At 69.7% G+C, this 57,671-nt stretch carries 43 protein-coding genes, 1 tRNA gene and 6 pseudogenes (1 of these 50 only partly in view); 21 read left to right on the top strand and 29 right to left on the bottom strand.

Features of this window, described 5'->3' with window-relative positions; genetic code table 11:
- Positions 1-320, top strand: the 3' end of a protein-coding gene (locus IE255_RS24320; RefSeq protein WP_229906547.1) for a RipA family octameric membrane protein. It extends 484 nt beyond the left edge of the window; only the last 320 of its 804 coding nucleotides appear in the window; its start codon lies off the left edge, out of view; its stop codon occupies positions 318-320.
- A gap of 344 nt (positions 321-664) precedes the next feature.
- Here IE255_RS24320 and IE255_RS39340 read toward each other — a convergent pair.
- Positions 665-859 (bottom strand): annotated as a pseudogene (locus tag IE255_RS39340) (DUF1152 domain-containing protein); the annotation flags it as partial.
- On the opposite strand from IE255_RS39340, the gene IE255_RS24315 reads away from it, so the two are divergent.
- Positions 800-1,816, top strand: coding sequence for a tyrosine-type recombinase/integrase (locus IE255_RS24315; protein ID WP_229906546.1), 1,017 nt, complete (start codon positions 800-802; stop codon positions 1,814-1,816). The pseudogene IE255_RS39340 and the gene IE255_RS24315 sit on opposite strands and share 60 nt — an antisense overlap.
- A 491-nt stretch (positions 1,817-2,307) precedes the next feature.
- Here IE255_RS24315 and IE255_RS24310 read toward each other — a convergent pair whose 3' ends face one another.
- Together IE255_RS24310 and IE255_RS24305 are read right to left on the bottom strand one after the other, a co-directional pair.
- The gene (locus IE255_RS24310) at positions 2,308-4,491 is read right to left on the bottom strand and encodes a trypsin-like serine protease (protein ID WP_190052487.1); all 2,184 of its coding nucleotides are present in this window, start codon (positions 4,489-4,491) and stop codon (positions 2,308-2,310) included.
- 16 nt (positions 4,492-4,507) lie between these two features.
- On the bottom strand, positions 4,508-5,017 hold the full coding sequence (locus tag IE255_RS24305) for a hypothetical protein (RefSeq protein WP_190052486.1): 510 nt from the start codon (positions 5,015-5,017) through the stop codon (positions 4,508-4,510).
- 412 nt (positions 5,018-5,429) lie between these two features.
- Between IE255_RS24305 and IE255_RS24300 the strand changes: the two genes are divergently transcribed.
- The gene (locus IE255_RS24300) at positions 5,430-6,605 is read left to right on the top strand and encodes an acyltransferase family protein (RefSeq protein WP_229906545.1); all 1,176 of its coding nucleotides are present in this window, start codon (positions 5,430-5,432) and stop codon (positions 6,603-6,605) included.
- Between the two features lie 139 nt (positions 6,606-6,744).
- Here IE255_RS24300 and IE255_RS24295 read toward each other — a convergent pair whose 3' ends face one another.
- From IE255_RS24295 to IE255_RS24270, 7 genes and pseudogenes are all read right to left on the bottom strand, one after another.
- Positions 6,745-7,794: a hypothetical protein gene (locus IE255_RS24295; protein ID WP_190052484.1), complete on the bottom strand. Its 1,050-nt coding sequence runs from the start codon at positions 7,792-7,794 to the stop codon at positions 6,745-6,747.
- A 39-nt stretch (positions 7,795-7,833) separates the two neighbouring features.
- Entirely contained in the window at positions 7,834-9,777 is a 1,944-nt protein-coding gene (locus IE255_RS24290) for a DNA/RNA non-specific endonuclease (RefSeq protein ID WP_190052483.1), read from the bottom strand.
- Between the two features lie 82 nt (positions 9,778-9,859).
- Complete coding sequence (locus IE255_RS39950) at positions 9,860-13,243, bottom strand: ALF repeat-containing protein (protein ID WP_190052482.1); 3,384 nt, start codon at positions 13,241-13,243, stop codon at positions 9,860-9,862.
- Between the two features lie 378 nt (positions 13,244-13,621).
- Positions 13,622-13,807 (bottom strand): annotated as a pseudogene (locus IE255_RS39320) (PIN domain-containing protein); the annotation flags it as partial.
- A 576-nt stretch (positions 13,808-14,383) separates the two neighbouring features.
- Entirely contained in the window at positions 14,384-14,782 is a 399-nt protein-coding gene (locus IE255_RS24280) for a VOC family protein (RefSeq protein ID WP_229906544.1), read from the bottom strand.
- 17 nt (positions 14,783-14,799) lie between these two features.
- A pseudogene (locus IE255_RS24275) lies at positions 14,800-14,928 on the bottom strand (IS256 family transposase); the annotation flags it as partial.
- An 80-nt stretch (positions 14,929-15,008) separates the two neighbouring features.
- Positions 15,009-15,082 (bottom strand) — tRNA-Gly (locus IE255_RS24270).
- Positions 15,083-15,612: 530 nt separating this feature from the next.
- Here IE255_RS24270 and dcd point away from each other — a divergent pair.
- On the top strand, positions 15,613-16,188 hold the full coding sequence (gene dcd, locus IE255_RS24265) for a dCTP deaminase (protein WP_190052480.1): 576 nt from the start codon (positions 15,613-15,615) through the stop codon (positions 16,186-16,188).
- An 11-nt stretch (positions 16,189-16,199) separates the two neighbouring features.
- Positions 16,200-16,697, top strand: a complete 498-nt coding sequence (locus IE255_RS24260) for a phosphoribosyltransferase (protein WP_190052614.1) — start codon at positions 16,200-16,202, stop codon at positions 16,695-16,697.
- 70 nt (positions 16,698-16,767) lie between these two features.
- Here the strand turns inward: IE255_RS24260 and IE255_RS24255 are convergent, their stop codons facing one another.
- From IE255_RS24255 to IE255_RS24205, 11 genes are all read right to left on the bottom strand, one after another.
- Entirely contained in the window at positions 16,768-17,778 is a 1,011-nt protein-coding gene (locus IE255_RS24255) for a Yip1 family protein (RefSeq protein ID WP_190052479.1), read from the bottom strand.
- A gap of 567 nt (positions 17,779-18,345) precedes the next feature.
- Positions 18,346-19,296: an FG-GAP and VCBS repeat-containing protein gene (locus IE255_RS24250; RefSeq protein ID WP_190052478.1), complete on the bottom strand. Its 951-nt coding sequence runs from the start codon at positions 19,294-19,296 to the stop codon at positions 18,346-18,348.
- A 109-nt stretch (positions 19,297-19,405) separates the two neighbouring features.
- On the bottom strand, positions 19,406-20,767 hold the full coding sequence (locus tag IE255_RS24245; RefSeq protein ID WP_190052477.1) for an FG-GAP and VCBS repeat-containing protein: 1,362 nt from the start codon (positions 20,765-20,767) through the stop codon (positions 19,406-19,408).
- A gap of 23 nt (positions 20,768-20,790) precedes the next feature.
- Positions 20,791-22,239, bottom strand: coding sequence for an FG-GAP repeat domain-containing protein (locus tag IE255_RS24240; RefSeq protein ID WP_190052476.1), 1,449 nt, complete (start codon positions 22,237-22,239; stop codon positions 20,791-20,793).
- Between the two features lie 35 nt (positions 22,240-22,274).
- Positions 22,275-23,687: an FG-GAP repeat protein gene (locus tag IE255_RS24235; protein ID WP_190052475.1), complete on the bottom strand. Its 1,413-nt coding sequence runs from the start codon at positions 23,685-23,687 to the stop codon at positions 22,275-22,277.
- Between the two features lie 35 nt (positions 23,688-23,722).
- Positions 23,723-25,129, bottom strand: coding sequence for an FG-GAP-like repeat-containing protein (locus IE255_RS24230; protein ID WP_190052474.1), 1,407 nt, complete (start codon positions 25,127-25,129; stop codon positions 23,723-23,725).
- Between the two features lie 476 nt (positions 25,130-25,605).
- The gene (locus IE255_RS24225) at positions 25,606-26,160 is read right to left on the bottom strand and encodes a dihydrofolate reductase family protein (protein ID WP_190052473.1); all 555 of its coding nucleotides are present in this window, start codon (positions 26,158-26,160) and stop codon (positions 25,606-25,608) included.
- Between the two features lie 23 nt (positions 26,161-26,183).
- Positions 26,184-26,768, bottom strand: coding sequence for a dihydrofolate reductase family protein (locus IE255_RS24220; protein WP_190052472.1), 585 nt, complete (start codon positions 26,766-26,768; stop codon positions 26,184-26,186).
- A 95-nt stretch (positions 26,769-26,863) separates the two neighbouring features.
- Positions 26,864-28,201, bottom strand: a complete 1,338-nt coding sequence (locus tag IE255_RS24215; RefSeq protein WP_190052471.1) for a glycosyltransferase family 2 protein — start codon at positions 28,199-28,201, stop codon at positions 26,864-26,866.
- Positions 28,198-28,371 carry a peptidase gene (locus tag IE255_RS24210; RefSeq protein WP_190052470.1) on the bottom strand — a complete coding sequence of 58 codons (174 nt, stop codon included), beginning with the start codon at positions 28,369-28,371 and terminating at the stop codon, positions 28,198-28,200. The genes IE255_RS24215 and IE255_RS24210 overlap by 4 nt, the downstream gene beginning before the upstream one ends.
- 43 nt (positions 28,372-28,414) lie before the next feature.
- Positions 28,415-29,683: a nucleotide sugar dehydrogenase gene (locus IE255_RS24205; protein ID WP_190052469.1), complete on the bottom strand. Its 1,269-nt coding sequence runs from the start codon at positions 29,681-29,683 to the stop codon at positions 28,415-28,417.
- A gap of 509 nt (positions 29,684-30,192) precedes the next feature.
- Between IE255_RS24205 and IE255_RS24200 the strand changes: the two genes are divergently transcribed.
- Together IE255_RS24200 and IE255_RS24195 are read left to right on the top strand one after the other, a co-directional pair.
- A complete protein-coding gene (locus IE255_RS24200) occupies positions 30,193-31,539 on the top strand; it encodes a hypothetical protein (protein WP_229906543.1) in 1,347 nt (448 codons plus the stop codon).
- Positions 31,540-31,689: 150 nt separating this feature from the next.
- Positions 31,690-32,343, top strand: a complete 654-nt coding sequence (locus IE255_RS24195) for a DUF1707 SHOCT-like domain-containing protein (RefSeq protein ID WP_190052468.1) — start codon at positions 31,690-31,692, stop codon at positions 32,341-32,343.
- A 6-nt stretch (positions 32,344-32,349) separates the two neighbouring features.
- On the opposite strand, the gene IE255_RS24190 is transcribed toward IE255_RS24195, so the two are convergent.
- The 3 genes and pseudogenes from IE255_RS24190 to IE255_RS39315 form a co-directional block, all read right to left on the bottom strand.
- Entirely contained in the window at positions 32,350-32,892 is a 543-nt protein-coding gene (locus IE255_RS24190) for a GntR family transcriptional regulator (protein ID WP_190052467.1), read from the bottom strand.
- A 23-nt stretch (positions 32,893-32,915) separates the two neighbouring features.
- Positions 32,916-33,604, bottom strand: a pseudogene (locus tag IE255_RS24185) (YdcF family protein).
- A pseudogene (locus IE255_RS39315) lies at positions 33,601-33,819 on the bottom strand (hypothetical protein); the annotation flags it as partial. The pseudogenes IE255_RS39315 and IE255_RS24185, both read right to left, overlap by 4 nt.
- 70 nt (positions 33,820-33,889) lie before the next feature.
- Between IE255_RS39315 and IE255_RS39310 the strand changes: the two are divergent.
- The 4 genes from IE255_RS39310 to IE255_RS24170 all read left to right on the top strand — a co-directional run bounded on the left by IE255_RS39310 (position 33,890) and on the right by IE255_RS24170 (position 38,210).
- Entirely contained in the window at positions 33,890-34,627 is a 738-nt protein-coding gene (locus tag IE255_RS39310; protein ID WP_229906579.1) for a site-specific integrase, read from the top strand.
- Complete coding sequence (locus IE255_RS39305) at positions 34,515-34,979, top strand: tyrosine-type recombinase/integrase (RefSeq protein WP_229906542.1); 465 nt, start codon at positions 34,515-34,517, stop codon at positions 34,977-34,979. Before IE255_RS39310 ends, IE255_RS39305 begins: the two co-directional genes overlap by 113 nt.
- Positions 34,870-37,419 carry a tyrosine-type recombinase/integrase gene (locus IE255_RS24175; protein ID WP_229906541.1) on the top strand — a complete coding sequence of 850 codons (2,550 nt, stop codon included), beginning with the start codon at positions 34,870-34,872 and terminating at the stop codon, positions 37,417-37,419. Before IE255_RS39305 ends, IE255_RS24175 begins: the two co-directional genes overlap by 110 nt.
- Before the next feature lie 518 nt (positions 37,420-37,937).
- A complete protein-coding gene (locus tag IE255_RS24170) occupies positions 37,938-38,210 on the top strand; it encodes a DUF6233 domain-containing protein (RefSeq protein ID WP_372487541.1) in 273 nt (90 codons plus the stop codon).
- 375 nt (positions 38,211-38,585) lie between these two features.
- Here the strand turns inward: IE255_RS24170 and IE255_RS24165 are convergent, their stop codons facing one another.
- The gene (locus IE255_RS24165; protein ID WP_229906573.1) at positions 38,586-41,864 is read right to left on the bottom strand and encodes an RHS repeat-associated core domain-containing protein; all 3,279 of its coding nucleotides are present in this window, start codon (positions 41,862-41,864) and stop codon (positions 38,586-38,588) included.
- 866 nt (positions 41,865-42,730) lie between these two features.
- Positions 42,731-43,489: pseudogene (locus IE255_RS24160) on the bottom strand (hypothetical protein); the annotation flags it as partial.
- Positions 43,490-43,752: 263 nt separating this feature from the next.
- On the opposite strand from IE255_RS24160, the gene IE255_RS24155 reads away from it, so the two are divergent.
- Complete coding sequence (locus tag IE255_RS24155) at positions 43,753-44,067, top strand: hypothetical protein (RefSeq protein ID WP_190052465.1); 315 nt, start codon at positions 43,753-43,755, stop codon at positions 44,065-44,067.
- Between the two features lie 73 nt (positions 44,068-44,140).
- Here the strand turns inward: IE255_RS24155 and IE255_RS24150 are convergent, their stop codons facing one another.
- A complete protein-coding gene (locus IE255_RS24150; protein WP_190052464.1) occupies positions 44,141-46,465 on the bottom strand; it encodes a (Fe-S)-binding protein in 2,325 nt (774 codons plus the stop codon).
- Positions 46,466-46,708: 243 nt separating this feature from the next.
- Here IE255_RS24150 and IE255_RS24145 point away from each other — a divergent pair, with 243 nt between their 5' ends.
- From IE255_RS24145 to IE255_RS24120, 6 genes are all read left to right on the top strand, one after another.
- Positions 46,709-47,719, top strand: coding sequence for an MraY family glycosyltransferase (locus IE255_RS24145; RefSeq protein ID WP_190052463.1), 1,011 nt, complete (start codon positions 46,709-46,711; stop codon positions 47,717-47,719).
- A 94-nt stretch (positions 47,720-47,813) separates the two neighbouring features.
- Positions 47,814-49,664: a molecular chaperone DnaK gene (dnaK, locus tag IE255_RS24140; RefSeq protein ID WP_190052462.1), complete on the top strand. Its 1,851-nt coding sequence runs from the start codon at positions 47,814-47,816 to the stop codon at positions 49,662-49,664.
- Positions 49,661-50,326: a nucleotide exchange factor GrpE gene (gene grpE / locus IE255_RS24135; protein WP_190052461.1), complete on the top strand. Its 666-nt coding sequence runs from the start codon at positions 49,661-49,663 to the stop codon at positions 50,324-50,326. The genes dnaK and grpE overlap by 4 nt, the downstream gene beginning before the upstream one ends.
- Positions 50,327-50,362: 36 nt before the next feature.
- Positions 50,363-51,544: a molecular chaperone DnaJ gene (dnaJ, locus tag IE255_RS24130; protein ID WP_190052460.1), complete on the top strand. Its 1,182-nt coding sequence runs from the start codon at positions 50,363-50,365 to the stop codon at positions 51,542-51,544.
- Between the two features lie 5 nt (positions 51,545-51,549).
- A complete protein-coding gene (locus IE255_RS24125; RefSeq protein WP_031116078.1) occupies positions 51,550-52,002 on the top strand; it encodes a heat shock protein transcriptional repressor HspR in 453 nt (150 codons plus the stop codon).
- 267 nt (positions 52,003-52,269) lie between these two features.
- Positions 52,270-53,379, top strand: coding sequence for a substrate-binding domain-containing protein (locus IE255_RS24120; RefSeq protein ID WP_190052459.1), 1,110 nt, complete (start codon positions 52,270-52,272; stop codon positions 53,377-53,379).
- Here IE255_RS24120 and IE255_RS24115 read toward each other — a convergent pair.
- Positions 53,372-54,577 carry a DUF418 domain-containing protein gene (locus IE255_RS24115; protein ID WP_229906540.1) on the bottom strand — a complete coding sequence of 402 codons (1,206 nt, stop codon included), beginning with the start codon at positions 54,575-54,577 and terminating at the stop codon, positions 53,372-53,374. The genes IE255_RS24120 and IE255_RS24115 overlap by 8 nt on opposite strands.
- Before the next feature lie 236 nt (positions 54,578-54,813).
- Here IE255_RS24115 and IE255_RS24110 point away from each other — a divergent pair, with 236 nt between their 5' ends.
- Positions 54,814-55,857 (top strand): helix-turn-helix transcriptional regulator, encoded by a 1,044-nt coding sequence (locus IE255_RS24110; protein WP_190052458.1) that lies wholly within the window; start codon positions 54,814-54,816, stop codon positions 55,855-55,857.
- A gap of 16 nt (positions 55,858-55,873) precedes the next feature.
- Here IE255_RS24110 and IE255_RS24105 read toward each other — a convergent pair whose 3' ends face one another.
- Positions 55,874-56,893, bottom strand: a complete 1,020-nt coding sequence (locus IE255_RS24105) for a helix-turn-helix domain-containing protein (protein ID WP_190052457.1) — start codon at positions 56,891-56,893, stop codon at positions 55,874-55,876.
- 128 nt (positions 56,894-57,021) lie between these two features.
- Here IE255_RS24105 and IE255_RS24100 point away from each other — a divergent pair, with 128 nt between their 5' ends.
- Both IE255_RS24100 and IE255_RS24095 read left to right on the top strand, forming a co-directional pair.
- Positions 57,022-57,192 (top strand): hypothetical protein, encoded by a 171-nt coding sequence (locus tag IE255_RS24100; protein ID WP_190052456.1) that lies wholly within the window; start codon positions 57,022-57,024, stop codon positions 57,190-57,192.
- A 2-nt stretch (positions 57,193-57,194) separates the two neighbouring features.
- Entirely contained in the window at positions 57,195-57,530 is a 336-nt protein-coding gene (locus tag IE255_RS24095) for a Rieske (2Fe-2S) protein (RefSeq protein ID WP_037765134.1), read from the top strand.
- Positions 57,531-57,671 lie beyond the last annotated feature (141 nt).

Raw genomic sequence — 57,671 nt, 5'->3', positions numbered from 1 at the left:
GCGGAAGCCAGATACTCAAGTCCGTTGGAGTTCTCGTGATCGCCCTGACGGGGCTGATCCTCGCCCACGCCTGGAAGAGCCTTATCGTCTCATTTGGGCAACTCAATACAGGGAAATTCGCGGTAATCAACCGACTTGAGCGGTTTCTGCCTGCAGCGATCTTCTACTCCGAGTGGGAGGCTCTAGAGCGGGGCCAGAACCCTAAGGTGTATCGCTCTTCCACGTCGCGTGAAATCTGGGCACCTCATCTGCTTACCGCTCTGTATGCGCTTGCGGCTGCAGGTGCCTCCCTAGTTGCCGTTGGTGTGTGGAAACCTTGAAGTGAAGGTCGGCGTAGCGGCTTTGGGCTGGAGCTGCTTTGGGGCGAGTGATCATGGCCCCGTAAGCTTCCGGCGCGTTGGGCAGTCTGTGGACCTGCCCGGTAAAGCACGACGTTGGGGCCATGATCTTCGAGGCTCGCGCCAAAGTGGCTGCCTAAAGCCGTGGAGCCGACCGCCTCAGCCACGACGTAGCCCTTCTCTGGCATCAGGTGGCTGATTGCTGTGAGCGCGGCACGGGCGTCGGCCGGGCTGGAGCGGGGCGGAGACAGGAGCGCAGGCCCGGCCGGGGGCCGGGCCGCGTGCAGTGAGCGGAGCGAGCCGCTTTGAACCCGTGAAGAAGGTTGTTACTCAGTAGTGGCTGTGATGCGCCACAAGGGTGCGTCGTACTGTTTCGGGCGGCTGTTGATGAGTAGCTGGCGCAGGTCTTCGCGCAAGGAGCCGTTGAGGTTCAGGGCCTCGGTGATGCGGCGGTACGTCGTGTGGGTAACTCCGCGGCTGTGGGCCTCAACTTCGAACTGGTCGAGCTGAGACAGGTGAGCTTCCGGGCCTACGCGGAGAAGTGGGTGGAGGAACGGGAGCTCGCGCCGCTGACGCAGGACCTCTACCTCTACCTCATCGACAAGCACCTGTTTGCCTTCGCCGACCTGGACTTGGACGAGATCACCGCGCCCCGAGTCCGAGAGTGGCGGGCTGAACGGCTGCGGCTCACGGGTGCCAAGACGATCACGGCCAAGGCGTACCGCCTCCTCAAGGCCATCATGGAGACGGCCGTGGACGACGAGCTGATCACGCGCAATCCGTGCCGGATCAAGGGTGCGGGTAAGAAGAAGGCCGCCGAGCGTCGTATCGCCACCGTCGACCAGGTGGACGCCCTCGCCAACGCGGTGGGCATGCGGTGGCGGCTCATGGTCTACCTCGGCGCCTACGGCCCACTCCGCCCGGAAGAGCTGGCCGGTCTCTGGCGACGGGACGTCGACCTGGACAACCTGCGCCTCCGTGTCCGCCTCGCCGAGCCGGAGCGGATGAACGGGCGCCGCGTCCTGGGCGACACCAAGTCCGAGGCCGGCACCCGGACTGTGATTCTTCCCGCCTTCCTCCGCCGGGAGCTCCGTTGGCACCTGGAGTCCTACGCCGAGCCGGGCCCGGACGGACTGCTCTTCGTCGGGGAGAAGGGGGCTCCCTTCCGGCGCAGCACGTTCGGGCGTAAGTGGCGGAAGGCCCGGGAGGCCGTCGGCATGCCGGAGGGCTTCCGGTTCTACGACCTGCGGCACACCGGGCACACCCTCTCCACCCGTTCCGGTGCCACCCTGAAGGACACGATGGTCCGCGCCGGACAGTCGTCCGAGAAGGCCGCGCTGATCTATCAGCACTCCGACGAGGAGCGCCAGGAGGAGGTCGCCGCCGGCCTCGATGCCACCGTCCGGAAGGCCCGGGAAGAGGCTGCCCGGAAGACGGCCGAGACACCTTCTGGCACGAATCTGGCACGCGGCCAGTGATCACCCCGGACAGCAAAACGGCCCAGGTCTCTGACCTGGGCCTTCGTCATGGAGCGGGTGACGAGAATCGAACTCGCGCTCTCAGCTTGGGAAGCGACGGCGCTTGCGCGGTCGCATGCCGCCTGAACTGGTCTTATGCATGCTGGCGTGGTGCCTGAGAATGCAGGATCGCACCGCTGTTGACCGCGGTTGACCGGTCTTACGGGCACGCTGTGGGCACGGCTTCGAAGGGACGTCCATGCCGAGGGCTGCCCGGGTCGTCGTGGCTGCCGCACACACTCGATGCGGAGTCAGCGGTAGGCGCCCTTGCGTGTGCACGTCCTCGCGCCAACGCACGCGACGGCGTCGAGCTGTACGTCCCTTGCTCTTGTAGGAGCGGCCCCCCATCCGCGATAAGTGTCGCGACCTGCCCTGCTTCTGCAAGGCGGGTCGCGACGCCCCAGCAGTCCTCAGCCAGAACTGCAACCAAGCCTTGAACCCGCTACATGCGGCTAGCGGATTGCTGTGCCGAACGCCTGTCCTGCGGCGGGCAGGCCGTTCTGGCCGGGCTGGTAGGTGGTGACCGCACCCGTAGTGCCGGCGCTCGCGGCCCAAGGGAGGGCGTGCACGGCGCCGTGGGTGGCCGGCCCATTGGGCATACCGATGTAGAGCCGGGTGCCGGTGGTGTGGATGGCGTTGCCGACGAGTTGGTTCGCGCCCGCGGCGCCTGGCAGGCCGTTGCCCGCTGCGAGCCAGGAATCGGAGTCGCCCGGCGCGCCGAGGAGCGAGAAGGTCTGCACGGCGCCCGCGCTCTTCACCGTGCCGATGGCCTCATTCGGTACCCCGACCGCCAGCCGCAGGCCGGCGGCGGTGCCGACTGCGTTCGGCGCGGTGTTCACGGCGGACACGCTCGCGCCGAAGCGGTCACCGGCCTCGGTGTCGTCCGCAACGCCAACGGCGTCCTGCCCGATGTCGGCGAGCTCACTGACAGTTCCGGCCGCGGTCACCCGGAGCGTGACCACCCGTCCGGCGTCAGCCCGACTGGTGCCGTTCACCGAGATGGCTTCGCCGGGGGAGCCCACGACGATCAACGTGTCCGTCGCGGCCGGGGCGCCGGAGGGGCGGTAGGCGACCGCTGAGAGCGAGGCGCCGAACTCGTCGTCGGCCTCCGCCGAACCGCTGATGCCGGCGGTGTCCTGGTCGATGCCTGCTATGGGGGCTGGGATTGCGTCCGAACTCAGTTGATGCTTGAAGACGGTGACGCTGCCGGAGGCGGTGTTGGTGCCGATGGCCTCCTGCGGGGAACTGATCGCGATGTGGTGGGGAGAGCCGCTGACCGAGGTGCCGAACCGGTCGCCCTTTTCTGCCACTCCGGGCACGCCCGGGCTGTCCTGGCCCAACGCGACATTGACACTGCCGCGCAGGTAGAAGGTGTTGCCCGCGTCTGCGTTGCTGCCGGTGTCCTCGCCCGGCACGCCGATGAGCAGGTACGGCTCACCATCTGCGGTATGACCGGCGGCGAGGGCGTGGCCCATCCGGTCGCCGGCCTCCGACGCGGCCGACTTGACGGCGCCCGTGCCGGTGCCCTGCTCCAGGGCGAGGGCGGCCTGGCCCTTGGTCAGGCCGCCGGGTGCGCCGTGCAGCACGGTCACGGTGCCGGCGTCGGCGGCAGTGCCGATGTCCTCGGACGGGGCGCCGACGACGAGGTCGGTACAGCCGTCCTCGTTACGATCGAACACCGCGAGCCGCTCGCCGAACAAGTCACCCGCCTCGGCGCTGTCAGGCACGGAGTCGAGGTCCTGTGTGAACTCCGCGGTGCCCTTGCCGCCGCCGTAGAGCACGCGGACGAGGCCCGCGTTGGCGTCACCGCCGACGGTTGCCTTCGGGTCGCCCACAGCGATGTCCTCGGCGCCGTCGCAGTTGAAGTCGGTGATGCGGGGAGCGCTTGTCTTGGCGGTGACCCAGGCGCGTACGTCGTCGACCCGGGTGTCGATCGCGGCCGTGTTGGTGACGGCCGCGTCAATGCCGAAGCAACCACCGTGAGCAGAGCGGCTGTTGACGGCGACGAGCTCGACCTTCCCACCCGCTTCGCGTAGTGCGGGTCCACCGCTGTCCCCCGCGCAGACGGCTGCTCCGTCCTTGCCGGTGATGCCGACCTGGGTGGCTTCCACCGTGTTCACCGTGAAGGTCCCGGTGTGCAACTTGAGAGGGGCCCACTCATCCTTGGTGCGGCCGTATCCGGCGACCCGTAGCTCCTCCCCGGCTGCGGGTGCGGTGGCACTGAGGGCGACCGGTGCGACGTTGGGAACCGGTCTGGCGAGCCTGGCAAGAACAAGGTCGCGGTCGGCGTGGGGCACAAGCTCCACAACGTCCCGCACGTGGCCGCCAGTGGTGGTGAGGTCGGTGCGGCCGATGGTGGCGATGGTCTTGAGCGCGGGCTTGCCGGCGGGCAGGGTCAGACTCGCGGCAGGGTTCTCCGCGAAGCAACTGGCAGCGGTGATCAGCCACTCCGGGTCGATTAACGCCGCGCTGCACGCCTTGGTGCCGTTGCCGATATCGAGGCGGGCGGTGAAGCCACGAGTGTTGTCCGTCTCCGCAGGCCCGGTGACAGCGTGGGCGGGCAGGGCCGGAGCGCCGATCGCGGCAGCGGTGACCAGGGCCGCAAAGGCGGTTCTTCGGGTGGGGTTTGTGCGCATGCTGTGAGGTCTCCGGTTACTTGCTCGTACGGATCTCGACGAGAACGTATTCGTCGCCCTGAGGATCAGTGGACTCTCCGACCGGCGTCCAGGCGCCCTGGGCGACCTCGACCTCCTGCGGCGTGCTGTCCGGCGCGGTGAGGGTCACGTCAGTGGTGTGAGCGGCCGCCCCCTTGACCGAGAACACCGAGGGGATCTCCACTGTGAGGTAGCCGGAAGTTCCGGTGGCGCGGAAGCAGATCTTGTCGACGTCCCGCGACAACACCTCCATCAGCCCGGTGCCGGAGGAGCAGTCGGCGAGGACGATGTGGCCGTCGCCGCGTTTGAGGATGATCCCCTTCTCTTCCTTGATCTTGTCGGCGCCCGGGTACGTGAAGTCCTCGACCGCATAACCGGGTTGGCTGCCGGCCACCGTCGCCGAAGCGGGGGATGCGCTGTCCGGGGAGGAGGCGGAGGCGCCGATGAACGCAGCAGCGCAAGCTGCCGCGGCCGCAGCGGTGACGCTGATCCGTTGTACGAGCTTCATATGAAGTCCCTTTTGTGAAGGGGGTGTTGAGGGAACGCGGAATTGAAACATGCGTGCCCTTCTGGAGTCACTTGCTTAAATGGGTCATCGTTGACGAAATGACTCGTACGGTCTTGTGGTCTTTCTCATCGCGTCATGGGTTGCCGGCAGGTAGGCAACACGCTCTCTTCACGCCTATGGTTTCGAGGCGTATCTGTCGTGTCCCTGTTTCTGACTATCGGACTCTGCAGGGCGTAGAGAGCGGCTGAACATCGGCGAGGGACAGTACGTGATCAGGGGTATGGAACCCCCACTCCACATACCGCAACCGATGGAGGAGTTCTTCTCTACGCGGCCACTGAGACCCGCAGCCGGCGAGCCGCCCCGGCCACGACGACCAGCCGCGTCAGGCGCGTCGGCCGGTCTGTCACGGTTGGGCTGGCTGGATGCGTTACGCGGCCTCGCAGCACTCGTCGTGGTATTCGACCATGCTTCGTACTCGTACATGGCGGACTTCCGGCACGAGTTGATGCCTCAGTTCAACACCAGCCGCTACGGCATCATGGTGTTCTTCCTGGTCAGCGGCTACATCATCCCCGCGTCTCTGGAGCGCCGGGGCAGCGTCCGGACGTTCTGGATCGGACGGCTGTTTCGCGTGTACCCCCTGTGGGCGACCGCCGTCGCCGCACTCCTTGCCTTCGACATGCTGGGCTTCGCGGAGCGGCGTGAGTTCGACGGGCAGGGCGCCGCCGCTGTGGTCCTCGCCCATGTGACCATGCTCCAAGAGCTGTTGGGGACACCCAATCTCCTGCTGGTCCTTTGGACACTCTCGTACGAGATGGCCTTCTACCTGCTCGTCGTCGCCCTCTTCACGGTCCGCCTGCATCAGCGGTCGGCGGCGATCGCGGTCACCCTGGCCCTGCTCGCCGCCGTGAGCGTAGCGGCGGGGGTCGCGCTGCAGGCCTCCGCCGTTTCCCACATGTTCGGCAGGGGCCCGCTGATCGCGCTCACCGCCGTCGTCATGGTCGTCGCCATCAGCTGTGCGTGCACCGCTTCACCCGCGCTGCGCGTGTTCGGCGGCGTGCTGGGAGGGGTGTTGGCGCTCGTCCTGGTGCCGCTCAACGGCACCGTCCCCATGTGGGAGGGCCTGGTCATCCTGGCCGTGATGTTCCTCGGCACCGCCGTCTACCGGGCCGAGCACGGTCAGAGCACATGGCGGATCGCGGCCTGCGCAGCCGCCGTGGTGCTCGTCTGCGCCGTGGCAAGCGCGTACTGGCACGGTGACGCATCCAACTTCACCCGGCGCGGCTGGATCACGGCGTTCCTGCTGGCCGTGGTCACATTCGGGATCGGGCTGGCGTTGCGCCGCCGGCGGATACCACGGCTGTTGATCTGGCTGGGGACACTCAGCTACTCGGTCTACCTCGTGCACCCGGTGCTGCTGGCAGTGAGCGACTCCATGTTCGGCCGGTGGCGGCATGACAGTCTCGGAGTCGCAGTGGCGTTCTACGGCGTGCTGTTGCCGGTGTGTGTGCTGACCTACCGGTACGTCGAAGCGCCGTTCCAGACATGGGGTCGCAAGCTGGCCCGCCGCGTGGAGCCGCAGTGACGAGCGCCAGTACCGTGCACGCTCCAGATCCCGCCGGCCAGCTGGCAGAGCAGCTTGGCGGTGAAGTTTCGGCGCACGAGATCCGCAGGCGATCGGCCGCGGCGGGGGCGTGAGGCTCCTGCCGGCTCTGGCGTGCCGGTCACTGGATCAGCTCGATGTGCGGGTGGGACGGGTCGGCCGGGCAGGCGTGGAGCTGGAGGTTGTTGCCGCCGGCGATGTCGATGAGGGTGAAGTTGCTGTCGTGCGCGCCCAGGCGACGCGGGGCCGGGGTCGTCCGTTCCTCCTCGGGGATCCAGGTCACACTGCCGGAGTCCCATTCCCAGGAGGCGATGGTGAGGAGCGGGGCCTCCTCGGTGCCGCACTCGGGGCAGGGGCGGTCGACGGGGTCGGTGACCATCCAGTTGGTCCAGCCGCCTGTCTTCCAGCCGGGAGCGTGGCAAAGGTTGTTCAAGTAGAGCTCCTGCGGGTCGTCCGCGTACGAGCTGTACAGCGCGGGGTCGACCGTCTCCCAACGGCTCATGTCCTCCAGCTGATCGCTCAGCTCCTCGTCCAGCTCCAGGGGGTTGGGGAATTCGGTGACCTGCTCCGGTGAGAGCAGGCACGGCTCCGGGAGGTAGTCGCCGAGCTGGATGATCGGCGGCTCGGGCGGTGCGCCGAGGACATCGGTGACGGTGGCGGAGCGGCGCCAGAACAGTGCGGTCCTGGGATGGATCGCCCCGTCGACCGGGTGGTCGAAGGGGCACCACAGGACTTGGAGGAGGTCCGCGTCGGGCGGACAGAGAAAAGGGACGTCGCGGGCGTACAGCTGGGCCACGGGCAGGAGGGGGATCGGGCCGTCGAACCACGGGCGGCCCGCCCTGAGCCGGTTTTCGGTCTCCAGTTCCTCGGGGGTCCACTCGGGCGCCTGAGGGTCGCGGCGCAGCCGCTCGGTCGCTACCGCGCGGTCGCGGCGGAGGAGCCGGATGTCGTCCGGCGCGTGGACCACCGGCGCCGCGCGCTTGTCGTGCGGTCCTTCGCAGTGCGGCCACGGCTCGTCGGCGGGCCACAGCAGCGGCCCGCCGACGGAGCTGTCGTGCACGGTCGGCGCCCCCGGCCGCGGGTGCAGCCGGGTCGCCGTCCGCGCCAGCGGGGCCAGTTGAGGGAAGAGCGCGGTCACGTCGACCGGCCGCGGCGGGGTGGTGAAACTCATTCGGGCTCCCGTTGGCGCGCACTGCTGGAGAACGGTCGATCAGTTGCCGAGGTTGAACTGCAGGGTGTTCGCCCTGGTGTTCGGAATGTAGACGTTGGGGAAGAGCTCTTCGGTCGTTCCGTTCGCCCGTTCGATCGTAGCGTTCATCGTGACCCCCACCGGGATGGTGCTGTTCGCGTCCTTGTAGACGGGTGTCACCTGATAGAAGACCGCGTCGTTCGCTCCGAGACCGGGCGTGGTGCCCTTGATCAGATTCTCCGCCTTGCTCTCGTACGTCCGCATGCTGGGCGTGCCCGTGTTCATCCCCACCTGCCAGCACGGGACGAGGTTGAACTTGGTGACCGCAGACGTCCCCTTCCCGCCGAGGACCCTCGCGATGAGATGACACCGGGCCAGCGAGTCAGTGAATCCGCTCGCCGTCTTGAACGCCTCCGCGTCCTTCCAGCCGGTGATCGCCTTCTGAGTTCCGGTCCCCTGTTTGATCGCCTTCCCCAGGCAGGCCTGCGCCTGGGTAGGCCGCAGTCCGGGCCCGTCCGCCGGTGCGGTCTGATTGATGAGGCGAACCGGCTCGGTGGTGTTCTTGAACCAGCCGTCCCCGTTGGGAAGCGAGCCGGCCGGTGGGGGGTCGTTCAGGCAGGAGGCCTGCGGGCCGGTGTCCGGCGTCGAGATCGTCAGCTCGAACTGGTCGGCGTCGATCACCCGCTGGTCCTTGAAGCCGTCGGCGAGCTGCGCGTCGGCGAACTGCTTTTCGGCGGGCGTGACATGGGCCTGCACGCAGGGAGCGGCGGGGTCCATGTCAGTGCTGTCGTTGAAGACGTACGTGTCCCATTCGCCGTTGCCGAGGTTGGGAATCACCTCGACGCACCGGTCGCCGGCGACACCGCCCTCCTTCGCCTCACCGAAGGGGAAGTCACCGCAGGAGTCGGCGTCGACGAGCTCCGGCTGGGCGATGAAGCCCCCGCAGGTGGCGGCGGTGCGGCCGGACACGCCGCTCGTCGACCGGGTCAGGGGGTTGCCCTTCTTCCCCCAGGCGCCGTTGAGGTTCTTCTGGGCCCAGCCGTAGGCGGCCACGGCGCCGCCCGCGTCCGCGCTCGTCGCCTTCATCGGCACGACGGCCATGACGGAGGGGACGGCACAGCCCGCCACCGAAGTGCCGCCGACCGCGTCGTCGCACCTGATCTGACGCGCGTTCTTCCACGACGCGTTCGGGTCGGTCACCGTCGCGCCCGGGGACGTCACGTACATCGCGTAGGACGTGTAGAAGGAGGCGGCGGAGCCCGTCGTCCGGGGCGAGGAGTAGGTGACGGTTCCGGTCAGGGTCTGGCCGAGGGTGATGGCGCCGCCGTACCAGGGGGCGGTCTTGGTGGCCGTGCAGCCGGCGTCGCAGGACGCGCGGAACTTGGCGTTCAGGGCGGTGACATCGCCGGAGGCGCTCGTCATGGTGGCGGTGACCTGCTCGCTCCAGGTCGTGGCGGTCGCGGAGAGGTCGGCTCCGGTCGAGACCGCCAGGGTGCCGCGTCCGATCTCCAGGCCCCTGCTGTCGCGGAGGATGTAGGTGACGTTGATGCCGGTCACGCAGTACGAGAAGCGCTCGTAGCTGTAGTTGCCGGGGTTGGTGATATCGCAGCTGCCGGCGGCGGCCGCGGCGGTGGCGGTGGCGGCGAAGCCGGTGCGGGTCTTCGTCCTCGCGGGGGCGGGGGTGACCGTCACACAAGACTCGACGGCACCCGCGCGGCGCTCCTTGGAGCCCGGCGCGGTGGCGGTGCAGTCCTCACCGGAGCCGGCCGCGAACTTGCTTCTCTCGGTGGCCTCCGCGCTGGGCGCTGCGGACTTGGTGGTGGGTGAGGCCTTCGCCGTCGCGGGCGGCTCGGCCGCCTGGCTCGTCGCGGCTGTCGGGATGACGAGGGTCAGGGCGGTGAGGACGGCCAGGACCGTCGAGCGGGCGCGTCTCCTTGTGACGCGCCCGCCGCGTATTCCATGCATGGAGGCAGGAACTTTCCGTAAGGGGAGGGGGGCAGGGGGCGCCGCCTGATTGCGTCGCCCCCGGGGGAGAGAACGGGCGGGATCAGGCCGCCAGGCCCCAGATGTCGCTGAGGCCCTTCGTGATGCCGGAGACCAGGTCCTCGCCGGTGTCTGTGATCTTGCTGACGACGGGCTTGACGAGGCCGCCGCCGAGCGCCTTGTCGGCCGCGCCGACCCACTTGTAGGCGCCGAAGGAAACCAGGCTCAGGCCGGTGCCGACGGCGGATTCCCAGAAGGCGCCGCTGGTGAAGCCGTGCTCGATGCCTGTGAAGAGGCTGCCGAGGGCGCCCGCGCCCGCGGACACGCCGGCGAAGAAGCCGGCCGCGGCGAGGGCCGGCGGGAAGACGAAGGCTGCGAGGGCGCAGCCGGCCGCCAGGAACCCGGCGCCGATGCTGACCACGTTGGCGGCGTCCGCGTAGAACTGGGCGTCGTTCCACCACTCGTCGGCGTCGCCGTCCGCGGTGCCGTTCGGGTTGACCTGGTTGTTCTTGTCGTTGTTGGCCGGGTCCCGCTTGGCCTCGCGCTCCTTTTGGGCCTTGAGCGCGGCCGCCTTGGCCTTCGCGATCTCCTCGGCCCGCTTCTTGTCGGCGGCGATCCGCTTGGCCTGGGCGTATGCGGTGGCGGCGGCCTTCGCGTCGGCGGAGGCGGCGAGCTCGGCCGTGCGGGCCGCGGCGGCGGAGCGCTGCGCCTCGGCGGAAGAGGCGAGGGCCGCGCGCGCCGAGTCGACGGCCTTGTTGGCCGAGTAGTTGGCGGAGCGGGCGGCGCCGCGGGCGGTGGCGGCAGCGTTCTTCGCCTTGGTGGCGGAGGCCCGGGCGTCGGCGGCCGACTTGTCGGCGGCGTCGGCGTTGTCCCGCGCCTGCTGGGCGTAGTCCTTGGCCTTGGCGGCGGAGTCGAGGGCCTTCTGCGCCCACTTCTGGGCCTCGGCACCAGCCTTGCGGGCGTCGGCGGCGGCCTTCGAGGCGAGGGCCGCGTCCTCCTGAGCCTTCTCCGCGATCTTGGCGGCGGCGGCGATGGCCCCGCGGACGGCGGCGACGTGGGTGGCGGCGTCGAAGTCGAGCTGAGCCGTGCGGTACTGGATCACGGTGATGAAGTTGCGCAGCATCCACGCCGGTCCTTCGAGCGCGACCTCCGCGTAGGCCTTGGTGAAGGCGCCCCCGGTGTTGATCAACTGGACGGCCCGGACCCGGTCGTCCTCCTTGACGGCCAGCGGGTATGCATGGTCGAAGAAGTAGTTGAGGGACTCGGTGGTGTTCTCGTCGAGCGCCTTGTTACCGGCCTCCTTGACGGCCTTGCCGGCATTGTCGCCGAGGATCTTGCTGATGGCGACGCGCAGGTCGTCGTCCGAGGCACGCTTCATGCCGCCGGTGAGGAAGTCGCCGACGGCCTTGGAGTCGGTGCTCTCCAGCGCGGCCGCAGCGGCCGCGGCGACCTTCGGGCCGCCGACCGTCGCCACGTGGAGGGTGGTCTCGCGGTCGTCCTGCGTCTGGGCGAGGGCCCGGTCGAGGTCGATCCAGGCGTAGACGTCGTCGTCGGAGCCGGCCAGCGCGTGCTGGGCGGCCTGCCGGGTGTTGGCCCCGCGGGCGTCGATCAAGGCGACCGCGGCCTGCCTGCCCAGGGTCGCGGCGACCGACATGTCTCCGGAGTACAGGGCCTTTTCCGCCTTGGAGATGAGGTCCTTGGTCGCTTGGGTGGTGCGCTCCTCCATCAGCCGCTTCTCGCGGACGTCGGAGAGCTCGGCCTGCTCGATGGCGGCGAGCTGCTGGGCCTCCTCAAGGGCCTGCTGCTTGTCCTGCTTCAGGGTCTGCGCCTCGGCGGCGCGGGCGTTCTTCTCCACCTGGATGGCGTCGCTGACGGCCTGGGTGGCGATGTTGGCGGCCTTCACGGCCTCCGCGGCGTGGGCGGTCGACTTGTTGGCGTAGTCGATGGCCTGACCTGCGAACTTCACGGCCTCCTCAGCGGCGTCCGCGGCTTTGTCGGCGTGGTCGGCGGCGGAGTTGGCGGCGTCGCGGGCGGCGCGGGCCGCCCTGGCGGCGGCGGTCGCCAGGGACTGGGCGGCGGAGGCGGCGTTGGTAGCGCGGTTGGCGGCGCTGGTGGCGATGGCGGCCTGGCGCTTGGCCTCGTTGGCCTCCGCCTGGGCGGCACCGGCGGAGACGGCGGCCTGGGCCGCGGCGGTCGCGGCGGCGGCCGAGTTGCGGGCGGCGGAGGCGGCGGCCAGGCCGGCGGCCGAGGCCGCGTCGCCGGCGAGGGCCGCCTTGGCGGCAGCGGCGGCGGCGCTGCGGGCCTTGGCGGCGGCGTTGCGGGCGGCCACCGCGGCGTCCTTGGCGCCCTTGGCCTGGCCGGCGTCCTTGGACGCGGCGATAGCGGCGTTGTAGGCGCGGGCGGCAGCGTTACCGGCCTTCGCGGCGGCCTGGGCGGCGCCTGCGGCGGCCCAGGAGGCGCGGCGGGAGGCCTGCACGGCGGCGTTGGAGGCGTTGACGGCGTTGCGGGCGGCGTCGGCCGCGCCCTTCGCCGCACTCGCGGCCTTGCGGGCCGCGGCCCCTGACTTCCGCACGTCGCTCTGGGCGGCGGCGGCCTCGGCGGCGGCCTTCTCGGCGGCCTCCTTGGCCTTGGTGGCGGCGGTCTCGGCGCGGGCCCCGGCCTCGACGGCCACGTTCGTCTCGCGCTCGGCGCGCTTGCCCTCGCGCTCGACGACGGCCACCAGCTCCTCGATGGTCGCCGACTCCTGGTCGCGGGCGCGCGCGATGTGCTGGCCGGTCTCCATGAACCACTCGACGTCGTTCGCAGCGCCGCTGAGAGCGCGGTCCGCGTACTTCCGCACCTCCGGGCCGCCGGTCATCAGCATGGTGCTGACCTGGACCCGGGTGTCCTCCAGCCGCGCGTCGTACTGCTCGTCGGCGAGGAAGGCGATGAGGGCCTGCTCGGTGCCGGCGTCGAGGGCGGCGTTGGCCTTGCGCGTCACGGCCTTGCCGCCGGTGGACGCGACGATGCTGGTGGCGACCTGGAGGTCCTCCAGAATGGCGGGGGCGAAGCCCTCCGACAGGAAGCCGGCTATCGCTTCGTCGCCGTTGTCCAGGGCGGCGACGGCCGCTCGGCGCAGGCCCTTGCCCGCGCGGTCCAGGCTGCGGACGATCGCGACCCGGTTGTCCTGCACGGTCTGCTTCGGCAGCGTCTCGGCGAGGAAGCTCCGGATCTCGGTGTCGGTCCCGTAGAGGGCCGTGGCGGCGGCGGCCTTGACCCCCTTGCCGCCGGTCAGCCACGCGCGGACGGCCTTGGCGCGCTCGGTGTCCGGCAGCGGCACCGGGGCGGCGCCTGCTGTCTCGGCGGCCGCGGCGGTGGTCGGCCGCAGGACCGAGGGGGTGGAGGCGACGGCAGTGGCGGCCGCGAGCGCGCCGAGGACGCGGCGTCTGCTCCATAAAGCTGTCTGCATGCGGGACTTGTCCTTCTACGAGTTATGCGGTGACGTGTCGGATTTCACGTCGTGATGGAGGGCGGGTCCGTGGATCGACGTTCGCCACAAGTCGTGGACAGTATCAACGTTGTAGGAATACTGCGGAAGTTGGGGTTACTGAGGCCCGAGCAGTGCACGGAGTGTGCAGATTTGACGGACCGGCACATTTTTACGCAATCGTGGCGCCTGCTCGGTCACGGGATGGGTGCCACCACGACGCGGATCTGGTCGTGGCCGCGCTGAACATGGCAGCGGCCACCCTCGGCGGCGACGTCCGGGGCTTGGCGAAGCCCGCTTGACGCGCCGAAGCCGATGGTCGCGGCTTGCTCGGAACCGCCGGCCCTCGCCCCTGGTGCATTCGCCGGTTTCAGGGCCGTACCACTGGAGCGCCTGGCCGGTGACTGCGGCGATGTACTCGAAGTCCCGGTCGTGGTGGAGCAGCGTCAGTCCCTGCAACTCGGCCGTGGCGGCCACTACGAGGTCGATGGCCCCGGCGCTGCGGTGCTGTCCGCGCTGGGTGAGGACCTCCTGGACCCGCCAGGCGCCTGCCGTCGCACCGGCCCACGACGTCGTAATCGGCTGCATGGACGCACGCTAAACCCAACGTGCGGGTTTTCCCGGTCATCCAGCTCTCGGCTTTCTTCGCGGCCGGCTGGGCCGAGCCGATCTGCCGTGGGCTGCCCAACTCCGCGAAATGAGGGACCAGAGAATTCGCCACCCAGGCGATCACTCAGCGAATGGCTACCAGCGGGTCCGATTACCAATTCCCAGGCGGACGAACCTTTCTGGTGATTAAACGTGCCGCTGTAACCGTTCCTTTATCGGCTGCCCGCACCCAAGCCGGTGTCACCCTTGCTAGCTTGAAGCCCGCATCTCCGAGGCGAGGACGGCGAGTTCACAGCTCGCCGAGGCAGGGCTCCCCCATACCTTCACAAGAAGGCCCTATTCGAGGGCCCGGAAACCGTAGCGGTTGAGTTTCGCTGCTTCCGGTCACGCTTCACGCCATGCCTTTCGGAACCCACACCCCCAATAACTGGAAAGCGCACGTAAGTGATGAGATCCCTTCAGCGTTTCGGCCCCGGGCTGGAGTAATCGTCAAGATCTGTGGATCGGTTGATCTCACTTTCGTTCGGGTGAGTTGATCGCGACGAGTTCGACTTCGAAGCCGTCGTCGTTCTCCAGGTAGGCGGCGTAATGCTGTCTGCCGCCGGCGTAGGGATGCTGTTCGGGAAACATCAGGTGCCAGCCGTGTTGGGCGGCGTTGGCCACCAGCCTGTCGACCGTGGTGGCGTCTTCAACGTGGAAGGCCAGGTGGTTCAGCCCTGGGCGGCAGCGGTCGTGGTCTTCGGCGGTGAGGGCCGGCGACTGCTCGATGACCAGGTAGGTCGGTCCGAGGCGCCAGCTGCGTCCGCCTTCCCAGCTCTGGAAGAGGGCATAGCCCAGCGCCTCCAGCAGCCAGCCGAGTGAGGCGAGCGCGCGATGGATGTCCGGCACCCACAGTTCGACATGATGCAGCATGCCGTGCGACGGTCGGCTCATGCAGCGACCGCCTCAGGGCGTTCGACGAGCTGGCCGCATTCGAAGCGGGCTCCGGCGCGGACGAGGGCGACGAGGTGGGGTGCGTTCACGGCCCGCCACCGCTGCTGGGCGGACTCGACGAGCTTGAAGCACACGGAGGGCACGGCACCCTCGAATTGGACTAGACAACAGGCAAACCCCAGGCCACTGACCTAGGGTTTCATTATGGAGCGGGTGACGAGAATCGAACTCGCGCTCTCAGCTTGGGAAGCTGATGTTCTACCATTAAACTACACCCGCGTAAGACGCCGACCGGAGTCGGTGTCCGAATGCTCGCCCACTCTACCTCATGCCAGGCCCCCGGTGTTCGCGCCGCGGGGCCTGAGGGCTTTTCAGGGATGGGATGCGGCTGCGGGGGAACGGAGTTGGGGCGTACGGTGGGGGCGTCGAGGAGGGCCTGGGCGGGACCGGAGTGCCGCCTGGAGGGCCGTCCCTTTGATCCCGTACTGTGGCTTTTGTCGTCAGGCAAGCAGCAGCCAGACGCGGCTCTTGGGGAAGGGACTCTTGGACTTGATGGAGCGCACCGTCGTCCGCTGTGCGGATGGGCACGTGTTCACCACCGCTTCGTTCCCGATGCAGCAGGCCGAGCGGCTCGGCCCTGGCCGGCTTCTTCGGTGTCCGCGCTGTGCGCGGCTGAGGAGCGTGGTGCCCGTGAGCTACCAGAAGCGGTAGCGGACAGAGCGAGCGGACAGAGCGACAGCAGCAAGCGGCGCAGGCGCGCGGAGTCGTCCGGTTGTGGGCGCTCCGCGCGCCTTGCGTATCCTCGGGGCGTGCTTCTCTCAGACAAGGACATCCGGGCCGAGATCGACGCCGGGCGGGTGCGGATCGATCCGTATGACGACGCGATGGTGCAGCCGTCGAGCATCGATGTGCGGCTGGACCGCTACTTCCGGGTGTTCGAGAATCACCGGTACCCCCACATCGACCCCTCCATCGAGCAGGCCGATCTGACCCGGCTCGTGGAGCCGGAGGGGGACGAGCCGTTCATCCTGCATCCCGGCGAGTTCGTCCTCGCCAGCACGTACGAGGTCATCACGCTGCCCGACGATCTCGCCTCCCGGCTGGAGGGGAAGAGCTCTCTGGGGCGGCTGGGGCTGGTGACGCATTCGACGGCCGGGTTCATCGACCCAGGGTTCAGCGGGCACGTCACGCTGGAGCTGTCCAACCTCGCCACCCTGCCCATCAAGCTGTGGCCGGGCATGAAGATCGGGCAGCTGTGCATGTTCCGGCTCAGCTCGCCCTCCGACTTCCCGTACGGGAGCGAGCGGTACGGGTCCCGGTACCAGGGGCAGCGGGGGCCGACCGCCTCCCGGTCCTTCCTCAACTTCCATCGGACCCAGGTGTGAGCGACAGCGGCATGAGCGCGGTGCGGGAGAACCTTTCCTACGAGCAGTTCGGCGTCGCCGTGCGCGAGCTCGCGCAGGCCATCGCCGACGACGGGTACGAGCCCGACATAGTGCTGAGCATCGCCCGGGGCGGTGTCTTCGTGGCCGGCGGGCTCGCCTACGCCCTCGACTGCAAGAACATCCATCTGGTGAATGTGGAGTTCTATACGGGGGTGGGGACCACCCTGGAGATGCCCGTCATGCTCGCGCCCGTGCCCAACGTGATCGACTTCTCCGAGAAGAAGGTGCTGATCACCGACGACGTCGCCGACACCGGCAAGACGCTCAAGCTGGTGCGCGACTTCTGCCTGGACACCGTCGCCGAGGTGCGCAGCGCCGTGATCTACGAGAAGTCCCAGTCGCTGGTGAAGTGCGAGTACGTGTGGAAGCGGACCGATGAGTGGATCAACTTCCCGTGGTCCGTGGAGCCGCCCGTGGTGCGCCGCAGCGGCCAGGTGCTCGACGCCTGACCAGCACAGAAAGCAGCACAGAAAGCAGTAGGGGCTCCCCGAGGGGAGCCCCTTTCCCGTGCGCGGAGCCTCAGACCGTGCCCAGCTTCACGATCGACAGCAGCGCGATCAGCTGGATCGCCGACGCGCCGAGCGCCTTCGGCCAGGGCAGGTCGTGGGAGCGGCCGACCATGAGGGTCAGCAGGGCGCCGCCCGCGATCCACGTGGCCCAGCCCAGCAGCTGGACGAACATCGCGTCGCCGCCGGCGAACATCGCGAAGACCAGGCGGGGCGCGTCCGTGAGGGACATGATCAGCATGGAGAGGCCGACCGTGGGCTGCCAGGCGCCGTCGCCGCCGAGCTGGCGGGCCAGGGTGTGGGTGACCACGCCCAGGATGAACGCGCTCAGCACCATCGCTACGGCCGTCGTCAGGACGATGGGGATCGCGTTCGAGAGTGTGGCGTTTATCGCATCCGCGCGGGCGCCGTCGAAGCCGAAGACGGCGAGCAGGCCGTAGAGGAACGTGACGATCAGGGCCGGGCCCCACATCGTGTAGTCCCGCATCTGGAGGAACGTCTGGTTCGGGGCGAGGACGATCCCGCGGAGCAGGGCCTTCCAGTGCAGGCGCGGGCCGACCGGGCCGGGTGGCGGGGCGGCCGAGCCCGCCCGGTAGGTGTCGCCCTGGCTGTAGGGGTCCTCGCCGACCGAGAAGGCCTGGGTGTGGCCCGGGTTGTTCGCCGCGTACGGGTCGTGCGGGCCCTGCGGGCCGGGCGGGTACGCGCCGTCGCCGAAGTACTCCGGCTCGCCCGGGCCGCCGTAGCCGCCGCCGGCCCCGGCGTTCGGCTGCGGCCAGGTGGGGCCGCCGCCGTTGCCGTACGGCTGCTGAGGCGGGTACGGCTGCGGCGCCGGCGGGTAGCCGTAGGACGGCCCCTGCGGCGTCTGCTGCCCGTTCGGAGGGTTGTGCGGTCGCGTCTGAGGAGCGCCGTTGTTCCGGCCGCGTCCGATCCTGAATCCAGCCACGTCTTCGAACGTACCTGTTCCCCGGCGGTCGCGTGCCGGGCCCGGGCTTCCGGGCCCGGCTTTGCGGCCGAGCTGTGACATCCCTTAAGGGGCAGGGCCCTTGGGTGTCCGTGGGGCGTCAGGGTTCGGCCGTACGGGCTCGCCCCGGACCCTCACGGTGGTGTCGGCTAGAGCATGTCCTGGCCCAGCCTCAGGTAGCCGGTCGTCGACATGCCGAGCGAGCCGGGGCCGAAGCTGATCGCGTTCTTGGTGGTCACGCCCGAGGCCGAGCCGCGCAGGCTGTAGAGCGCGCCGGAGGGGTTGGTAACTGCTCGCCGGGAGGTGCGCACGAGGGCGCGTCAGCTCGATCGTGTGATGCCGCTCGCGAGCTTGCGGCGCACTGGGCCGACCGGGTTAACGTGATCGTGCGAGCTGGAACGCTGGCACGGCGCCAGCGTGCGGAGCCCCCGCTCCACCAGAGCGAAGGTCCGGGGCCTCTCCGTCGCCTCTGGCCGTACCCACATGGCCAGGTCGCGCAGGGAACCGGCCTCCCGGGCCAGGATCACGCACAGGATGCGTGTCGCCGCCCCGGGGTTGAGTACGCCGGGGACCAGTGTGCCCAAGACCGTTCGGGGCGTGCGGCTGAACGGGCTCACTCCTGCTCAGTCTTCAGGAACGGTGGTTCTCGCCGTCGGAGCCGACGGACAGGTCCACCTTGCCGTCGCCGTTGAGGTCGGACAGGCGTACGGACGCGCGGAAGCGGTCGGCGGACTCGGCGGTGCCGGGGACGTCGGCCGTGTTCTGCGCGAAGGACTGGGCGCCGGTGGCGGTCAGGCCGGCCGCCGAGCCACGCAGGACGGTGACGCTGCCGGCGATCTTGGCGCTGCCGACGTCCTCGTGGAGCGTGCCGACGGCCAGGTCCCCGTAGCCGTCGCCGTTGACGTCGCCGCCGGCGAGGCTCTGGGCGCCGTAGATGCTGCTGCCGGTCTGGAGGCCGGTGGCGAGCTTGTGGCGGGACGCCGCTCCGGACGCCTTGGTGATGCCCTCGTGGATCCAGACGTCGCTGCCGGTGCTGCCCACGGCGAGGTCGGGCCGGCCGTCCCCGTCGAAGTCGGCGACGGCGAGGGACATGCCGTACTCGTCGTGGGCGGAGACGGCCGGGTCGGAGACGCCCCGGCCGCCGGACAGGCCGCTCTTGCCGCCCCAGACGACGGTGACGGAGCCGCCGTCGGCGTCCGATCCGACGTCTTCGCGGACGCTGCCGATCACCAGGTCGGCGTATCCGTCGGCGTTCAGGTCGCCGGAGGCGAGGGACTTGCCGAACCGGTCGTCCTGCTCGGCGGTGCCGGGGATGCCGGCCGTGTCCTGGGTGAGGACGGTGCGGCGGGCGGCGCTGACGCCGTTCGCGGAGCCGTAGGTGACGACGACGGCGCCCGCGTCGGTCTTGCCGGCGACGGGCGTGTAGGGCGCGGCGGTGGCCAGGTCGCGGTAGCCGTCGCCGTTGAAGTCGTCGGCGTACCGGGCGGGGGCCGCCGCGGCCTGTACGGCGGTGAACAGGGCGGCGCCCAGCGCGGCCGTGGTGGTGAGGGCCGCGAGGGTGCGGGGGGTGCGGTGGGGCATGGGTGATCCTTGCCGGTCGGATCGGGTCGGGTCGGGTCGGATCGGGTCGGATCGGGTCGGATCGGGTCGGGTTGCGTCGTACGGTGGCCGGTCCGGTCGGTCCGGCCGGTCAGTCGGGCAGCGTGCCGCCCAGTTCCGGCAGGGTGATCGCGCCGGTCTTCGTCGGCACCGTGCCGGTGCCCCGCATCAGCAGCGCGCTGCCCGCCGCGCCCACGGCCAGGTCCGCCTTGCCGTCGGCGGTCAGGTCGCGCAGGCGGACGGTGTAGCCGAAGGAGGCGTAGGAGTCGGCCGGGCCGAGTACCGTCTGCGCGATCCACGAGGAGCGGGCGCCGCCGAGGCCGCCGGAGCCGCCGCGGAAGACGTGGACACCGCCCTGGTCCTCCGTGCCGTCGACGTCCTCGTGCGGGACGCCCACCGCGAGGTCCGCGTAGCCGTCGCCGTTGGTGTCGGCGGCCGAGATCGCGTAGCCGAAGCCGTCCCCGGCCTCGGGGCTGCCGGAGACGCCCGTGGTGGCCTGGGTGAAGGTGGTCGACGTGCCCGGGCCCGACGCCGTGCCGCGCCAGATCGTGACCGCGCCCTTGCCGCCGTCCCTGTCGGGCAGGCCGAGCGCGATGTCGCCGTAGCCGTTCTTGTCGAAGTCGCCGATGACCGGGCTCGGGTAGAGGCCCTGCTGCCGGTCGCTGAGGGTCCTGGACGCGCCCGAGGCGAGGCCGGTGGAGGTGCCCTTCAGGAACCAGGCGCGTTCGCGGATGTCGCTGCCGTTGATCTCCGTGCCGATCACCACCAGGTCCGTCCGGCCGTCCCCGTCGACCCTGCCGGCCGCGAGGGCGGAGGAGTACCAGCCCGCGGACCCCTTGTCGATCTTGCTGACCTTGCCGGTCGTGCCCGACTTGGTGAAGGGGCCGCGGTACAGCCACGCCTCCTCGCCGCCGATCACGGCCAGGTCGGGGGAGCCGTCGCCGGTGAAGTCGCCGGTCGCCAGGTCGCGGCCGAAGTGGCCGGCCGCTCCGCCGGCGGGGGTGAGGTTGGTACCGCCGGACAGGCCGGACTTCGAGCCCCAGACGACGGTGACCGTGCCGCGGTAGTCGGCGCTGCCCACGTGCTCGGTCGGGTTGCCGACGACGAGGTCCGCGTAGCCGTCCTTGTTCAGGTCGGCGCTGGCGATGGACTCGCCGAACTGGTCGTCCTCCTCGCCGGATCCGGGGATGCCGGCGCTGTCCTGGTGGATGCGCTGGACGCGGGAGGTGTCGGGGCCGGTGGCGGTGCCGTAGAGGACGGTGATGGTGCCGCCCTGGCGGTCGACGTCGTTGTAGCCGCCGTAGGCGAGGTCGCGGTGGCCGTCGCCGTTGAAGTCGTCGTAGTGCTTGGCCACGGCGGCGGAGGCGGGGGCGGTAAGCAGCACGGGGGTGACGCCGGTCGTCAGCAGGGCGGCGGCCAGGGCGGCCGTGGTGGATCTGCGCGTGAGGGGCATGAGGGGGTCCTCTTCCGGGTCCGTCAGCCGATGAGGCCGGTGCCGAAGGCGCCGTACGAGCGGGTCTGGCCGAGGCTGCCCGGGCCGAAGGAGCGGGCGCCGTCGGTGACGGGGCCGGTGGCCGAGCCGCGCAGGGTCGTGATCGCGCCGACGCCCTCGTCCTCGAAGCCCGCGGTGATCGTGAACTCGGCGCGGCCGTCCTTGGTGACGTCGGCCAGCAGGACGTCGGAGCCGAAGTAGTCCATGGCCTCGGCCGAGCCCGGGACGCCGGTGGTGGCCTGGGTGAGGGTGCGGGCGCCGGTGCGCGAGACGCCGGAGGCCGAGCCGTTCATCAGGACCGTGGCGCCGGTGTCCTCGGTGGTGCCGACGTCCTCGAAGACGACGCCGATGGCGAGGTCGCCGTAGCCGTCGCCGTTGACGTCCCCGATGGAGACCGAGCCGCCGAAGCCGTCGTCCGCCTCGTCGCCGCCGGGGACGCCCTCGGAGTCCTGGGTGAGTTCGGCCATGGGCGCGTCGCCGTTGACGGGGCCGCCCTGCGAGCCGCGGATGACGACGACCTCGCCGCCGAGGCTGCCGCTGTGGTCGTCGTCCTTCGAGAAGACGTTGCCGAGGGCGATCTCGTCATAGCCGTCGCCGTCGATGTCGCCGAGGGCGAGGGACGTGCCGCCGTTGAGCGGGCGGGGGACCGAGGTGTCCGGGCCGGTGGGGGAGCCGAGGTAGGCGACGCCCTTGGACCAGCTGCCCGACTCGGCCGAGTCGAGGCGGACGCGGTAGGTGAGGACCAGGTCCGACCGGCCGTCGGCGTTGGTGTCACCCGCGTCCATCGCGTCGACGCTGTACGCCGTCTCGGGCGTGCTGATCTTCCGCGCCGCGCCGGTGGTGCCGGTCGTGGTGAAGGGGCCGCGGACGACGTAGACGTGGGACGAGCCGGTGCCGACGGCCAGGTCCGCCTTGCCGTCGCCGTCGAAGTCGCCGGCGGTCAGCAGCCGGCCCCAGTTGTCGTGCCCGGAGACCGCCGGGTCCTTGACCGTGGTGCCGTTCTTCAGGCCGCTCGCCGAGCCCCACAGCACGGTGACGGAACCGCCGTCGCCGTCCGTGCCGACGTCCTCGCCGGAGGAGCCGACCGCGAGGTCGGTGTAGCCGTCGCCGTTGAGGTCGGCCACGGCCAGCGCGTCGCCGAAGGTGTCCTCGGCCTCGGCGGCACCGGGCACACCGGCGGTGTTCTGGCTGACCACCGTGCGCTTGGCCGGGTCGAGGCCGGTGGCGCCGCCGTAGACCACGGCGACATAGCCGGCCATGCCCTGGCCGTCGACCTTGGCGTACGGGGCGGCGAAGGCGACGTCGCCGTAGCCGTCGCCGTTGAAGTCGGCGGTCGGGCCGCCGGCGGGGGCGGCGGTGGCCGCCGACGCGGGCAGGGCGGTGAGCAGGCCGGTGGTGAGGGCCGTGGCCAGGAGGAGGGTGCGCTTGCGCATCGGGGTCCCTGTCGGGTCGGAGGTGCTGGTGCTGGTCAGGAGGTGAGTGCGGTGCCGTAGCCCGGCGTGCCGGCCGTCGAGATGCCCGTCGTGGCGGGGCCGAAGCTCGTCGAGCCGGTGGGCGTGGGGCCCGTCGCCGTGGAGCGCAGGGACCAGACCGCGCCGTCGCCGGTGTTCTCGCCCGGCGCGGAGACGGACAGGTCGGCGCGGCCGTCGCCGGTGTGGTCGGTGAGCGTGACGCGCTCGCCGAAGCGGTCGCCCTGCTCGGAACCGCCGGGTACGCCCGCGGTGTTCTGGGTGTACGACGTCGCGCCCTTGGTGGTCAGGCCGGACGCCGAGCCGCGCAGCACGGTGACGGCGCCGGCGGCGGAGTTCTCGCCCGCGGCGCCGATCGCCAGGTCGGCGTACCCGTCGCCGTCGACGTCGCCGAGCGAGACGCCGCTGCCGAAGCGGTCGCCGGTCTCGGCGGCGCCGGGCACCCCGGCGCTGTCCTGGGTGAGGACGAGCGGGGCGCGGCCCGGGTCGCGGCCCTCGGGTCCGCCGTAGACGACGGTGACCCTGCCGCCGAGGGCGCCCGCCGGGTCGGCGGAGGTCTCCCGGTCGTTGCCCACGGCGATGTCGTCGTGGCCGTCGCCGTCGATGTCCCCGACGGCGGAGACGTACCCGGCGGGCAGCTCCTGGAGCCAGTCGGTGTAGTTGCCGATCTCCATGTCGGCGAGGGCGGTGGCGGCGCCGTCGTGCGCGGCGCGGCCGTGCAGGACCACCCGGGGGTGGCCGTCGCCGGTGACGTCGCCCGAGGAGAGGTACCTGACGCCGTACGAGGAGGACCACCGCGTGCCCGAGCCGCCGTTCGCCGCGCTCGTCCTGGTGATCGGGCCGTCCACGAGGGAGACCGTGATCGGGCCGGTGGAGCCGACCGCGACGTCCGGGTCCCCGTCGTCGTCGAAGTCGCCCGCGGCCAGGGCCTGGCCGTACCGGTCGTAGTCGGCACTGAAGAAGCTGAACAGCGAACGGGCCCCGGACAGGCCGGAGTTGGTGCCCCACACGATGGTGACCATGCCGTCGTTGGTGTCGGAGCCGTCCTCGCCGGGCGTGCCGATCAGCAGGTCGGCGTAGCCGTCAGTGTTCAGGTCCGCGGAGGCCAGGGCGGAGCCGAAGGCGTCGTCGGCCTCGGCGGCGCCCGGCATCCCGGCCGTGTTCTGGGTGAGGAGCGTGCGCGTGGAGGTCTTCGGCCCGATCGTGCTGCCGTAGACGACCGACACCGCGCCCGCTCTCGCCTGGCCGGCGACCGTGGCGCCCGGCGCGCCGATCGCGAGGTCGGTGCGGCCGTCCCCGTTGAAGTCGTAGGGGACGGCGGGCGTCGCGGCGTGCGCGGCCGGGGCGGAGAGGGTGAGGGCGAGCGGGGTCAGGGCCGCCGCGAGGACGACGGCGGTGATCCGGGTGCGCATGGGTGTACGTGCCTCACCGGCGAGTCGACGGGCCGTCACTGGGCGACGACCGCACCGAAGGAGGCGCCGCCCTTGAGGGAGACGGCGGTGGTGGTGATGCCCTGCGCGCCGCTCGTGGTCAGGCCGGAGGCGGAGCCGCGCAGGGTCCACAAGCCGCCCGTGGAGTTCTCGCCGCCGACACCGATCACCAGGTCCGCCCTGCCGTCCCTGGTCACGTCGGTCAGACCGACCGAGGAACCGAAACTGTCCCCGGACTCGGCGGAGCCGGGCACCCCGGCGGTGTCCTGGGTGTACGACTTCACACCGCTGCTGGTCTTCAGGCCGGCGGCGGAGCCGAACAGCACGGTCACCGAGCCCGCGTCCCTCGCCGTGCCGACGTCCTCGCCCGGGGCGGAGACCACGACGTCGGCGTACCCGTCGCCGTTGATGTCGCCGGTGCTCACGGCGCTGCCGAAACGGTCGTCGGCCTCGCCCGCGCCGGGCACGCCCGCGGTGTCCTGGTGGACGACGCCCGGCTGCTGCGCCGGGTCCGGGCCGTTCGGGCCGCCGTACCAGACGGTGATCTGCCCGCCCTTGTGGCCGCCGGGCTTGAGGTCGTACGGGTCCGTGGGGTCGCCGAGGACGAGGTCGCCGTAGCCGTCGCGGTTGATGTCGCCGATCGAGCCCGGGTAGCCGTCGGCGTTGGGCAGCTCGGCCATCTTGTACGTCATGCCGGTCCAGCGGAAGTAGTTGATCTGGCCGCCGGTGTCGCCGTCCACGTTGAACGGGTAGACGCGCTCGGCCGCGCCGTCGCCGGTCAGGTCGCCGGCGATCACCTCGAAGGTCGTGCCGAGCTCGCCGACGCCGGAGTGGCTCGACGGGCCGGCTGTCCGGGTGAAGGGGCCCCGGTAGAGGCGGGTGTGGTTCTGGCCGGTGAGCGTGACGTCCGTGTCGCCGTCCCCCTCGAAGTCGCCGGTCGCGATGCCCCGGGAGAAGCCGCCGTACTCGGCGAGCGTCGACGGCTGCGGCAGGCCCTTGCCGCTGGTCAGGCCCGACGCGCTGCCCCACAGGACCGTGCCGGAGCCGATGCCGTCCCGGTCGCCGATGCTCTCGTTGGAGGCGCCGACCACGAGGTCGGAGTAGCCGTCCCGGTCGAGGTCGCCGGTGGCCAGGGCGGAGCCGAACAGGTCGCCCGGCTCGGCGGTGCCGGGCACGCCCGCGGAGTTCTGGGTGAGGACGGCCCTGCGGGCGGCCGAGACACCGGACGCCGAGCCGTACAGCACGACGACCGCGCCGGCACAGGAGGCCGAGCCGACGTCGGCGCAGGGGGCGCCGGCCGCGACGTCCCGGTATCCGTCGCCGTTGAAGTCCCCGGCGAGGCCGGAGGGGGCGGCGGTGGCCGGGGTGGAAGTGAGCAGGCCGGCGGTGAGCGTGGCGGCCAGCAGAAGGGTGCGCTTGCGCAAGGCGGGACTCCGGGTGGGGAAGGGACCGGACCTGGCAGGCCCGGTCCCGGGGGGGATGCGGGGTGGTTCAGGCGGCAACCGACGACAACGCGGCAGCCGCGCGTGCCAGACCCCGCGTCTGCGGCGTGGTCCGAACGACAGGCCCTGGCGCCGGGTCCGCTGCCGTCGCCGTGAGCGGCGTGCCGGTCAGGGTGGCCGCGGCGGCGGTCGCCGGGGCGAGCCGCAGGCGGGGGCGACGGGCCGGGCGCGGCCGCGGGCGCCCTGACGGGCGCTCGTGCTGGTGCATGCGGATCTCCTGCTGCACGCGGGGGATGCCTGGCGGACATCCACAGTCGATGGAGGGCCGGACCGGCCGTGTTCGCCGGGAGTTGTCCGGGCGTTCACGGGTGGTCGGCGATCAGGAGACCCGCGTGGGGGCGTAAGGGTTGTACGTGAGTTCGGTTAATTTCCGAGGCTGCTGGGAGCCTGGGTTCGTCTCACTCGGCGGGCACCGGCCGGTACCGCACGTCGACCGCGGCCTTGGGGTCGCCGCCGAGGAGCAGCTCCAGCCGTACGGGCGCACCCCCGGGGTTGTCGAACAGCCGGATCCCGTCGCCGAGCAGTACGGGCACGATGTGCAGGTCGATCTCGTCGATCAGGCCGCGCTCCAGGAGCTGGCGGCCGATGGTCGGCGAGAAGACCTCCACGTTCTTGCCGCCGGCGGCGTCCAGCGCGATCCGGACCGCCTCGGCGACGTCGCAGTTCAGGAAGGTCACGCCGGGGGTGGGGTGGGCGTCCTCCGGGTGGTGCGTGAGCACGAAGACGGGCCCCTGCCAGGCGCCGCCGTAGATCCCGCCGGGGTCGGGGTAGGCGTCCCACCCGGCCCGGCCGCCGAGCACCGCGCCGGTCGTCCCGGCATACTCCTCGACGAGGCCCGGGCGGAAGGTCGCCCCGGTCATCCAGTCCATGGTGTGGTTCGGGCCCGCCACGAAGCCGTCCAGGGACATCGCGAAGTGCCAGAGCACCTTGCCGGCGGCGGTCTGCGGTTCCATGTCGTCCGACCTCCCCGGGAGGGTCACGGCTGCTGTCGGCGGACGCGGTAGCGCAGGTGCAGCACCCGGTCGCCCTGGATCACGACGTGCGGGTCCTCCAGCAGGTGCTGGGCGTCGACCGACCCGAAGTACCGCTTGCCCGAGCCGAACACCACCGGTACGACGTCCATCGCCACCTCGTCGACCAGCCCGAGCGCGAACGCCTGCCCGCCGACGTCACCCGCCGCCACGCCGATGTCGCGGTCCTCCCCGGTCAGCTCCCTGGCCTTCGCGATCGCCGCCTCCACCCCGTCGACGAAGTGGAACGGCGCGTCCGGATGCCGGCCCTCGGGCCGGGGCCGATGCGACACGACCACCAGGTGCTCACCGGTCGGCGGGACACCGCCCCACCCGTCCGTCATGTCGAACACATGCCGCCCGACCACCAGCGTCCCGATCTTCGCCATGGCCGGCCCCACGTAGTCGGCGGAGGCCTTGGACACCTTGGCGTACTCGTTGAGCTGGACGTCGCCGTTGCCGTACCACTCGAAGAGCGGGCCGACCTGGTCGTCGGCGTCGGCGATGAAGCCGTCGACGGAGACGACGTTGTGCATCACGACGGTGGTCATGCGATCTCCCGCGCGTCCGGGGGCCGGGGCGGCCCTTGTGCATCCATAGACCGCCCCCGCACCCGAAACTCATCGCGGACCGCTGCCCGGTTTCCTCAGGCCTTTTGCAGGTTCTTCGGCCCGGCGCGGTGACGGCCGCCGCCCTGGGGCAGCGCCGTCCGCGCCGTCAGCCCCCGCGACTGCCAGGCGTTGTCGCGGAGCTTGAACAGGGCCCAGTAGCGGGTGGGGCAGAGCAGCACGATGTTCATGAACACGGCCGCGGGGGTGCCGACCAGCCAGGAGCGCCAGCGCTGGCGCGCGGTCATGTCCGGCCGCATCAGCACGTACAGCCCCGACTGGCCGTACCGGACCACCAGGTACACGCCGAGGTACACCAGCGCAATGCCCGGGTTGTGGTACCGGCCGCCCAGAGTCAGGAGCGTCATGACGACGGTCCAGGCCAGCATCACCGGGGTGATGACGAGCTGGAGCAGGCCGAAAGTCGGCGAGATGAGCTGCTTCAGCGACAGCCGCGCGTACACGAACGGCAGCATCCACCACCACGACCGGGCCCAGCGCAGCCGCTGCCGGTAGGTCTTCCTCAGCGTCGTCGGCATGTCGGTGACGACTCCGGCCTCGTTGACCGCCACGACCTCGCCGCGCATCAGCGCCCGCAGCGCCAGCCAGCGGTCGTCGCCGGTGCCGCACTCGACCTCGTAGGCGTCCAGGTGGTCGTAGAGCAGCTCGGCCCGGTAGAGCGCGAGCGCACCCGACGTCGTCTCCAGCGCTCCCAGCATGGAGCGCGAGGACCGCATCATCACGCACGAGGTGCCGATGTCGATGTCCGCGGCCCTGGAGACCCAGCTCTCCTCGAAGTTGCGGACGTAGATCATGCCGGTGGTGGCCTGGATCCGCGGGTTGCTCATGGCCCGGAGCTGCTGCTCCAGCGCGTCCGGGAAGGGCTCGCCGTCCGAGTCGATGGTGAGCACGAAGTCGAAGTGCTTGCCCTGCTCCTGGAGGTGACGCAGCACGGTGACCTGGGCCCCGCGCTTCCCCTTGTTCTCCTGGCGGTGCCAGAAGACGCGGGGGTGCTCGAAGGGCTCCACGGGGTGCTGCCGCGAGCCGTCGTCGATGACGTGGATCTCGTCGACCGGGTGCGTCTGGGCCAGCAGCGACCGCACCGTGCGGTGCAGGTTCTCCGACGGCTCCTCGAACGCCGGGATGATCGCCACCGTCCGGCCGGGCGCCACCGGCAGGTGGGTGAAGGACCGGCCCTTCAGGAACGACACCAGGCAGAGCACGATCACCGTCATGCCCAGCCACCAGTAGAAGGTGAGGACCGGGCTCTTCGACTGCAGGTGCACCACCACGGTGGCGGCGGCCAGGGCCGCCACCACCACGGCGGTCACCACGGTGAACCTCACCCGGGAGGGGCGGGCGTACGAGGCGCTCAAGCGGTCACTCGCTTGCCGCGGGTCGCCATGCGGAAGGCCGCGACGCCGCCGATGACGAGGAGGATGGCTGCGAGCACGATCCACCCCAGAGCCGTTCCGCCGGTGGCGGCCAGGGCGGCTCCGCCCGTGGCGGTCCCGATCGCGGCGCCCACACCGTTCTGTCCGTACATGATGTTCCTCTTTCCTGCTGTTTGCGGGTTTCCTGTGGGCTCTCTAGAGCCGTTCGATGTGCGGTGCGGCGGCCATGACGCCACGCGTGTCGAGGACGTAGGCGGCCTCGGCGGCGAGCCGGACGAGGTCGAACTCGCCGTGCGGGGTGAGCAGGACGACGGCGTCGAAGTCGGCGACGGTGGCTGTGTCCGCGCCCGTCCCGGTGAAGGGGATGTCGCGGCAACCGCCGTCCGCCACCGCCAGATAGGGGTCGACGACGGTCACGTCCGCCCCCATCGCCCGCAGCCGGTCGGCGACTTCGACGGCCGGCGACTGGCGGGCGTCCGAGGTGCCCGGCTTGTAGGCGGCGCCGAGGGCGAGGACACGGGCCCCGTGCACGCTCCGCCGGAAGCGGCGGCTCAGGGCGTCCTGCAGCCGGCGCACCACGTAGTCCGGCTGGCTCTCGTTGATGTCCTGGGCCAGCTCGATGAGCCGGAAGGTCTGCCCGTGCCGGGCCTTGACGTGGTGGCTGAGGTAGACCGGGTCGATGGGCAGGCAGTGCCCGCCGACACCGGGCCCGGGCAGGAACCTGGTGAACCCGAAGGGCTTGGTCGCGGCCAGCTCCAGCGTGTGCCAGACGTCCACGCCCAGCGTGTGGGCCATCCGGGACAGCTCGTTGACCAGGGCGATGTTGACGTGCCGGTAGGTGTTCTCGAACACCTTGGCCAGCTCGGCCTCTTCGAGCCCTGAGGCGGGCACGGTGACCTCGGTGACGGTGTCGTAGAAGTCCTTGACCCGCCGCAGACAGCCCTCGGTCAGCCCGGCGACGATCTTCGGCGTGTTCTCCAGCCGCCAGTCGGCGTTGCCCGGGTCGATGCGCTCGGGGCTGAAGCCGACGTGGAAGTCCTGCCCGGCGACGAGCCCGGAGCCTTCCTCCAGCAACGGTATGAGCACGTCGCGGGTGGTGCCGGGGTGGGTGGTCGACTCGAGGACGACGGTGGCGCCCGGCTCGATCCACTCCGCGAGCACGCGACCGGCGTCCCGTACGCAACTCAAGTCCGGCGCACGGTCGGTGAGCGGAGTCGGAACGGTGATGACGGCGACATCGAACCCCTTGAGGTCCTGCGGGTCGCAACTGGCGCGGTACGCGCCCGAATCCAGCACCGCCCGGAGCCGGCTGTCACCGATGTCCTCGACGTACGACGACCCGGCGGCCAGCGCCTCGCAACGCGCCCGGTCGGGCTCGTAGCCGGTGACCGTATGCCCGGCCTCGGCGGCCCTCACGGCCAGGGGCAGGCCGACATAGCCCTGCCCCAGCACACATATGTGCATGGTGGTTTCCTCACCCCTGAAATACGGCCGTCTGTTCCTGAAGCAGACGGCCGTGGCGTGGTACTGCGTGAGAAGCGGTGTGGGAACGGCACCAGCACCGCGTCACCGGTCGGCCAGGGCCCCCTGCCCCGGCATGCGCGAAGCGCAACCAGTGATCTTCACAAATCCCCCTCATCTGTGGACTTTCATAGTTCAATAACACTTCGCTGAACGGAACCCCCTTTACTGATTCGCAATCTGCGAAGGGAAGTGCCGGGTTGCGGACGTTGGGGAGTGAGGGCACGTCAAGTGCCGTGCAGTGGATGGATCTTCACAACTTCACAGTGACGCGACTCATATGCGGGCGGCGCGGGCGAGTGCACCTGCGAATCGAGTGCGCCCTTCGAGTGCGCCCCTCGTACCACCCCTCCGCGGAAACCCGCGGGACCGTTGTCAGAACCGTGCGGTAGAAAGGGCGTTCGGTCGTGCCGGCTGCCGGCGCGGCTTCAGACACATCCTGTGGGGGGATCTTGTCCAGAACACGGGCGGCCTGGGCCGCCATCGGTACGGCCGCGCTGCTGCTGACCGGCATGCCGGCGGCGCACGCGGCGGAGGCTGCGGAGGCTGCGGAGGGACAGGCGCCGGACGTCCGCTGGGCGAACAGCGTCTCGGACGACCTCGGCACCCTTCAAGTCGGCATCAGCTCCGACAGCGCCATCACGGGCATCAGGGCCCACATCGTCTCCGCGGCCACCCAGCAGGAGGTCGCCGTCGTGGAGAACGACGCGTTCACGCTGGCCTCCGGCACGGCGGACGACGGTGTGTGGAAAACGAAGCAGCCCCTCGACCTGCCCGCGCTCGGCAGCTACGACATCCGCATCGAGGCCACGGACGCGGACGGCGACCGTACCGTCGACAACTCCGCCGGCACGCTCGCCTACTACGTCGCCGCGGTGTTCGAGGACGTGCGCCCCGACCGCACGGAGATCGACACCGACCACCGCGAGGTGCGGGTCGACGGCACGCTGAAGGGACGCTGGCCCGGGACCCGCGAGCTGAAGCCGCTGGCGGACCACCGGGTGGACCTCGACGTGGACTACTGGACGGAGAACACCGTCCGCACCGACGCGGAGGGGCACTTCTCCGGCACGGTCACCGTGAACGACGCGGTGCCGGTGCAGGCCGTCTACCGCCACGACTCCGCGAACCCGTACGTCCTCTACGGCGAGTCCGCGCCGACGCGGATCGGCGTCCGGCAGGTGGCCACGCGCTGGACCTTCCAGTCCCCGGCGGAAGCCCGCACGATCGACTACGGACAGCAGGTCACCGTCACGGCGACGCTGGAGCGCGAGACCCCGCAGGGCTGGGTCCCCTTCGAGGGCCAGAGCGGCGGCGTCCTCTACGAGGCCTCCCAGGGCACGCACTGGGCCGGCGTCGGCTACTTCACCACCGGCGAGGACGGCAAGGTCACCTTCACCCACACCCCGTCGGAGACCGGCACCTTCCGCGCGGCGTCCCACAGCGACGACCCGTTCATCGCCCCGGCGTCCGCGAACAGCCCCGAGATCACGGTCCTGCGCGCCTCGGCCTTCACGTCGTTCTCCGCGACCCGCACGCCGGACCGCGGCGTCCACGTCGAGGGCGCGATGGACTTCCCCGACGGCTGGACACCCGGCACCATCCCGGTACACATCCAGCACTCCCACGACGGCAAGCGCTGGACGACCCTCCGCACGACGGAGGCGGACTGGTCGGGCGAGGGGTACGCGTTCTCGGCGGACATCGCCGATGGGCGACGCGGTCACTACCGTGCGCAGTTCAAGGCGACGGACGTGTTCCGGGGGGCCACGTCGGAGGTGGTGGAGGTGGGGCGCTGACGCGTGTGGAGGGGCGGGGCGCGGCGCCGTCCTGCGAACGGGACCATGAGATGCGGTTGTTGCCCGGACCGGGCCTGGGCAAGATGGATGCCTTCCTGTCGCGCCGCTGCCGCGCCGCGCGTTCACGTTCGACACGATCAGGACGGAAGCATGTCGGGAGAGATCTCGCCCACCGGGAAGCGGTCCGGCCCCGGCTCCACGCCCGAGCTGCGAGCCTCCCATGCCGACCGGGACCGGGTGGTGGACGCGCTGCGCATCGCGGCGGGGGATGGCCTGCTGACCGCGGACGAGCTGGACGAGCGCCTGGAGACGGCCCTGTCGGCGCGGACCCTGAAGGAACTCGCGCCCCTCACCGCGGACCTGCCTCCCGCCCTGGCGGCGGCAGGTGCGGAGGCCAAGGATGTCGTCCGGATCGAGCAGGTCCACAGTGGCCCGATCGAGCGCGCGGGGTGCTGGGTGGTGCCGCGGAAGCTGGAACTCGCGGTGACGTACTGCAAGGTGACGCTTGACTTCACTGACGCAGTGATCACGCACGACACGTTGCGGATCGACGTGGCGATGACAGGAAAGACCCTGACCCTGGTCACGAGGCCGGGCATCGTGGTCGACACCGACGGCCTGCAGCTGGTGCACAGCCGGATCAAGTACCGGCAGTCTCCGACGACCTCCGATCAGCCGGTCACACTGCGAGTGGAGCTGGTCGGCCAGAAGGCCCACGGCCGCGTGGTGGTGCGCCCCTCACGCCGGACGCTGGGTCAGCGGCTGCTGCGCAGGCCGGCGTCTCCGATTCGACCTCCGGCCTGATCATCATCATCCGATTCTGATCTCGTAGCGCAACTGCTGGCCCTGGGCCGACATCACCATACGGTCGACCTGGATCGGCTCGTCGTCGGCGTCCAACGTGAGCCTGGTGAGGCGCAGAACGGGATCCGTCGGGGTGAGCCGCAAGGTCTCCTGCTCCTCGTCCTCGGGCAGGGCGGCCGTTACGTCCTCCCTGACCAGCACGCCGACATGGCCCAGTTCCGCGAGCAGGGTGACGGCTCCACCGCGGATCTTCGCCGTTCCGGCGAGCGGCGTGCCTCGGGCGATTGCGGTCGGGTAGTAGGTGTCGGTCAGTTCGTTCGGCTCGTCGTCGAGGAGGATCAGGCGGCGTCGAACGACGACCGGCTCCCCGTCCGGAACCCCGAGAAGCCGCGCGACCTCGGCCGGCGCGGGGACCTCACCGGCATGGACGATGCGCTGGGTTCCACGTCGCCCCTGGGCCGCTGCGTCCGCGCTCCAGGCGTCGCCCTGTTCTCGCTTGCGGGGCGTCAGATACGGCATCGACGTGCTCGTCCACGTGCTGGCGCTCACGGTGTCCTCCCGTTGCCTGCGTGTCAGCTGCCGATCAGGCGGCTGTCGAAGCCGGCGCGCAGGAGACGCTCGTACGCGTCGTAGACCTCGCCCGGCACGTCCTGCTCTACGGCGAAGCCGAGCTTCGGGTACTCGATCACCCGTTGCAGGTCGCCGACGAGCATGTCGACGACGAGCTTCTCGTCGCCGATGACTTGATGTAGTCGTCCAGCTCCAGCGGCTCGGAGGCGCAGACGACGTCGGCCTCGGGCCAGAGTTTGCGGCAGGTCGCGTACGAACGGCGCTCCATGTACGGCTTGGAGATCAGCAGCAGCGACTCCACCTCGATGTGCGCAGCAGCCAGTACCTCCCGGGAGAAGGTGATGTTCTGGCCTGTGTTCGCGGCCTTCGGCTCGACGAGGATCGCCTCATCCGGAACGCCCAGACTCAGGGCGTGCTCGCGGTAGTGCACGGCCTCGCCGCGTGGGAACCGGGCGCGGGTCGTGGGGCTGTTGCCGCCGCTGAACACCACGACCGGAAAGAGACCGGCCCGGAACAGGCCGGCAGCTGTGGTGGCCACCCCGAGGTCGTGACTTCCCAGGCCGATCGCCGCCGAGCAGGGGCGCGCCTCATGCCCCATCTGGTGGTAGTCCCAGATCACCGTCGCGTCGTGGAACTGCTCGCCGCTGATGTGACGCTGTTGGTGCTCCGGCACTGCCACTCCCTGCCTCATCCCTGCTGGGCTCCTCGGATGCCCTCGATGCTGCGCAGCTGGTGACTCAGTCCGTACCGGCGAGCCACCTGTGCCGCCCGGTCGAGGACGGACAGCCCATCATCCCGGGGCATCGCATCGGACAGAAGGATGTGCCCGTAGGCGGTGTCCAGCCGCACCCGCTGCATCGGGGAGTCGACCGTACCCGTGGTGCGCGCGATGTCGATGCAGTGAAGCCTGGTCAGTTGACTGCACTAACTCAGGCCACGGCTCGACTCGGAGGCGGTGCATCAGGAGCATCGGGGCATGTCGTTGTCGCATGAGTCCTCCCGGGTACATCGAGATCTGATGGACGGCCGTGTACGGCTGTCGCGGATCGGGGCGGTTGCTGCTGGTACGTCGGTGTCGTTGCCGTGGCTAGTGGTGGATGGTGCGGGGCGTGAGGTCGAGCCGGTCAGCAGCTATCTCCGGGACCGCCTGCTGGGGGACGTGAGTCCGCTGACGTGCCGGAGCTACGCCTACGACCTGCTGCGCTGGTTCCGGGTGCTGTGGACGGTGGACGTCGGCTGGGAACAGGCCACCGAGGCGGAGGCGGCCGCGCTGGTCGGCTGGCTGCGCTCGGCCCGCAATCCACAGCGGCAGCGACGACGTGAGGGCGGACATCCACCCGGGGCGGTGAACCCCACGACCGGCAAGCGAGTCCTGGCGGCGGGCTATGCCCCAGCCACGATTGCGCACAACCTATCGGCGGTTCACGGCTTCTACGCCTTCCACTTGCACTTCGGACGCGGGCCGGTGCTCAACCCCGTGCCGGAGAATCGGGCCCGCCGCGCGACGCTTGCCCACCGGTCGCCGCTGGAGGTTCCTGGCCGGCACCGCCGGGGCCGTCTGCGTCCGAAGGTTCCCGTCCGTCAGCCGCGGGCGATTCCCGATGCCCAGTGGGAGGAGTTGTTCGAGCGGATGCGGTGCGCCCGGGATCGGGCTCTTCTGGCCTGCTACGTCTCCTTACCTGGCGGCCTACCTCGACGATGCCGGCCTGCCTGACGACGGCGGACCGATCTGGCGCACTCGCCGTGGTGAGACGCGTCCGCTGACCTACTGGGCGGCCCGGCGGATCCTCCAGCGGGCAACCGAGCAGTTGGGCATGAACTGGACGCTTCATAATGCGAGACACACGGCGGCGACCCGGTTTGCCCGGGATCCGGCAATGACTCTGGCGGAGGTGCAGACGATCCTTCGGCACGCGCATATCACCACCACCGCCCTCTACACCGTGGTCGGCCTGGATGACCTGGTCGACAAGCTCGCCGAGCACTACGGCCGCCCGGCCCAGCCGGCCGCGTGGTCCCAGCAGTACGACCCACAGGACGTGGCGGTGGTGTTCGGTGCCCGGTAGTCAGGCCGGCAACAGCGCCCGGGTGAAGGGACCGACCACCGGACGGGTGCGCCGCCACTCCGTCGAGATCTACGAGCGGGACTTCAGCTTCAAGCCGACCGCGGTGGAGCCCGCACCTCCGCCGACGCCCATCCACCCGCCCCGTCCACTGGGCGAGCTGTCGACCGCTTCCATCGAAGACATCGCCGAACTGGCCGGGACGGTCCTCGGGACAGGATCCGGTATCGCGAAGTGGACGACGGAGATGCAGCGGCTGCTGGAACACCTGCAGGAGTTCCCCGGCGCCACGTGGCAGGAGCGATGGGAGGCCGCCGGCCTCAACGAGCGGGGACGCCAGGCCCAGCAGCTCTACCAGGGCCGCAGCAAGGCGATCAAGAGCACCATGAACACCTCCGCAGGCCACGCTTTCGCGATGCGCCTGATCCAGCCGTCGCTGCTGGCCTTCCGCTCCTATCGCTTCTCTCACTACCTGCGCTGGTTCCGCAGCATCGCCAAGGACCCGGTGCTGGAGGAGTTCTGCGAACGGACCCTGTCCCTGAACGTGAGCCGCCAGTCGATCCGGCGAGCCCAGTTCGACGTGATCGTCCCGTTGACCGTCTTTGGGATCCACATCGCCGACCTGACGCCGGAGGCCTTGCTCTTCTACGCGACGGAGTCCAGGAAGTACGGCGTCACCGCTGGCGAGGCGGGCGGGGACGGCTGCTTCGCCGCTACCCAGGCCTGGCCGATCCTTTCCGACATGGGGCATTTCCCGGCCTCGACCCCGCGCACGCTGCGGGCCGCCGTGGTCAAGGGCCAGCGTCCCGTCGCCGAACTCGTCGATAAGCACAAGATCCGCAACCAGGGTGTTCGCGACCTGCTGATCCACTACATCAGCCGGCGCTCGGTCGAGGTCGACTACTCCACCCTCCAGGCCCTGGTCACCAACCTCGTCCGGCTGTTCTGGAAGGTGATCCAGGACTTCAACCCGGACCAGGCCGACCTGCGGTTGTCCCCCGAAGCAGTCACCCACTGGAAGGAGAGCCTGCTCGTCCGGCCGGACGGCAAGCCGCGGCTGCACGTCGAGGGCCCCTTCCTCGCGGTCCGCGCCTTCTACCTGGACCTGCACACCTGGGCAGTCGCAGAGCCGGAACGTTGGGCCCAGTGGGTGGCACCTTGCCCGATCCGCGATGAAGACCTGCGCTGGTTCCACGTCCGCCGGCGCCGTGTCCAGGAGCGGATGGCCAACCGCACGCGGGAACGCCAGCCGCTCCTGCCGATCCTGTCCCAGCACGTCACCGATCAATGGCAGCGGCAACGCACGCTGCTGGAGAGCGCCCGCGCGGTCGGGCTCGGCGAGCACTTCACCGTCGATGGGACCGAGTGGCAGCGCGTCTCCGCGAAGATCGACGCCGAACGCCGGGACCCGACGACCGCGCCGATCCGGGCGGTGAACCGGGCAACGGGGAAACTGGTACAGCTCACGCACACCGAGAACCAGGCGTTCTGGCAGTGGGCGATCGTGGAGACGCTCCGGCTGGCCGGCCTGCGTGCCGAGGAGCTGACCGAGCTGACTCACCTGAGCGTGCGCAACTACCAGCGCCCGAGCGGTGAAGTCGTCGCCCTGCTCGTGATCACACCGTCCAAGAGCGACCGGGAACGGGTGATCCCGATGTCCGCGGAGCTGTTCCACGTCATCGCCCAGATCATCCGTCGTCACATCAGCGCGCACGGCACCGTTCCGATCTGCGTCCGCTACGACCTGCACGAAAAGGTCTGGAGCGAGCCGCTGCCCTACCTGTTCCAGAACGTGCACGCCGGGGGACTGCGGGCGATGTCCACCACGACGATGTGGCGGATGATCCGCCGGGCCGCCGACGGACTGATCGATACCGATCCCCGGTTCGCCGAGGTGAAGTTCGCTCCCCACGACTTCCGCCGGCTCTTCGCGACCGAGCTGGTCAACAGCGGCCTGCCCATTCACATCGGCGCAGCCCTGCTCGGCCACCTCAATATCCAAACCACTCGCGGCTACGTCGCGGTCTTCGACGACGACGTCGTCCGCCACTACCAGCAGTTCCTCGACCGCCGACGAGCACAACGACCCCAAAGCGAGTACCGCGAACCGACCAAGACGGAATGGTCGGAGTTCAACGAGCACTTCGACAAGCGCCGCGTCGAACTTGGCTCCTGCGGCCGCCCCTACGGAACCCCCTGCCAGCACGAACACGCCTGCATTCGCTGCCCGATGCTGAGCATCAACCCGAAGATGCTGCCCCGCTTGGACGAACTGGAGGAGGACCTCCTCGCCCGCCGCGAGCGCGCCGTCGCCGAGGACTGGCGAGGAGAGATCGACGGCCTCGACCTCACCCTTACCTTTCTGAGAAGCAAGCGCGAACAAGCACGCCGCTTCGAGCGAACCGGACCGGTCCCGCTCGGACTTCCCGCAGTCCCTCAGTAGTGTCTTTGAACTCTGGCCGTGACGTGCCTACGACCGGAGGATCTGGTGTGTGGGTGCTGGTGGTGCGGCTCGGGCGGCTTCCCCAACACGCCGAGGCACACCTGAACTGGGCGTTCATCACTCTCATGACCCGGCGTCTGACCCGCACCGGCCTCCGCCCCGACAGTTGGACAAAGAAGGCCGGGCCCCCCGCTCAAGCGCGACGGGGAGCACCGACGTCAGGTGTTGGTGAGCTGCGCCGAAACGGCTGTCTCCGTGACTACACCCGTTTCGTCCCCGAACCTTGCGGCAGCGAGCCCTCCGCCCTGGCGTGGGGAGAGCCGATACGGTCCATCTGCCTCCAGGTCTTGAAGATCACCGGGCACAGCGTGACGAGCAGATACACACCGCCGACCGCCAGCAGCGCATGAGAACCGAAGGCGAGACCCTCTAATGATCACCTCCGAGACCAGCACGAGCGTGTCAATCTCCACCCACACCAGCGGCCCGACCTGCGAGTTCAAGATGAAACGATCTCAATGAGTGGGTGTCGAGTGCTCGGGGAGCGCTGGCCTTCGGGCTGGGTGCTGGCGAAGGTGCGCGAGGGCCGGGGCCAGGCTCGGGGTGTGCTGCACGCCCCGGACTGCGAGGAGGCGCCGCAGGGGGCGCCGCTGCTCGATGTGGAGCACGCGTTGAACGTCGCGGAGAACCCGGGGACCCAGCTGTGCACCCTGTGCGGAGCCGGGCAGGAGCTGACGCCTCTCCTGAGCGGCTTTGAACACATCACCAACTCCGCCCCCGGCCACTCCTAGACCCCCGGCCAGCGCACCGTCGGCGAACCAAGCACGGCCTCCAGGTGCGGTAGGCGCCAACGGCTGCAACCGACGTCCAACCAGAACGAGCGGTCACCGGGGCTGCCTATTTTTGGCATTTCCGACGAACAAGTAGACGGCCCCGAATATGCATAGCGTCATAACGAGAACGACCCAGCCGCCGGAATTTCCTGCCACGATAAGGAATACTGACAGGACTACTCCAGCTACCGCGAAAAGGGCGGTAAATAGCATCCACCTCTTCACTGCTGCGCGCTGTTCCAGCGACCATCCAACCTTTGGCATTTACGATCCCCTTTTTCCTCGGCCCTGCGGCGGGGCGCTGGCATGCCCCGCCGCAGGATCCCGATCTCTCTAGCCTCCGCTAACAGCGTTGGAGGCAATCTGTCCGGCACTCCATGAAATCGCGTAGCATCCAGCGGTGGCTCCCAACGAGCCTCCCACCGTCGCTGGGGCTGACGCAGCGACTGCCGTTCCGCACGCAGCCCCAGCAAGTCCACCCACTACTACTCCAGCAACGTCGCCCCACAGCGCTTGAGTATCTCCTTGTACCAGGTGAGCGATACCTGTAATGCCATCTCCGACCAGACCCAGAGCGTCTATGAGTCCGAGTCCGGACGGATCGATATTGTTGATGGGATCGCCGCCCGCATAAAGGTACGGGTTCTTCTCCTGGCCGGAGGGGTCGGGCTGGGTGAAGCGGCCGAGGGTGGGGTCGTAGTAGCGGTGCCCCAGCTTGTACAGGCCCGTCGGGTCCAGGTAGGCGCCGGTGTAGCGGTGCGGCTGGGGGACGGCCTCGGTGGTGGTGCCGCGCGGCAGGCCGGTGGGGCCGTAGGCGTAGGTGTGGGTGCGCTTGCCCGTGTCGTCGACGAGGCCGAGGACGTTGCCCGTGGCGTCGGTGAGGTAGTAGTAGGACTTCCCCCCAGTCGTCATAGAGTTCAAGGTGCCCGCCGGTTCGCGGATGAATCCGGTGTCGACGCCGTTGGTCGTCGTGGACGCCAGACCGAGTGCGGTGTGGTGGAACCACGTCGAACCCAGCTTGGTGCGCTCGGAGTTGGTCGTGCCCGCGTGGACCAGGTCGTAGCTCTTGCCGGCGGCGGTGATGCCGGAGAGCTGGCTGTAGTCCGTCCAGCTCTCGTTGGTCCGGGCGGTGGCGCTGGCGCCGGCGGTTTCGTTGCCGAGCTTGTCGTAGGACCAGCCCGTGGTGGAGCCGTTCTTCGCGGTCAGCTCGGAGGCGTCGTCGTAGGAGTAGGTGGTGCCGCCGGGGCAGGCGTTTTTGGTGCCGTCCTGGGAGGTGAGGTTGCCGGCCTTGTCCCAGCAGTACAGCCACGACGCCTTGCGCGCGCCCGCGGAGTCGGCTTCCAGGGCGTAGCGCAGGCGGTCCTGGGAGTCGTAGTCGTAGGTGGTTTTGTTCTTGGTGAGGTTGTCGGTGCGGGTGCGAATCTTGGTGGTGTCCTTGCCCGCGGTGTTCTTGTAGCTGTAGGCCAGGTCGATCAGCGTCGTCGTCCCGGAGGTGGTTTTAACGGCTTCGGGGCGGCCGTTGTCGTCGATGTCGACGGCTTGGGTGGTGCCGCCGGGGTAGACGGTCTTGGTGCGCTTGTCGTTGTTGTTGTAGTCGAAGTCGGTCTTCTTGCCGTCCGGGGCGGTCAGGTAGTCGAGGCGGCCGGCTTTGTCCCAGGTGTAGTCGGTCTTGCCGGTCGGGTCGGTGTAGTAGTCGACGTCGCCGGCCGGGGTGTAGGCGAGGGCGGTCTGGGCGCCGTTCTGCAGGGTGCGGATGCTTTCGCGGTTGAGCTTGTCGTAGTCCCAGCCCGTGGTGCCGGAAGCGTCGGTACGGGATTTGACGTTGCCGTCGCCGTCGTAGGAGTAGGTGACCGTGGCGTTGGTGGAGGACACCTTCGTCACGCGGTCGCGGTTGTCGTATGTGTAGAGGGTCTTGACGCCGCGTCCATCGGTGACGGTCTCCACCCGGCCGAGTGCGTCGTAGGTGTACTCCGTTTTGCCCAGCGGCGCCGGCGGGGTGACCGTCTTGAGGTTGCCCTTGGCGTCGTACACGAAGGAGGTGACCTTGCTGTTGCCGTCTTTCGCGGTGCAGCGCTGGCCTTCAAAGCCGCCGCACTTGGGGGTGGCTTCGTTGTAGGTGTACTCGCGTGTCCCGCCGGCCGTGCCCGAGGTGGTCACCGACATGGTGTTGCCGTTGGTGTCGTACTTGAAGGTGTCCTTGCGGCCGTCCGCAGTGGTGAAGTCGTTCGGCAGGTCGGTGCCGGCGATCGTCTGGTATTCCGTCACGGAAGCCGTCGCCCCGAGCGGGAGCCGCTGGGAGATGGCGTTGTTGCGGTCGTCCCAGCCGTAGGTGGTGGTGTTCCCGCCCGTGCCGTCCGTACCCGAGCCCATCGCGTCGATCGCGGTCTGCAGCAGATGGTTGGTGTACTTCGAGTGGCGGGAGTGGCCCAGGGGGTCGGTGACCTTGCTGACCTCGCCGTCCGCATTGTGCAGGTACTTGGTGGCATCCCCGTCGGGGTCGGTCACCGTGGTGGTGCCCGCGTCGGACGGGGTGGCGGCCGTGTAGTCGTAGCGCCAGGTCGGGCCCTTGTGACCGTCGCTCGAGGACTCGGTGGCGCGCTGCATGGAGGAGACGCGGTTGTGGGCGTCGTAGGTGAACAGCGTGACGGTGCCCTCAGGGGTGGTCACCTTGGTCAGGCGGCGTGAGGAGTCGTACTCGTAGGCGGTGGCCTTGCCGTCGGTGTCGGTGACCTTCGCCAGGTTGCCGGCCGCGTCCAGGTCGAACACGGCCGTGCGACCGGTGTGGTCCTTGGCCTGCCACTGGCTGGCGTCCGTCTTGACCAGGTCGATCCAACGGCCCGAGCGGGTCTCGGTGAGCTTGAAGCCGTTGTGCTCGCTGCCCTCGTCGTGCTGGTCGACGGTGATCAGGCCGTCGTTCTTGTCGGTGACCTTCGTCAGCGTGCCGTGCTCGTTGAAGGTGTCACGGGTGCCGGACTTGCGGTCGGTGAGGGTGTACGTGCCGTCCGCGTTCTTCTTCAGGTCCTTGGAGTAGCCCGTCGGCGTGGTGTAACCGCCGGTGGAATTCTCCTTGAACCGCAGCGTGTTGCCGGTGGCGTCAAAGACGACCACCTCCCCGTCACCGACCTGGAGGTAGCGCTCGTAGGCCTGCCACCAGCGTTGCGACACCTTCCCCCACGGCGCTTCGAGGGAGTTGTACGTCCGGGTGAGCTGGAGCTTTTGGCCGACACCGGCGATGTCGAAGTCAGTGGCGGCGAGCATCAGGTTGCCGTTGGAGACGTTCACCCGCGCCACCAGCGCGTCATTCAGGCGCGTGTCGATGATCCGGTGCCAGGGCACCTCGCCCTGCCCCTCCGGGGTGTAGGGCGTGGCCTCGGCAGCGGCCGCCGCGCGGGACGCGGCCCCCATGGCTTTCCCGCCGGCGGCCCGAGCCTTCTGCGCCGCCCGCCAAGCTGCGACTTCGGCGGACGGCTTGGCCTCAGCCTCCGAGTCCGGCGCTTTGACCGACCCGGCCGGCGTGGCAGGAGCCTCGACCTTGGTCGGCTTCGTCCACGGACTCTCCGGCTCCGGCAGCTCCGGCTTCGGAGCCGCCGCCAGACCAGGCGCTGCGGCGATCACTACGGCAGCCGTAGTGATCGCCGCGACAAGAGCGGTTCTGTGTGTTCCTCGGGCACGCCGCAGCGACGTGCTTCCAGCACGTAAATGCATCAGCTTCCCCCCACAGGAAGTCAGACAGACAGTCAGAACCGGTGACCCACTCGGTCACCTCGGCCACACAAGCTGTCACGAGACGCACACAAACCGACGAGCCGTACCCCGCAACATCCGTCTCATGCGGGCCGGAATCAGACCCACCACTTCGACTGGGCGAATGCGGACACTGTGGAGTAACCCGTCACTACTCAAAGGAGGAATTGTCCATTCCATTACCGATCCGAGCGGGCACACTGACCGAAATCCTTCGACTGCATCTCAATCAGCACATCTCATGCCACAACTGACTATTTTTCGGTCAAGTTCAGACCTAGCCGGGATATGCACAGAGAGCGCTTACCAGCCACCCTCTTGCCGCACCAACCCCGCCTCCAACCGGCTCGCCCGAAAAGTCCAGACCGCTGGACGCCTCACGTCCTGGAGCCTGGCAGCCGGTATGGCCACAGCCGCCGCGGACCTGGTCCTCGAACCACAGGCCGCCTGGTGGACCGCGCTGTGGCCCATCCCCTGGTACCTCACCGGCCTGTCCATCCCACTCTGGGCGGTCCTGCGCGCCAGCGAGAAGGCCGCCCAGCAATCCGGCAAAGACGACGATTTCCCCCGACAGTGGGACAAAGCCGCCCGATGCACCAGCTCTCCGCCTGCGGCCACGAGAGCGTCGAGATCACGATGTCATGCATCGCACGCGGTACAGAACATCGCGAGGTGCACCGGTGGACGGTGCCCCGGGCCCCCTATCGGCTCATCGACTTGGTGCAGAGAAGGTCCAGTTCGCCTGCGCCTCTGTGCGCCAGCGCCAGCTTCTGATGAGCCACGGACCAGTCCTCCGGTTCGCCGAGCTTCTCGAACTCGTGCGTGGCAGCCGTCATGATCTCCGCGGCGTACACATGGTTCCCTTCCTTGCTCAGCGCCGTGCCCACCCACAGACGGGCCCGTGCCCGGTCGCGCGGTCCGAGGCGTTCGTCGTTCGCGAGTTGCTCGTAGCATCGGGCCGAGGCTTCGAGTCGACCGGACATCTCCTGCACGACCGCGAGGGACAGGTCGATCTGTGCGACACGGCGGGGGACGTCGAGTTCGCGGAACAGGTCGCGCGCGGTCACGTAGGAGCAGCGGGCGGACAGCGGGCCGAGGATCGAACCCTGGTCACGGTGCACATCCCCGAGGAGCGTGAGGGAACGGCCGTAGAGATGGCGTCCCTTGTCGTCGAGTCGATGGGGATCGTGGCGCCCCAGCCAGCGATTGAGCAGGGTCGACGCGAACGGGAAGTCCTGCCGACTGATGCAGACCACGGCGCGCTCGACGTCCTCGGTCCAGGTCTCGTGGTCAGCGGGCCGTGCGACGGTCTGACGCTCAGGAGGAAGCATTACCTCGAAGCGGTTCTGAGCAGCGGCGTCGGCTCGGGCAAGCGCGGTGTCGAGGATGGCCTGCGTATCCGGGCGTGGCCGCGTCCTGACACCCAGGCTTTCCCACTTGGCGATTCTCCGTGACGACCGGGGGCGAGAAGCGCAACGGAAGTACAACAGCAGGTCATTTCGAGGCCGATCGCGTCGGCAGACGCTGGGGCCATGGAACGACGAACTCGTCAGCGAGCCCGGCCCCGGCCCCGTCGCCATCCGCCTGACTGCGAAGACGCGCCGGACTTGCTTCGCCGTCTGCTCCGTCGGTGGAACCCGGCCCTCCCCAGCCCCTACCGCTCGGAATCCCTCATCGACGGCGCCTCACCCGTCGCTGTTCGCCCGTACGTCGTCACCACAGACCCACACCTGCCCGCCAGCGTGGAGACCGCCTGATGGACACCACCCCACGCCGCACACTCCGCCTCCTCCCCTGGGCCAGCCCAGAAGCCAAGCCGTGCTTTCTGATCACTGACGACGGCGGCGGAGGCGTATCCCGTCTCGCCGACATCACCGAAGCCACCCAGCTCGACATGGGCGCTCAACTCCTCGCCCACGCCGACGACCTGCTCCCCGACGCCACCGAGGCGCAACTCCGCTTCCTTGCCGAGCGTCTCACCGAGGTCCTGCGGGACATCCTGCGCGTCGCGGAGAGCCGGGGGCGGAGGGCCGGCCCGGGGCTGTCCTTCCCGCGGCTTCCGCCGCCGTAGTCGCCTACAACGCCGACGCCCCCCGCCCGATGACTCGGACAGGGGGCGTTGAAGACAACCCTCGAAGAACCGCCTACTTCACCGGCTCCGGCTCCGGTGCGTTCTCCGAGTCCGCCGTGCCCGCCGGCGGCTCGCCGTCGTCGTCACCGTCGTCGTCCTCGCCCTCCGCCGGCACCGGCGTCTTCACCGAGTCCAGCAGGAGCTGGGCGACGTCCACGACCTGGATGGACTCCTTGGCCTTGCCGTCGTTCTTCTTGCCGTTGACGGAGTCCGTGAGCATGACCAGGCAGAAGGGGCAGGCCGTCGACACGATGTCGGGGTTCACCGACAGCGCCTCGTCCACGCGCTCGTTGTTGATGCGCTTGCCGATGCGCTCTTCCATCCACATCCGCGCGCCACCCGCGCCGCAGCAGAAGCCCCGCTCCTTGTGGCGGTGCATCTCCTCGTTGCGGATGCCGGGGACGGCGGCGATGATCTCGCGCGGCGGCGTGTAGATCTTGTTGTGGCGGCCCAGGTAGCACGGGTCGTGGTAGGTGATGATGCCCTCGACCGGGGTGACCGGGATGAGCTTGCCCTCGTCGACGAGGTGCTGGAGCAGCTGCGTGTGGTGGATGACCTCGTAGTCGCCGCCGAGCTGCGGGTACTCGTTGCCGAGCGTGTTGAGGCAGTGCGGGCAGGTCGCGACGATCTTCTTCGCGGACTTCGGCTTCGCCGACTCGGGCGTCACCTTGCCCTCGTCGTCCATCTCCTCGCCGAACGCCATGTTCAGCGCCATGACGTTCTCCATGCCGAGCTCCTGGAACAGGGGCTCGTTGCCGAGACGCCGCGCCGAGTCACCCGTGCACTTCTCGTCGCCGCCCATGATGGCGAACTTGACGCCCGCGATGTGGAGCAGCTCCGCGAAGGCCTTCGTCGTCTTCTTCGCGCGGTCCTCCAGCGCGCCCGCGCAGCCGACCCAGTAGAGGTACTCGACCTCGGACAGGTCCTCGATGTCCTTGCCGACGACCGGGACCTCGAAGTCGACCTCCTTGAGCCACTCCAGGCGCTGCTTCTTCGCCAGGCCCCAGGGGTTGCCCTTCTTCTCCAGGTTCTTGAGCATCGTGCCCGCCTCGGACGGGAACGCCGACTCGATCATCACCTGGTAGCGGCGCATGTCGACGATGTGGTCGACGTGCTCGATGTCCACGGGGCACTGCTCGACGCAGGCACCGCAGGTGGTGCAGGACCACAGGACGTCCGGGTCGATGACGCCGTTGTCCTCCAGCGTGCCGACCAGCGGGCGCTCCGCCTCGGCCAGGGCCGACGCCGGGACGCCCGCCAGCTGCTCTTCGGACGCCTTCTCCTCGCCCTCCATCGTCTTGCCGCCGCCGGCCAGGAGGTACGGCGCCTTGGCGTGCGCGTGGTCGCGCAGCGACATGATCAGCAGCTTCGGGGAGAGCGGCTTGCCCGTGTTCCAGGCCGGGCACTGCGACTGGCAGCGGCCGCACTCGGTGCACGTGGAGAAGTCCAGCAGGCCCTTCCAGGAGAACTGCTCGACCTGGGAGACACCGAAGACGTCGTCGTCGCCCGGGTCGGTGAAGTCGATCGGCTTGCCGCCGGACGTCATGGGCTGGAGCGCGCCCAGAGCCGTCTCGCCCGTCGCCTCGCGCTTGAACCAGATGTTCGGGAACGCCAGGAAGCGGTGCCAGGCCACACCCATGTTGGTGTTCAGGCTGACCGTGATCATCCAGATCATGGTCGTGCCCAGCTTGATCATCGCGAAGAAGTAGACGAGGTTCTGCAGCGCCGCCACGCTCAGGCCCTTGAAGGCCAGGACCAGCGGGTACGAGGCGAAGTACGCGGCCTCGTAGTGGTCCACGTGGTGCAGCGCGCCCTCCAGGCCCCGCAGCACGTAGATGGCCAGGCCGATCGTGAGGATGACGTACTCGACGAAGTACGCCTGGCCCATCTTCGAGCCGGCGAAGCGGGACTTGCGGCCCGGGCGCGACGGCAGGTTCAGCAGGCGGATCACCATCAGCGTGGCGATGCCGAGGGTCGTCATGGCCGCGATGAACTCGATGTAGAGCTCGTAGGGGAGGAAGCCGCCGAGCACCGGCAGCGTCCAGTCGGCCTGGAACAGCTGGCCGTACGCGGTGATGATCGTCGGCGGCAGCGTCAGGAAGCCGATCGCCACGAACCAGTGGGCGATGCCGACGATGCCCCACCGGTTCATGCGCGTGTGGCCGAGGAACTCCTTCACCAGGGTCACGCTGCGCTGGTAGGGGTTGTCGGTCCGGGTACCGGCGGGCACGGGCTGGCCCAGCTTGAAGTACCGGACGAACTGGCCGATCGCGCGTGCGAGCAGCGCGACGCCGACCACGGTCAGTACCAGCGACACGATGATCGCGGCGAGTTGCATGGGGGCTCCTCGGGCCTGCGAGGGGTTTCGTCGGGGTGACCTGCCGTTATGGAGGGTTCCCCGAAATTACTAAGCGGTAACTTATGCAGTCCGTCTGAGACTACCCCTATCTTCCGCCGCACTGTAGCCGGGTGGGCAGTGATCTGAATCGCTGAGGGTTGCCTCAGAAGTCGTACGGAATCCGGCCGCGATCCTGTCGTGTTATTCGTACCGAATTGTCATAGTGACGCCTAACTTATATCCGTGCTCTACGGGATCACCGCCGCCGCCACCGCCCTCCTGTTCACCGCCCTGCTCGCGGCCGTCCTCCGGACCCCCGCCCGGCGGCTGCGTCTGGTCGAGCGGCGGCGGCAACGCGAGGTGCCGCTGTCCGGGGGTGTGGCCGTGGTGGTCGTCACCGGGTCGGTCGTAGGCGTCAAGGAATGGGGCTCGGCCGGGAGCGGGATCGGCGGGCTGCTCGTCGCCGGTGGCGTGGTCGCCCTGCTCGGGCTCGTCGACGACGTGTGGCGGCTGCGGCCGCGGGTGCTGGTCGCCGGTACGGGCGTCGCCGCCGCGTGTGTCGTGCCGTACGGGGAGACGGGGGTGGGGACCGGGCTGCTGGCCGTCGTGTGGGTCGTGGGCGTGACCTTCGCGTTCCGGGGGCTGGACCACGCCGACGGGCTCGCGGGGACCGTCGGGGTGGTCACCGCCTTCGGGGTGGCGGCCTGCGCGGCGATCGACGTGCTGGACGGGGTCGCCGTACTGATGAGCGTGCTGGCGGCGGCGCTGACCGGGTTCCTGCTGCACAACTGGCATCCCGCGCGCGTGGCGCTGGGGAGCTGCGGGTCCATGCCGGCGGGGTTCGTGATCGCCCTCGGCCTCGTGCACGTCCGGGCCGGGTTCGGGCTCGGGGAGAGCGCGGGGGTGCTCTTCGCGCTGACGGCCCTGGTGAGCGCCGACGCCGTACTCGTCCTGCTGGCACGGCGGTTGGGCGGGCGGTCCGTGGTCCGCAGCGGGCCCGACCACCTCGCCCACCGGCTGCGGCGGCTCGGGCTGACCGTGCCGGGGGCCACCCTGCTGCTCGGCTCCGGGGCGTTCTCCGGCGTGCTCGTCGGGGTACTCGCGCACGCCGGCTGGGTCGGGGCCGACGCCCTGTGGTGGGTGGCGGGCGTGGCTCTCGTGGTCGCCTTCGCCCTCTCCCGTGTACCTGTGTACGCCGCTCGACGCACAGTATCGCCGCAGGTCAGCGCGCCGTTGCGTGTAAGGAACGGATAAGAGTTGAGCCAGCTCGACTCAGCTCTGTTGACCGGTAGGGAGCCGTCGTGCACACTTGAGTCCGTTCCACTCAAGTCAGCTGGAGGAATCAACCATGGCACGTGCGGTCGGCATCGACCTGGGCACGACTAACTCCGTCGTCAGCGTTCTGGAGGGCGGCGAGCCCACCGTCATCACCAACGCCGAGGGCGCCAGGACCACGCCGTCCGTCGTCGCCTTCGCGAAGAACGGTGAGGTGCTCGTCGGCGAGGTCGCCAAGCGCCAGGCGGTCACGAACGTGGACCGGACCATCCGCTCCGTCAAGCGCCACATGGGCACGGACTGGAAGATCGAGCTCGACGGGAAGCCCTTCAACCCGCAGCAGATCAGCGCCTTCGTGCTGCAGAAGCTGAAGCGGGACGCCGAGGCCTACCTGGGCGAGAAGGTGACCGACGCGGTCATCACCGTCCCGGCGTACTTCAACGACTCCGAGCGCCAGGCCACGAAGGAGGCCGGCGAGATCGCCGGTCTGAACGTGCTGCGCATCGTCAACGAGCCCACCGCGGCCGCGCTGGCGTACGGCCTCGACAAGGACGACCAGACCATCCTGGTCTTCGACCTCGGTGGCGGTACGTTCGACGTCTCGCTGCTGGAGATCGGCGACGGCGTCGTCGAGGTGAAGGCCACCAACGGTGACAACCACCTCGGTGGTGACGACTGGGACCAGCGCATCGTCGACTACCTGGTCCAGCAGTTCCAGTCCGGCCACGGCGTGGACCTGGGCAAGGACAAGATGGCCCTGCAGCGTCTGCGCGAGGCCGCCGAGAAGGCGAAGATCGAGCTGTCCTCGTCCACCGAGACCTCGATCAACCTGCCCTACATCACCGCCTCCGCCGAGGGCCCCCTGCACCTCGACGAGAAGCTCACCCGCGCCCAGTTCCAGCAGCTGACCGCGGACCTCCTGGAGCGCTGCAAGACGCCGTTCCACAACGTCATCAAGGACGCCGGCATCTCCATCAGCGAGATCGACCACGTCGTCCTGGTCGGCGGCTCGACCCGCATGCCCGCCGTCGCCGAGCTCGTCAAGGAGCTGACCGGCGGCAAGGACGCCAACAAGGGCGTCAACCCGGACGAGGTCGTCGCCATCGGCGCCGCCCTGCAGGCCGGTGTCCTCAAGGGCGAGGTCAAGGACGTCCTGCTCCTCGACGTCACCCCGCTGTCCCTCGGCATCGAGACCAAGGGCGGCATCATGACCAAGCTCATCGAGCGGAACACGACGATCCCGACCAAGCGGTCCGAGATCTTCACCACCGCCGAGGACAACCAGCCGTCCGTGCAGATCCAGGTCTACCAGGGCGAGCGCGAGATCGCGGCGTACAACAAGAAGCTCGGGATGTTCGAGCTGACCGGTCTGCCGCCGGCGCCCCGCGGCGTCCCGCAGATCGAGGTCTCCTTCGACATCGACGCCAACGGCATCATGCACGTGACCGCCAAGGACCTGGGCACGGGCAAGGAGCAGAAGATGACCGTCACCGGCGGCTCCTCGCTGCCGAAGGACGAGGTCGACCGCATGCGCGAGGAGGCCGAGCGCTACGCGGAGGAGGACCACAAGCGCCGCGAGGCCGCCGAGTCCCGCAACCAGGGCGAGCAGCTCGTCTACCAGACCGAGAAGTTCCTCAAGGACAACGAGGACAAGGTCCCGGGTGAGATCAAGACCGAGGTCGAGGAGGCCGTCGCCGAGCTGAAGGAGAAGCTCAAGGGCGAGGACACGGCCGAGATCCGCACCGCTACGGAGAAGGTCGCGGCCGTCTCGCAGAAGCTCGGCCAGGCCATGTACGCCGACGCCCAGGCCGGGCAGGCCGCCGGCGGGCCCGAGGGTGCCACCGCCGGTGGTGCCAAGGCCGCCGACGACGACGTGGTCGACGCCGAGATCGTGGACGACGAGCGGAAGGACGGTGCCGCGTGACGGAGGAGACCCCGGGCTTCGACGAGCAGCAGCCGCAGCAGCCCGACGTCCCTTCCGGCGCCACCTCCGACGACGCCGAGCCGAAGGCCGCCTCCCCCTCCGCGGAGGAGGGGGCGGCCCCGGCCGGGGACACGGGCCAGGACGTGGCTCTGGTGGCCCAGCTGGACCAGGCCCGCAGCGCGCTCAGCGAGCGCACGGCGGACCTCCAGCGCCTCCAGGCCGAGTTCCAGAACTACCGCCGCCGGGTCGAGCGCGACCGGATCGCGGTCAAGGAGATCGCCATCGCGAACCTCCTGACCGAGCTCCTGCCCGTGCTCGACGACATCGGCCGCGCGCGGGAGCACGGCGAACTGGTCGGCGGCTTCAAGTCCGTCGCCGAGTCGCTGGAGAGCACCGCGGCGAAGATGGGCCTGCAGCAGTTCGGCAAGGAGGGCGAGCCCTTCGACCCGACGATCCACGAAGCCCTGATGCACTCTTACGCGCCGGACGTCACCGAGACGACGTGCGTGGCGATTCTGCAGCCCGGGTACCGGATCGGCGAGCGCACCATCCGCCCCGCGCGGGTGGCGGTGGCCGAACCCCAGCCGGGGGCGCAGACGGTCAAGGCGGAGGAGTCCGCCGACGCCGACGACAAGGAGAGCGGTGGCCCGGACGAGGGCTGACGTCATAACGGACGAAGGGAAGGAGGGGCGTCGAGGATGAGCACCAAGGACTTCATCGAGAAGGACTACTACAAGGTCCTCGGCGTCCCCAAGGACGCCACCGAGGCCGAGATCAAGAAGGCGTACCGGAAGCTCGCCCGCGAGTACCACCCGGACGCCAACAAGGGCAACGCCAGGGCGGAGGAGCGCTTCAAGGAGATCTCCGAGGCCAACGACATCCTCGGTGACCCCAAGAAGCGCAAGGAGTACGACGAGGCACGCGCGCTCTTCGGCAACGGCGGCTTCCGCCCGGGGCCCGGCGCGGGCGGCGGCTCCTTCAACTTCGACCTGGGCGACCTCTTCGGAGGCGGCGCCCAGGGCCAGGGCGGGGCCGGCGGCTTCGGCGGCGGTCTCGGTGACGTCTTCGGGGGCCTGTTCAACCGCGGCGGCGCGGGCCCGGGCACGCGTACGCAGCCCCGGCGCGGCCAGGACATCGAGTCCGAGGTCACGCTCAGCTTCACGGAGGCCATCGAGGGCGCGACGGTCCCGCTGCGGATGTCGTCGCAGTCGCCCTGCAAGGCCTGTTCGGGCACCGGCGACAAGAACGGCACGCCGCGCGTGTGCCCGACCTGCGTCGGCACCGGGCAGGTCGCCCGGGGCAGCGGCGGCGGCTTCTCCCTCACCGACCCCTGCCCGGACTGCAAGGGCCGCGGCCTGATCGCGGAGACCCCCTGCGACATCTGCAAGGGCAGCGGCCGGGCCAAGTCCTCGCGGACCATGCAGGTGCGCATCCCCGCGGGCGTCAGCGACGGCCAGCGGATCCGGCTGCGCGGCAAGGGGGCACCGGGCGAGCGCGGCGGCCCCGCGGGCGACCTGTACGTGATGGTGCACGTCGACGCCCACCCGGTGTTCGGCCGCAAGGACGACAACCTCACCGTCACCGTCCCGGTGACGTTCGCCGAGGCGGCCCTCGGCGGCGAGGTCCGGGTGCCGACGCTGGGCGGCCCGCCCGTCACGCTGAAACTGCCGCCCGGCACGCCGAACGGCCGTACGATGCGCGCCCGGGGCAAGGGCGCGGTCCGCAAGGACGGCACCCGGGGCGACCTCCTGGTCACCGTCGAGGTGAGTGTCCCGAAGGACCTGACGGGGAAGGCTCGTGACGCACTCGAGGCGTATCGCGAGGCGACCGCGGGTGAGGATCCGCGGGCGGATCTGTTCCAGGCCGCGAAGGGAGCATGAGTCAGATGGACGGTCGTCGACGCAACCCGTATGAACTGACCGAGGAGACCCCGGTCTACGTCATCTCGGTGGCGGCCCAGCTCTCCGGCCTGCACCCGCAGACCCTGCGCCAGTACGACCGCCTGGGCCTGGTCTCCCCCGACCGCACCGCCGGCCGGGGCCGCCGCTACTCGGCCCGCGACATCGAACTGCTCCGCCAGGTGCAGCAGTTGTCGCAGGACGAGGGCATCAACCTGGCCGGCATCAAGCGCATCATCGAACTGGAGAACCAGGTCGCCGCGCTCCAGGCCCGGGTGGCCGAGCTGGAGGACGCGCTCGACGGCGCGGCGGCGGCCATGCGCCAGCGCGAGGCGGCGGTGCACGCGTCGTACCGCCGCGATCTGGTGCCGTACCAGGAGGTGCAGCAGACCAGCGCGCTGGTGGTGTGGCGGCCGAAGCGGCAGCAGCAGGCGGACTGACCTGTACGCGTGTGACAGGGGCCGGGAGGCGACTCCCGGCCCCTTTCGCAGCACTTGGGCCGTTTCGCTCGGTCTCCCGTGGATGGGCGGGCCGTGCAAGGCAGTTGGAGATGATTCCGCAGAGTCTTCACAACTACTGCGGAGCGTGGTGTTGTCATCTCGTTAAGTGGTTCCGCTTGACGCTGGGGGCCGCGTCCGCGTTGGCTTTTCAGTCACATGGGCCACAAAGTGCGCCCACGTCCGAATCACACGCGAAACGAGCACCGCATGCGTCGTCCCATCTCCATATCCGTGGCCGCGGCCACGATGTCCGTCACGCTCGCCGGCTGCGGCGTGCTCAACGCGACGGGGAGCAGTGACGACGCGAGCCCGACCAAGGGCAACGACATCACGGTGGGCCTGCTGCTGCCGGAGAAGGCGAACACGCGCTACGAGAACTTCGACTACCCCATCATCAAGCGGAAGGTCGAGTCCCTCACCAACGACCAGGGCCGCGTCGAGTACGCCAACGCCGAGGCGAGCGCCGACCAGCAGGCGCGCCAGATGCAGCAGATGATCGACGACCGGGTCGACGTGATCCTGCTGGACGCGGTCGACTCGCAGGCCATCGCGGGCAGCGTGAAGAAGGCCAAGAACGCCGGGATCCCGGTCATCGCCTACGACCGGCTGGCCGAGGGCCCGATCGACGCGTACATCTCCTTCGACAACGAACTGGTCGGCGAGGTCCAGGGCCGCTCCCTACTGGAGGCCATCGGCGAGAAGGCGAGCCTCTCCGACAAGATCGTCATGATGAACGGCTCGTCGACGGACCCGAACGCCAAGCAGTTCAAGGCCGGGGCGCTGTCCGAGCTGAACGGCAAGGTGACGATCGCCGAGTCCTTCGACACGAAGGACTGGAAGCCGGAGAACGCGCAGGCCAACATGGCCCAGGCGATCGAGAAGATCGGCGCGGACGACATCGCGGCGGTGTACTCCGCCAACGACGGCATGGCGGGCGGCATCGTCGAGGCGCTGGAGGACGCGGGCGTGACCGACCTGCCGCCGATCACCGGCCAGGACGCGGAACTCGCGGCCGTGCAGCGGATCATCACCGGCGAGCAGTACATGAGCGTCTACAAGTCGTACCCGCAGGAGGCGGAGAACGCCGCGGAGATGGCGGTCGCGAAGGTCCAGGGCCGGGACATCCAGTTCGCCGCCCTGACCCGCGACCGGGTCGACAGCCCCACCCACAAGGGCATCCCCGCGCAGCTCGTGCCGGTGGTCGCCCTGACGCGGGACAACATCAAGGACACGGTCGTCGCCGACGACATCTACAAGCTGTCGGACATCTGCACCGCGAAGTTCAAGGCGGCCTGCCGGTCCATCGGCCTCACGTAGCCGGTTCGGGCGCCCGCGGTGTGCCGGCCCTGCCCGGGCGTCCGGCCAGGGTGATCACCCGGAGCAGCCACTCGGCGGGCCCGTGCCGGAAGCGCCGGGTCCACGCCGTGCTTAGGGCCAGCTGGAGCGCGTACACCGCACCCGCGAGCACCAGCACGCCGGCCGCTCCCACGCGCCCGTAGAGGGACAGGCCGTACGCCGTGGCCACGACCATCATGATCAGGGACTGCCCGAGGTAGTTCGTGAGCGCCAGGCGGCCCGCCGGCGCGAACAGCCGCTGGATCCGGTCTCCCCAGGGCGAGTCCAGCAGGAGCAGCAGGACGCAGGCGTAGGCGGCCGACAGGGCGGGCGCCGTCAGCATGCCCACGCCGATGCCCAGGAGCTGCCACCGCTCGTCCAGCGGCCCCTGCGCGGCGGAGGCGAAGAAGACGGCCCCCGGGACGCCGACGGCCAGCCCGACGGCGGTGACGCGGACCAGCCGGGAGCGGTCGGTCCCGCCCGGGGCGAGCAGGCGCCGTCGCCCCGCGGCCAGGCCGAGGAAGAACGCGGCGAGCACGCCCGGGGCCATGAGGAGAACGCCGAGGAGCGCGAGGGGCAGCCGGTCCAGGTTCTCCCGTACGACCGTGCCGGCGCTGCCGCGGTAGGCGGCCACGGCCTGCGCGATCGCCTGGCGAGGGACGGGATCCTCCTCGTCCACCGCCGTCGCAAGCGCTCCCAGCCCGGTGAGGACGACACCGAACACCCCGTAGATCCAGGCGGCGGCCTTCACGGCGGTGGCCGGCCTGATCCGCCGCGCGCACAGCAGGACCAGCCCCAGCAGGCCGTAGGTCATCAGGATGTCGCCGGTGTACAGCAGGACGGCGTGCACCAGGCCGAGCAGCACCAGGGCCAGGGACCGGCGCAGGAAGCGCGCGGTGACGTTCCCCCCGTCCCGTTCGGCGGAGGCCGCCTGGAGGGTGAAGCTGTAGCCGAACAGGAACGAGAACAACAGGTAGAACTTGCTGGACGCCAGCGCCGTCACCAGCCAGGTGGCGACGTGGTCCACGGGGGCCGCCCCGGGATCCCGGACCCCTTCCGCCTCGTAAGGGCTCATGATCTGCGCGCTGTTGACCACCAGGATGCCCAGCAGGGCGAAACCCCGCAGCGCGTCGACGGCCGGCAGCCGCCGAAGGCCCGCCGGTCCCCCCGGGTCGTTCACGTTTCCCCCTCGCGGAGCAGGCGGGCCTGGTCCTGGCCCGTGATCACAGAAGCTCGCACATTCGACTGCGGGCACGCCACCCCATCCTGTGACAACAGGCCGGCTGGGAGCGGGCGGTTTCGGGGAGCGAACGGCGCGGAACGGTACTCGGGTGCGGAGGAGCCGTGTTGCGGAGCAGGTCCGGGCCGCGCATAGTTGCGCTGCGGAAAGACGGCGAACCGGGGGTGGGATGGGCGATGGCCGGGCACGGGGCGGAGGAGCATCCACACGGTGCTGACCGACTGTGCGAGGCCGGGGATCGCGTGTATTCCCGGGCCGTACGGCGGGGCCGCGTGCCGCGCCGGGACGCGGAACCGGTGCCCTGCCTGCTGGAACTCGCCCTGCTGCACCCGGACCCGGACGACATGGACTGGCTGGTGCCGACCTCCCCGCAGGAGGTCATGACCCGGCTGCTGCGCGGGATGTACGACGAGGTCAGCGCGAGCCAGCGGCGGGTGGGTTCGGCGGTGGCGGCCTTCGAGTGGTACGCCGGGCTGGGCCGCCAGGTACAGCCGGCGCCGTCGGCCGCGGAGGGCCCGGCGATCCGGGTCCTGGACGGACTCGCCCGGATCCAGGCCGCGATGGACGAGGCGACCCAGGCGTGCACGACCGAGGTGCTCACGGTCCAGCCGGGCGGCATCCGCCGCGAGGCGGAGCTGTCCGAGGGGCTGCACCGGGCGCTGGCGCTGCGCGGCCGGGGCGTGCGGATGCGGGACCTGTACACGCATGTCGCCCGGCACGGGCAGGGGTTGCTGACCTACCTGGAGCTGATGGGCGACGCGGTGGAGGCGCGCACGCTGGACGAGGTGATCGACCGGCTGATCCTCTTCGACCGGACGGTGGCCTTCATCCCCGCCAACACCGACCGCACGATGGCGCTGGAGCTGCGGCATCCGGCGATCGTCGAGTACCTGGTCACGGTCTTCGAGCGGCTGTGGAGGCTGGCCATTCCGCTGACGGCCCCGCTCCCCGACACGGGCATCGAGGGCATTTCCCACCGGGAGCAGTCGATCGCGGCCCTGCTGGCGGAGGGGCACCAGGACGCGGTGATCGCGGAACGGCTGGGGATAAGCGTGCGGACGTGCCGGGCGCACATCGCGCGGCTGTCGGAGACGCTGGGGGCTGCCAGTCGTACGCAGCTGGGCGTGCGCATCGCCCAGGTGGGACTCGACGGACCCCCACGGGCCGCTGCCGTCCCGCCCCTCAGCGTTCCTGATCAAGGATCCCGGACGGCCCGCTGAGGCAGCCCCGTCGCGCTCACTCGGGCGCTTCCTCCCGCTCCAGGATCCCCGACTGCGCGATGAGATAGCCGAGTTGGGCCCGGCTGCCGCTGCCCAGGAGCGAGGCGAGCTTCGCGATGTGGGCCCGGCAGGTGCGTACGTTCATGCCGAGGCGGCGGGCGATGGCCTCGTCGACATGGCCCTCGACGAGGAGCTTGGCTATCGAGTACTGGATCTCCGTGATGCCGTCCTGCGCGATCTCGTAGGGAGTGGTCGCGCTCAGCGGAACGGCCCGGTTCCACATGAACTCGAACACCTTGATCAGGTACCGGATGATCCCCGGGTGCCGCAGCTCCAGCGCGACCTGCTGGTCGTCGCGGATGGGGATGAAGGCGACGGTCTCGTCGCAGATGATCAGACGCTCCACGAGCTCGTCGATCGTGCGGTACTCCGCCTTGCCGTCGGCGAGCCGGGCGGAGTAGGCCAGCTGCTCCGGGTTGTACCGGGCCGTGTGCTGGTACACCGTGCGTATCCGCACGCCGCGTTCTATCAGCGGCCTGTCGCGCTTCATCCCTTGCAGGAGGCTCCGCTCGGACAGGCGGTCGCTCGGCTGGAGCGTGAGCATCTCGTTCTGGCACTGGGACGTGGCCATGTTCAGCGCGGCGTTGATCCGCTCGCCGCCCTCCAGGACGGTGATGGAGTCGCTGGTCGTGGCCATCTGGGCGCCGAGGGCCATGAACGGCTGAAAGATCTCCGCGAGATCGATCGCCCGTCGCCTGCGGTCCGCAATCTCCTGTTCCAGGGGGTTGAGCTGCCGTGAGAGGGCCACTACGGGAGGAACCGGCCGAAGCCAGGTCGGGTCGTCGGGATCGGGGTGGAGCAGTGCCAGCTCGATCAGGCAGGGTGCGGGGTCGGCGTCCTCACGCGCCAGACGTCCGGCGCGCAGTGCGAGGGTGTAAAGACGGCCACCTTCCTCGCACAACTCCGTAATCGGATGGGGATGTGTCTTATTAGTCTGATTTGATCCCAAATCTCCACCCCCCAGGGTCCTGAACATGCAGGAACATGATGCATCGATTCTGTGGCCATGACGTGCCCGAATGAGCCATCGTCGTACTCGACGGGGGAAAAGGGGACCTTCAAGTGAGGACGAAGCCGACTATGTGCAGCAGAATGCTTCGCTCGGTGCTTGTCGCCGCCTTCTCCGTCGCCGCGACCCTGGGCGTGCTCGGGGGCTTCTCCGATGCGAAGGACGAGGTGCGGGCGAACAGTACCTGGCCTTCGGTGGCGGTGAACGCCGACGCCGGCAGCAGTGGAAACTCCGCGGGTTCCGGTGCTGACGAGGCCGGGAGCTGACCGTGACCACTCCACCCGACGACCGCTCCTTCCGCCGTGAAATGGCCACCGCCTACCGCTCCGGCTGGCACTTCATCGACCTGGTCACCGCCATCCCCCACAGCGGTGACTCGCTGATGGTGACCGTGTTCGGAGAGCCGGTCGTCGTCACGCGGGACGAGGACGGAGACGTACGGGCGTACCGGTGTCTGCGGCGGCCTCGGGGGGCGCCGCAGCCAGTGCGATGTGCCGTACGGTACGGAATGATCTTTGTGAACCTGGACCAACGGGACCACCAGCAGGTGGAGGCCGACTCCCCTGCCCCGAGGACCATCTCTGCCACCCCCCGCAGTGCCTGACGCGATTCCCCCGTCGTAACAGATCGCTCAGGTGCTTCCCCCCGCAGCGGCGTCACCGTGACCTGAACACGGTGACGCCGCTGCAGTTTGTGGGGACATTTCCGGGTATCCGCCCAGTTCCGCGGTGGCTGGAAGCAGTCG

It is taken from the genome of Streptomyces lomondensis, from assembly GCF_014651035.1.
GTDB lineage: Bacteria > Actinomycetota > Actinomycetes > Streptomycetales > Streptomycetaceae > Streptomyces > Streptomyces lomondensis.
Note: the sequence above shows the minus strand (reverse complement) of the source record. Positions and strands in the feature narration are given on the sequence as shown.

Excerpts from the sequence above, each read along its gene's own strand:
- IE255_RS24290 (WP_190052483.1), bottom strand. The coding sequence starts at position 9,777 with ATGCATGGAATACGCGGCGGGCGCGTCACAAGGAGACGCGCCCGCTCG.
- IE255_RS24310 (WP_190052487.1), bottom strand. The coding sequence starts at position 4,491 with ATGCGCACAAACCCCACCCGAAGAACCGCCTTTGCGGCCCTGGTCACC.
- IE255_RS24170 (WP_372487541.1), top strand. The coding sequence starts at position 37,938 with ATGAGTGGGTGTCGAGTGCTCGGGGAGCGCTGGCCTTCGGGCTGGGTG.
- IE255_RS24255 (WP_190052479.1), bottom strand. The coding sequence starts at position 17,778 with ATGTCACAGCTCGGCCGCAAAGCCGGGCCCGGAAGCCCGGGCCCGGCA.
- dnaJ (WP_190052460.1), top strand. The coding sequence starts at position 50,363 with ATGAGCACCAAGGACTTCATCGAGAAGGACTACTACAAGGTCCTCGGC.
- IE255_RS24295 (WP_190052484.1), bottom strand. The coding sequence starts at position 7,794 with ATGAGTTTCACCACCCCGCCGCGGCCGGTCGACGTGACCGCGCTCTTC.
- IE255_RS24175 (WP_229906541.1), top strand. The coding sequence starts at position 34,870 with ATGACCTGGTCGACAAGCTCGCCGAGCACTACGGCCGCCCGGCCCAGC.
- IE255_RS24210 (WP_190052470.1), bottom strand. The coding sequence starts at position 28,371 with ATGTACGGACAGAACGGTGTGGGCGCCGCGATCGGGACCGCCACGGGC.
- IE255_RS24250 (WP_190052478.1), bottom strand. The coding sequence starts at position 19,296 with ATGCCCCACCGCACCCCCCGCACCCTCGCGGCCCTCACCACCACGGCC.
- IE255_RS39950 (WP_190052482.1), bottom strand. The coding sequence starts at position 13,243 with ATGCAGACAGCTTTATGGAGCAGACGCCGCGTCCTCGGCGCGCTCGCG.
- IE255_RS24105 (WP_190052457.1), bottom strand. The coding sequence starts at position 56,893 with ATGTTCAGGACCCTGGGGGGTGGAGATTTGGGATCAAATCAGACTAAT.
- IE255_RS24155 (WP_190052465.1), top strand. The coding sequence starts at position 43,753 with ATGGACACCACCCCACGCCGCACACTCCGCCTCCTCCCCTGGGCCAGC.
- IE255_RS24220 (WP_190052472.1), bottom strand. The coding sequence starts at position 26,768 with ATGACCACCGTCGTGATGCACAACGTCGTCTCCGTCGACGGCTTCATC.
- IE255_RS24110 (WP_190052458.1), top strand. The coding sequence starts at position 54,814 with ATGGCCGGGCACGGGGCGGAGGAGCATCCACACGGTGCTGACCGACTG.
- IE255_RS24225 (WP_190052473.1), bottom strand. The coding sequence starts at position 26,160 with ATGGAACCGCAGACCGCCGCCGGCAAGGTGCTCTGGCACTTCGCGATG.
- IE255_RS24195 (WP_190052468.1), top strand. The coding sequence starts at position 31,690 with ATGTCGGGAGAGATCTCGCCCACCGGGAAGCGGTCCGGCCCCGGCTCC.
- IE255_RS24150 (WP_190052464.1), bottom strand. The coding sequence starts at position 46,465 with ATGCAACTCGCCGCGATCATCGTGTCGCTGGTACTGACCGTGGTCGGC.
- IE255_RS24260 (WP_190052614.1), top strand. The coding sequence starts at position 16,200 with ATGAGCGCGGTGCGGGAGAACCTTTCCTACGAGCAGTTCGGCGTCGCC.
- IE255_RS24240 (WP_190052476.1), bottom strand. The coding sequence starts at position 22,239 with ATGCGCAAGCGCACCCTCCTCCTGGCCACGGCCCTCACCACCGGCCTG.
- IE255_RS39305 (WP_229906542.1), top strand. The coding sequence starts at position 34,515 with ATGCCCAGTGGGAGGAGTTGTTCGAGCGGATGCGGTGCGCCCGGGATC.
- IE255_RS24305 (WP_190052486.1), bottom strand. The coding sequence starts at position 5,017 with ATGAAGCTCGTACAACGGATCAGCGTCACCGCTGCGGCCGCGGCAGCT.
- IE255_RS39310 (WP_229906579.1), top strand. The coding sequence starts at position 33,890 with ATGTCGTTGTCGCATGAGTCCTCCCGGGTACATCGAGATCTGATGGAC.
- IE255_RS24120 (WP_190052459.1), top strand. The coding sequence starts at position 52,270 with ATGCGTCGTCCCATCTCCATATCCGTGGCCGCGGCCACGATGTCCGTC.
- IE255_RS24280 (WP_229906544.1), bottom strand. The coding sequence starts at position 14,782 with ATGCTGCATCATGTCGAACTGTGGGTGCCGGACATCCATCGCGCGCTC.
- IE255_RS24205 (WP_190052469.1), bottom strand. The coding sequence starts at position 29,683 with ATGCACATATGTGTGCTGGGGCAGGGCTATGTCGGCCTGCCCCTGGCC.
- IE255_RS24125 (WP_031116078.1), top strand. The coding sequence starts at position 51,550 with ATGGACGGTCGTCGACGCAACCCGTATGAACTGACCGAGGAGACCCCG.
- IE255_RS24235 (WP_190052475.1), bottom strand. The coding sequence starts at position 23,687 with ATGCGCACCCGGATCACCGCCGTCGTCCTCGCGGCGGCCCTGACCCCG.
- IE255_RS24245 (WP_190052477.1), bottom strand. The coding sequence starts at position 20,767 with ATGCCCCTCACGCGCAGATCCACCACGGCCGCCCTGGCCGCCGCCCTG.
- dnaK (WP_190052462.1), top strand. The coding sequence starts at position 47,814 with ATGGCACGTGCGGTCGGCATCGACCTGGGCACGACTAACTCCGTCGTC.